Origin of the sequence: Enteroscipio rubneri (assembly GCF_002899715.1) — a bacterium.
In the GTDB taxonomy this organism is placed as follows: Bacteria; Actinomycetota; Coriobacteriia; order Coriobacteriales; family Eggerthellaceae; genus Enteroscipio; species Enteroscipio rubneri.
Map to the genome: position 1 here is coordinate 57,672 of NZ_PPEK01000008.1, position 57,671 is coordinate 115,342.

Consider the following 57,671-nt stretch of genomic DNA (forward strand, 5'->3'; position numbering starts at 1 on the left):
TCGTAGCTTTCGTCCAACCACAGCTTCACCAGACGCTGGTCCATGTCGTTGGCGGCATACATGGTGATGTAGTGCAGGCACGCTGCCGGGTCGGGGCTGTTGTTTTCTGCCCGTTGCAGCTTCGAGCCGATGCCTCCAACATCGTCACGCACCATGCCGGCCGCGCCGGTCTTTTCGATCGTGATGGTTTTCAAGCCCTTTTCCAGGCAGGTCATGGTCGCCACCATGCCGCCTGAGCCCGCGCCAATGATGAGAACATCCGTCTCCACCGTTTCCTCGGGCTCGCCAACATCGGGCTCGGCGCCAAGCCAGTCGGCCGCGGATGCGGCGTTGGCGGACGATCCTGTCTGGGTGACATCGTGCGAGCCGTCATCCGAGGCGCTGCTCGACCCACCGCCCGATGGCGAGCAGCTTCCCAAAACACCGAGGGCTGCAATGCCGGCTGTTCCCGCAACGGCCCCTTGCAAGAAGCTTCGGCGCGTCAGCTCATGTTCCATCTTCCCCATCTTCTCCTCCTTCAACGTTCTTAGAAAGCGCGCGGCCTCATTTCGAACTACGGCCGCTGCGCCTGCGCAGCTAGCACGTTACGATTCCTCCGATGTGCTGTCACTCGGGCGCGTGGATCGGCGGGGATGATCTTGCTCATCCCCCCTCATCCTTCTCCATCTACTACCCATTTCATCAGGTAATTCCATGCCTAACGAAAGCTTCGACTCGACGGATCGTCACCGGCACTGCACGTATTTGCTATAGAATGGGAACGACGGCATGGGAGGGTCCTATGGGGATATGCTCGACGTCGAAACAGCCGGGGCGCGATTCCGCCCCTCATGGAACCGGAGATGGCAAGACCGTCGGTCTCTTTGCCCGGCTGCCTTCCATCCCTCTTGCTTTTCTGGGGTTCGGCATCTATCGCGCGTGGATCGAACTAGCCTTCGTCGGATCGTTTGTCGATTTTCCAGCCACGCAGTACAGCGGACATGATTGCTTCGATCTGACGATTCTTGCGACGGCGCTCGTCTTCGTCGCCGCCTCGCGGCGTCTCGGCACCCTGTACAACCGCAAGGTGCTCTACGGAGCGTGCGGGATCTCCTTGATCGGATCCACGCTGGGGCTGTTCGCTTCGCTGTACGCCCCGGAGTATGCCGCGACGCTCGCCGTGCCCTCTGCGGTGCTGGGCGGGTTCGGCATTGCCTTGAGCATCCTGTTCTGGTCAGAGCTGTACTGCTGCCTCAATCCAGTGCGCGTCGCGCTGTATTTCTGCGCATCCATTGTTGCGGGAGCGATGCTCATCTACATCTGCCGAGGATTCCTCATGCCGTGGCTTTTCGCTGCCATGCTGATCATGCCCCTCGCATCGCTCGCCTGCCTTCGAGCGAGCTTCCGCTCCCTCCCTCCCGAAGAACTCCCGCATCCGTACCGGGGTAGCTTCTCCTTCCCTTGGAAACCGATTCTGCTCATGGCCTTGTTCGCCTTCGCTTACGGATTAAAAGAGTCCTCGCTCTACGCAAGCACGTTCGGGCCGCATTCGGCATTCGGCACCGTCGTTATGGCATCTCTCGTATTCGTCGGCGTGGTGTTTCAGGGCGGCAAGTTCGACTTTAGGGTGATCTACCGGTTCGCCCTGCCGCTCATGGTGGGAACGTTCCTCATCCTGCCAAGCCTGGGATTTCTGGACAATGCAGCGGCTGACTTCTGCTTGACCGGCGCGTACACCGCCTTCTCCATCCTCATCATGATCATCCTGACCAGCCTGAGCTTCCGACAGGGCATATCCGCCATTTGGCTGTTCGGCATCGAACGCGCCATACGCGTCTCGTTCAACATGCTCGGACGGCAAACGGAATCGCTCGTTTCCGAAACCGATTTCATGGGCGGTCTTCCTCCGGACTTCGTTCTGAACGCGCTCGTCATCCTTCTGGTAGCCGTACTCACCATGATGCTTCTGACGAGCAAGGGAATGCCGGATCGCTGGGGAGTCGCCTTTTTCGATAGCTCCGAGGACGCCGACGAAAGCTATCTCGTCAACGACCAGCATCTTGCGGCGCTGTGCGGAAAGGTGGCGAAAGAGCGCCTGCTCTCGCAACGAGAAGAGGAGGTGCTGTTCCTGTTGGCTCAGCGAAAGTCGATTGGCGCCGTTGAGAAGGAACTCGTGGTGGCCAAAGGAACCGCGAAGACCCACATCAGAAACGTGTACCGCAAGCTTGACGTGCACTCGCGCGACGAGCTTGTCGAATACCTGGAAATGCACGACTGACGTTGCGACGACACCTGCCATCATAGCAGAGCCCGGCGGCGCGGACGCAAAAGTCATGCTACAGTATCGATGCCCCCTCGCCGATGTCTGTCATCGGCGAAACGAAGCCAGCAAGGAGAAATGCGTGCAAGAGGGTTCTGTATCCACGTTCGTTCGGGAAGCGAAGGGCCTGTGCGTCGATGCTTCGGCTGCGCTCAAAAGCAACCTCCTTCTCGTACTTGGAAGCATCGCATGGTGGGGCAGCCATTTTTTGTTGCTCTGGAACGTCCCCATCGCAACGCTCGATTCGTTCATGAGCGGCTATGACGGCAGGTTCGTGCTCACCATCGCAGGAACCGTCGTCGCCCTCGGAGCCTTGGCCTTGCTTGCATGGCGCAAGCCGAACCTCAGCTTGTACGCGCATCCCGCCTCGTATGCGATGTTCGCCGGCTGCGCATCGCTTGCGCTCGTGCTGCTCGTGATACCATCCATCGTCGAAGCGGGCGCCTTCGCGGGCGCCGTCGGCGCGTTGCTTTCCGGTATCGGGAACAGCTTCGCACTGGTCCTGTACGGCGAGCTGCATGCGCGCATGGGCTACCGCTTCGTACCGCTGGCCTGCGCGGTCGAGACCGTCGCAGGGGTTGTCGTGTTCGCCCTGCTCTCGCAGCTGCCGATGATCGCGGAAATGGTTGCAGCCGCAATGCTCGTGCTGATTGCCGCCGCCCTCTATTTCACCTCCGCTCGCTCCCCTGAAAGATCCGCAGACGTTCCCGCTCCGACGCGCGTCGATATGACCGTGCGGTCATTGGTGGCCCTCGCCATGCTCACCGGGTTCGCTTACGGCCTTCTGCGCACATTCGCTATCGGAGGTCTCGAAGCGGCCAGCATGCGTGCGGGAATGACCTCGGAAGCTATCGGTACCTGCCTGAGCGCACTTCTATTGGTCGCCGTCTTTTTTCTCCAATACCGGCAGTCGCTTTTCGAGCAGTGCCTGTTGTTCGTTGTTCCGCTCGTGGCCACAGGGATGCTGCTGATATCGGTACAGGGAGTGAGCGTGGTCGCCCCTATGGCCGTCAACACGGGGGGTTTCGCATGCTTTTTCAACCTGATGTGGTATTTCGCAGCGGTTTTAGCCGCACGCAGCACACGGCATCGCGTTACTTTTCTCGTGGCATTGCTGTTCTTCGGCAGCCAATTCGGACAGCTGCTGGGAGCATTGGTGCCCGTGCAGTTCGCCAATGCGTTTTCCAGCGGACTGATGTATATGCTGCTGCTCGTCCTAACGCTTTTCCTCTACTGGCGCGCGAAATCGCTTCGAAGCGCTGCGGAGGCGCCGAATCAAGCGGCGGCGTTGTCCGCCGTTTACGGAGAAGACTCAGTGAGCAGCCAGTCTGCTGTTTGGGTGAAGCAGTTTGGCCTGAGCCCCCGTGAAGCGGAGATAGCCCAGTTGCTCGTGCAGAGGATCCCCTATAAACAGATAGGCGAAGAATTGTTCGTTTCGGGAAACACGGTGAAAACTCACGTGCGCAACATCTACAAAAAGGCTGACGTATCATCGCGCGAAGAGCTGCTCGAAAAGCTGAACGACCTCGCGAAAAAAGGGTGACCCCGGAAATTTCTTTTTATTCTTCCTGATCAAAAGTACTATTTGAATTCACACTTTATTCGCGATTGCCGCATGCGGCAATGGTTCCTAGAATCCTTCAACGGTTTCGAAGCAATCGAAGAAGGAGGGAATCGCCATGAGCGATAGTTCGAGAAATCTTGATCGGCGCACGTTCTTGAAGGGGGGACTCGTTGCAGGCGCAGCCGCAGCAACCGGCTCCATGTTGGCGGCGTGCTCGCCGCAGTCCACCGGCGCATCCGGCGCGCACGACGATGCCGACGGCGGCACGACAGCTTCCCCGGTGGGCGCCGGCTATGCCAACCCCGACGGCGTAGGCATTCCAGTCAATCCCGACTCGACCGAGGATGTGGATGTCGTCGTCATTGGCTCCGGCATGGGCGGTTTTACGGCTGCGATGCTCACCAAGGAGCAGGACCCTGATGCAAAGGTGGTGATGCTTGAAAAGCAAGACGCCCTCGGCGGCAATACGAACTTCGCCGAGGGCGGTGCCGGATTCCTCAACATGTCGCCGGAAGAGGCGCGCGCGGCGGTGCAGGCGGATATGATCCAGCGCAATTTCGTCGTGGACGCATCGCTGTTCTACGCGCTGCGTACCCAGCAAGGAGATTGCGCCGACTGGCTGTTCGGGAAGCACGGAGTGCGGGTAAAAGACTACGGCAGCGGGCAGCCCCTCTACGAGGGCGGCACAGGCGCATCCGCCATCGCAACGCTCACCCCGCAGGCCGAACAGCTGGGCGTCGACATCCGCACCGGCTCCCGCGCGTTCGCGCTCGTTTTGGAAGACGAGTATGCCGTCACAGGCGTGCAGTACAAGGCTTCCGACAGCAGTGTCGTCCAGCTTAACGCCAAGGCCGTGGTGATCGCATCGGGCGGAATGAACAGCAACCCCGAGCTGCTCAAGCTCTATTCGAACGTGGATCTGAACAAGGTCATGCCCCTTGGCGTCGGGCAGGACGGCGACGGCCACCTCATGGTGGAGCAGACCGCGCATGGACGCACCGGGCTGCAGACTATCGATGGATTCTTCGCGGGCATCGGCACGGCCGACGATCCGTGCGGGTTCGACTCCGACCTCAACACGGCTGCCGGATTCCAGTTCTCGAGCGTCTTTGTGAACCAGTACGGCAATCGCTTCTACGATGAGTCGTTCGGCTTCAACACCGGCTCACAGCTGTTCTTCACGTGCATCCCGCAGGTCGTCTTGTCGCAAAGCCAGGCGTTTTCGCTGTTCGATGAGTCCTATATCCAGAGATGGGAGGCCGGCGAATGGCAGAACGGACACAACGGATTCGATAGCGCCACGAAAAAAGGAACCCCGCTCGAAATCCGATCGAACATCGAAAAGGTGCAGGACAAGGAGTGGTTCTACCAAGCCGATACCATCGAGGAACTGGGGGCGGCCATCGCGTCGGACGTGGAGAGCTTCGATGCGGCGGGATTCGTCAAAACCGTAGAGGCGTACAACGCCGCTGCGGACGGGGCTCCCGACGAGTACGGCAAACCGCAGGAATTCATCTGGCCGCTCAAGACCGCCCCGTTTTACGCGGCAAAGGTCGGCGTGAACGCCTACAACACCAACGGCGGCATCCACATTAACACCGATGCACAGGTGGTTGACCCCAACGGCAAGGCCATCACCGGCTTGTACGCCTCGGGCATCGCCACCGCCGGCTGGGACAGCCAGGTATACGGCGGCGGCACCAACCAGCCTGTAGCCCTGTGGTGCTCCTGCGCGGCAGCGCGCCATATCGTGGAGAGTCGTTTGAACAAGACGGTCGCCGAAGACTGGATGGGAGATATTCCCATGGCATCGATTCTGGGGGAAGACTACGCGAACGCCAATCCGCTCGGTTGAGTTTTCGACCGCCCCGTCCGCAGCTGGAATCGACCGCCCCGCCCGCAGGCGGAAGAGAGCAAGTTTATCGGCGACTCCGCCTATGGGAAGGGGCGGAGTCGCCCCCATCGCACGAGCGGCCGCCCTCCCGTCGCGCATACGGGCGCGGGCGGCTGCTTCGCGCGTGGCGCGTGCGGGCGGCTGCTTCCCACATGCTGCATGCCCTGCGAGCGGCTACACCCCGCGTGACGTTGCGACGGGCGGCTGCTTCGCGCGTGGCACGTGCGGTTGCCCCTCCCATTACGCGTGCGCCGTTGCGGTGGCTGCCCCCTGCGCTCTGCGCCATCAGCCGGAGCGGGCGCGCTTAAATCTTGTACATGTACTGGAACACGTCTTCGCGCTGGATGATCACCTGGACGCCCAGGTTCTCACCCACGGCCTCTAGCTTCTCCTGCACGGTGTTGAAATCGGCGACCGCGGTATCGAGCGTGGTGAGCATCGTCATCGAGAAGATGTCGTCGAGGATGGTCTGGCTGATGTCGTCGATGTTCGCGCCGCATTCCGCAAGCGCCGTCGACACGGCGGCGACGATGCCACTGCGATCCTTACCCAGAACCGAGATAACGCACTTCATTGGCTGATCCCTTTCGCTTTGTCCTCGTGACTTCAACCGGCGAGTTGGTGGCCGCCGGACGGCGTCTTATTCGTTCTTCATCCATAGTACCTGATCGCGAACGAGTGTTTCACGTGAAACATCCGATGTGCACACGGACGCTGCGACGGCGCTCAGTCCCTGCGCGCGAAGATGAGCGACAGGGCCTCGGCGCGGGTGGCCTGGCTTCGCTCGAACGCGCCGCGGACGGCGCTCGTCGTGGTTTTCGCGCCGGCCTTCTTCACGCCACGCATGCTCATGCACAGGTGCTCGGCCTCTAGCACCACGATGACGCCCTGGGGGTGCAGCTGCTCGATGAGCGTGTCCGCGATCTGCGACGTGAGGCGCTCCTGCACCTGCGGGCGCTTCGCGAACACGTCCACGAGGCGCGCGAGCTTCGACAGCCCGCAGATGCGTCCATCGGCCGCCGGGATGTAAGCCACGTGCGCCATGCCGAAGAACGGCACCAAGTGGTGCTCGCACATGGAGTAGAACGGGATGTCGCGCACCAGCACCATTTCCTCGTGGTGCTCGTCGAACGTGGTGGCGAAGTGCTCGGCCGGGTCCTGCTTCAGGCCCGCGAACACCTCCTCGTACATGCGCGCCACGCGCGCCGGCGTCTCGCGCAGGCCCTCGCGCTCGGGATCCTCTCCTACACCTTCAAGGATGAGCCGAACACCTGCTTCGATTTTCTCTCGATCCATCGGTCGCCTATCGTCCATCTATTCTCTGTTTTTGCCTTCATTCGCCCGCGCGGAACTATGCCGTGCGCGCATCGTTCGCATGCATCATAGCACGACCAAACAATGCGCCGTGCCGCACTGCGTCGCGACCGGCGCCCACCTCCTGCGTCCGTGAAGCGAACCGCGAGCGCACGCGACCCACGTCCGCCATCGTCACAAACGATGGCGACCCGCTCCCAGCGCCGTGGAGCGCGGCCCGAGCGCGCACCCCCGCCTGGCTCATGGACGAATCAGGTATAATCTGCTTTCGTACTACAAAGGGGAGGCACGGTGGACACGCAACCGAGCATAGCCGAACGATACTTCTCGCTGGGAGGAGCCAACTATATTGGTCTAGGCTTCTATTGGGCGTGGCTGTTTATAACGTTCTACACATCGGTTCTTCTGCCCCCATCGACAGATCAAACCATGAGCGGTCTGTGGAACTGGGCCGCATGGGCCCATGCGCTCACGCTCATCACCTGCGCCCTGCTCGCTCGACGACTCCAGCCGTACGCGCTCAGACGTTCTTCCATCGCCCTCTCATCGCTCGCAACTCTGGGCGGGACCCTGCTGATCCCCCTGGGATCGCTGCTTTTGGGAACGGCCTCGCCCGTGGCGGTCGTGCTTGCCACCATCGGCGCCCTCGTCACCGGCGTGACGACCGCCTGGCTTGTGCTGGCATGGAGCGTCCTGTACAGCCGACGCGGAGCGCGCTTCTCGCTCTTCGGGATTATCGCTTCGTACCTGCTGGCCGCCCTCATCTTCTTCCTCGTGCAGCTCATGTCTTCGCCGATCGCCATCGCCACGACTGCGCTGATGCCCGTTTGCTCGGCCATTCTGCTGTACGCCGCAAGCCTCGATGCGCCCGTGAATGGAACGGTCGACGCGCCAGCAGATGAAACCGATAGCTCGCCGGCAGGCGCCGACGGCAATCCACCCGCGCACCGACGCGCCGAAACGACCCGTCGCTTCGCCCCGCGCCTTATCCTGCCGTTGACGGCCGTGTTGCTGTACGCGCTGTGCGGCGAGGTGCTGCGCGGATTCGCGACGGCGCCCGGCGACGGGACGAACCTCGACGACATGGGGAATCTCTACTTGCTAGGAAGCGCTGTCGGCGTTGTCGTCATGGGCATCATCCTGGCCCTCATTCCCCGGTTCGCGCACAAGAAGCCCTCCGAGATGCCCGGCATCCGCGTCACGCTGCTCATCATGGCGGCCGGGTTCCTGGTCGCCACGCTCACCAGCACCTCGTTCTTCTTCGCCTACGCCGTATTCGGCGCGGCGTTCCAGTGCTTCCGCGCGCTCGTATGGATGTATAGCGCCGATGTCACCGAACGCACCGGCGCACCGGCATTCGCCGTATTCGGCGCATCGCAAGGCTGTGCCGCGTTGGCCGTGGTGCTCGGCGTGCCTATCGCTTCGTCGCTCAATCAGGCAGTTTCGGTCGGAGCAGCTCAGCTGCCGGTGATTGCATCGGTCGCCGTATTCCTGATCTTCACCTCGGCGGTGCTTGTCGTCAACCCGAAAGACCTCGAAACCGCCTGGGGCCTCATACCGCCCGGAGCGGAACCCGATACTGCGACACGCGCGCAGGCGAAGGGGGATGACGCCCCGTCCGACGCCAGCGCCCTGTGCGAAGCCGACGCCCCGTCCGGCGCCGGCGCCGAAGCCACGTCCGAAGCCGACGCCGGCGCCCTGTCGGAAGCCCACGCCCTGTCCGATGCGCGGGACGGGACCGTCGGCGCGAACAGCGGCGCATCTGCGGACGATCCAGCGAACGACGATGCGCTTTCCTTTCTGTCCGACACCTACGGCCTCACGGCCCGCGAGTCCGAAGTGGCCCGGCTTTTGGCAAAGGGACGCAGCCTGCCCTTCATCCAAGAGGAACTCCACATCGCGCAAGGCACGGCACAAACGCACCTCGTCCATATCTATCGCAAGCTCGGCGTCCATTCGCGGCAAGAGTTTCTCGATGTGGTTGAATCTCAGACATCCCCTTCAAAATAACGCAGGCTCGATTCGACCTTCGTGTATCGCTCGAACAGTACGACATGACGCCAGGCTACGTATCGCCTGTTCATAAACAGATTTCTGGCGCATCGTATGGATCGTACGATCGCGCATTTACCAAAAATCGAACAGTTTATCGGACGACAGGCGCTCCTGGTTCCCGCATGATGCCGACAGACGGCGAAACGCTGCCGTCGCGTGCATAACCATTTTTGGGAAGGGGATATCATGCGCAAGGAACAACCACTTGTAACCAGGCGTTCGTTCATCGGCTTGGGAGGCGTGGCCGCAGCCACCATCGCAGCCGGCTCACTTGCCGGATGCGCTTCGGGTTCCGGCTCGTCAGGATCATCTGGCGGCGACAAGGCAGCGACGCCAGCGGAGTCGACCGACTACAAGGCGGCTCCGGCGCCTATCGCCGACGACGACATCAAGGAAACGGTCGAGGCCGACATCGTCGTCGTCGGCGGCGGCATCTCCGGAGCCGTTGCGGCGGCAACCGCAGCCGAAGCGGGCAAGAAGGTGGTCGTGCTGCAAAAGGCCGAGACGGCACTCTCGCACGGGTCGGGCGCAGCAGCTTGGAATTCGAAGGCGCAGCTGGAGGTCGGAGCCGACTTCGATCCGTGGGACGCCGTCACCGAATGGACGCGTCAGGGCGAAAACCGTGCCGACCTCGACCTTCTGAAAACGTGGATCTATAACAGCGGGCCCACCATAGACTGGGCGACCGCGCTCACCAACGACGTCGAAGGCGTCGGCCCCGTGATCATGACCTATCAGCCCGGTATGGAATATCCCGACGAGTACAACAAGTGCTTCCCCACCGTGCACATGTGGACCGGCCAGATGCAGGCGCTCGCCCAGTGGCTGCTCGATTACGCCGAAAAAAACGGTGCGGAAGTGCGCTACAGCACGCCGGCCGTGCAGCTCGTGCGCGACGACGACAATACAGGCCGTGTGAGCGCCGCCATCGCCGAGGGATCGGACGGCTATATCAAGGTCACTGCCGCCGATGGCGTGATCCTCGCTGCGGGCGATTACGGCAACAACCCCCAGATGCGCGCCGAGTATCTACCGCATGCCGAAGGCTTGAAGTCGGCCTACACTCGCCCCGACATCAACACGGGCGACGGCCAGCTCATGGGCATGTGGGTAGGCGGTTTCATGCAGCTCGCGCCGCATTGCTCTAACATCCACTACGACCCGCCCATCGACGTTCCCGACATCGGCGGTTCGGGCATCCCCTGGCTGTTCGTCAACAAGAACGGCAAACGCTTCTGCAACGAGGACATGCAGTACGGACAACTGTATGCGCAGGACATGAATCAGCCCGATTACCTGCACTTCCAGGTATTCGACGACAACTTCCGCACCGATTGGACAGACATGGGTTCCGGCATGATGAAAAAGGAGCCGCCCGTCGATATCGTCGCCAGCATCGAGGCAGGCATCGAGAAAGGCGACGTATTCACAGGCGAATCCATCGAGGAATTGGCCGCAGCCATGGATGTGCCCTCCGATGCCCTGGCCGCCACGGTGGAGCGTTACAACCAGCTGTGCGATGCCGGCTACGACGACGACTACGGCAAACAGGCCGGCCGCCTGAAGCCCGTCCGCAAGGGCCCGTTCTACGCCGTAGCCCGCAGGCCCGGCGTGCTGTGCACCTTGAACGGCATCATCACGAATGGCTCGTGCCAGGCGCTTGACGCGAACCGCGAGGTCATCGAAGGCCTGTACGCCGTCGGCAACTGTCAGGGCAACTTCTTCGGCGGCCTCGAGCACCAGATGGTCATACCGGGCATGAGCCTGGGCCGCGCCATGACCACCGGACGCGTTGCCGCACTCGTGGCCAGCGGTCAGGATCTTACCAAGGGCCGCATCTAGCGAAACCGTTGCGCCGGCCGATCCCGCATCCCCGGATCGGCCGGCCATCCGCCTCGCACGACACACGACTGGCGGACAAGCATCCCGCGTTGCTTCCGAACCGCTCGCCATCGTCCGCAGTCGATCGAGGAGATGAAGACGTACTTTGCGCGATGAGGAGCCCGGCTTCGGCTCGATGTTCTCTATGTGCACGCGGCGCTCGCCGCCATGAGGAGCGTCGGAAGACGTCCAACAGACGCAGCATCGCCTATAGCGCCAGTTCCAACCCCACCGGGCAGTGGTCGCTGCCGTACACTTCGTCGTAGATGCACGCGCTTTCCACCGCGCCGGCCAGCGACTCGCTCACCAGGAAGTAGTCGATACGCCATCCCGCGTTCGTCTGCCGCGCCTTGAAACGGTAGCTCCACCACGAGTACGCGCCTGCCACGTCGGGGTGCAGATGACGGAACGTATCGACGAAGCCCGCCTCCACCAGTTCGGTGAACTTACCGCGCTCTTCGTCGGAGAAGCCGGCTTTGCCGCGGTTGGGACCGGGGTTCTTCAGGTCGATCTCCCGGTGGGCCACGTTGAAATCGCCGCACATGACAACAGGCTTCGGGTCGGCCTTCTCGCCGGGTTCGGTGCGTGGCAGCTCGGAAACGGTCACATGCCCCTCGCCCGGCGCGGGGCGTTGCACCGGCGCGCTGGCCGGCAGCACGCCTTCCTCGAGCCCCTTGCAGAAATCGCGGAACGCGTCGTCCCACTCCATGCGATGGTCGATACGCGCCAGCTCGTTCTGCGCATTCGGCGTGTACACGTCTACGAACCAGAACTGCGGAAACTCCAACGCCACGATCCGGCCTTCAGTGTCCAGGTAGTCGTTGCCCAGCCCGTGCAGCACCTGAAGCGGCTGCTCCTTCGTGAACACGGCCGTGCCGGAGTAGCCCTTCTTCTGCGCGTAGCTCCAGTACTCGCGGTACTGCGGCAGATCGAGCGTGGCCTGCCCCTCCTGCAGCTTCGTCTCTTGCAGCGCCACGATGTCGGCGTCGAGCTCGCACACGATATCCTCGAAGCCCTTCTTCTGTACGGCGCGCAAGCCGTTTACGTTCCATGAGATGAAGCGCATATTGCTGCCTTTCTTAGTCGGCCGACCTGCCCGTCCTCCGGCACTTCTGCTCCCGCGCGTTCGAGCAGTCGCGCACCTGGTGGAGCGGATCGTCCTTCCAAACTGTTTTCAATTCTCTGTTCTGCCGCTCCGGTATGGCCCTCCCCCTACGGTTTATCAGTTCCGCCATTATAGCGCTCCTCATACGACGGGCTCCGTCACGGCGGCCTCAGTCGGACACAGCCGCACGTTTCGTGCGCTGGAGCACCATCAGACCCAAAGAACAGTCGGATCAGGCGGAAAGGCGATCCCGCACAAAGCAAGACCGGACAGCCCCTCACTTATGATACGGCTCCCCGCGGGATATCTTCTGGGCGCGGTACAGCTGCTCCAGCAGCACGACGCGGGCCAGGTTGTGGGGCAGCGTGATGGGGCCGAACGACAGCAGCTCGTCGGCGCGGGCGCGCACGACGTCGCTCACGCCGTCCGAGCCGCCGATGACGAACGCGAACTCGCTCGTGCCGCCCAGCGCAAGCGCGTCGAGCCGTTTCGACAGCCCCATGCTCGAACGCTCCGCGCCGTCGATGGCCAGCAGCACGACATGCGCGGACGCGGGCAGCGCGGCCAGAATGGCAGCGCCTTCGCGCTCGCGCGCCGCGTCGACGCCTCCCGTACGAGCCGGGTCGACGTCGGCCACCTCCTTCACCGCCGTGCGCGCATAGGGTTGCAGGCGCTTGAGGTACTCGGCGCAGGCATCGGTCCAGAACCGTTCCTTCAGCTTCCCCACCGCCACAATGGTGAATCTCATGCGTCGTCAGCCGCCTCCCCGTCGTCTTCGCACGCGTCGCATGCCCGATGGTGCGCGATGCGCCGATATCCTGCCCAATGCGCACAAGCGCGCACAAGCGCGCACAAGCGTCGCATGCCCTTTTCAGTGCGCGATGCGCGGCATGCCTTGTCCTGAGCGTTTGTCCGTTGTTTCCGCGCCGCAGCTCATCTTCTAACCCGAATCCGCCCGCTCAGATACCGATAGTATAGTCCACCGGATGACCATGATGCGACGCGCATAGGCAGGCTGAATCAAAGCCGCGCGCACCCGGTAGAGACGGCATGCGCGGCTTGCGCCGTTGCCCGCCGGCAGATTCCACAAGGAACAGGCGAGCCGACCACGCGCTCGACCGTATGAGCCCGAGAAAAGCGGTTTTCCACCGGCGGCTAGCGACGACGAGCGCGATGACGCAGAGCCCTCAGCGCCGTAGCGAGCGCACCCACCGCGACCGCAGCAAGCACGCCCCAAGCTGCAAGGGGAAGCGCGTCGCCAGTACTCGCCAGATTCGCCATCGGTTTCTCTTGCGAGCCCATAGGCGTCGAAGGAGGTTGCGGCTCGGTCGGGTCGGACGGATCCGCCGGGTCGGTCGGGTCGACTGGATCCACGGGATCGGGCGGCAGCGGGGTGTTGTCCATGGTAAGGCGGGATGCCGTCTGGCCCTCGGCCACGTCGAAGAGGACGGGCGTAGCGTCAAGCTGATAACCGTCCGGGGCCTGTGTCTCCACGAATCGGTACGACCCCACCGGCAAATCGGCGACTTCGATACGGCCGCCATCGTCCGTGACCAGCGATTCGTAGCCCGCCACCTCGGCCCACGTGCCATCGCCCAGCAATGCCTCCAGCTTGAACACGGCGCCGGCCAGCGTCGTGCCGGCATCCTCCGCGTCGCGCTTCACCAGCGTAGCGCCTCCCAGCACGGGGCTCTTCTCGTTGGCAGCCGTCAAGGCAATCGGCGTCGTGGCATCGTCCGTCACCTCGAAGGCGAGGGGGGTCTCCTCCAGCATATATCCGTCGGGCGCCTCCACTTCCACGAATCGATAGCTGCCAACCGGCAGAGCCCTCGCCTCCAGTACGCCTTGAGCGTTCGTGGTCAGGCGCTCGTAGCCGTCCAGGACAGCCCAGGTGCCATCGGCGGCCTGCTGTTCAAGACGGAATACGGCGCCCCCTAGGAGGATGTTCGGATCGTCCGCATCATGCTTGGTCAGCGTCACATCGCGTAGCACAGGGCTCTTCTCGTTGTCGGCGGTGAGCGAGACCGTGCCGGCTCCATCGGGCGTGATCGCGAACTCAATCGCGTGATCGGCCATGATATAACCTGCCGGCGGCTCGATCTCCACGAACCGGTAGCTGCCCACGGGCAGATCTCCCACTTCGATAAGGCCGTCCTGGTCGGTGGATAGGTGATCGTGTCCTTCAAGCGTCGTCCAGGTGCCGTCGGCGGCCTGCTGCTCCAGCTTGAACACGGCGCCGGCCAGCCCGACGGAGGGGTTGGCGGCGTCGCGTTTCATCAGCTGCACGTCACCCATCACGGGGCTTTTCGTGTTCTCGGCCGTGAGCGCAACGGCGTGGTTTGGCGTAGACGAGGCGATGGCGAACTCCACCGGCGCTGTCTCCAACTCGTAGCCGCCAGGAGCCGAGAGCTCCACAAAGCGATACTGGCCCAGCAGCAGGCCCGTAACCGTAAGCGTGCCGTCGAAACCCGTCGTCAGACGTTCGGCGCCCGCCACCGGCGCCCAAGAGTTGTCGGGCTGCATCTTCTCCAGCTTGAACACGGCGTCAGGCAGCACGACGGAGGCGTCGTCGGCATCCACCTTCGTGAGCACGACCTTGCCATCCCTCACCTCCACGCCGCCCGAGATGACGGTGAAATGCGCGCCGCCCGAGGCCGTCTCGGACGATGAGTCGCCATACGTGAGCGTTGCGGTGTTCTGGTACTGGCCCGTCTCGGACGCGTCGGTGCGCATCTCGATGATGAACGACGTAAAGTCGCCCTTGTTCGACCCCGTGGTGGCCAGGTAGTCCGTGATGATGTCCCGCTGAGCGGTTGTCACGTTGTTCTGGGTCAGCAGGGCGGCAAGCGCCTCATCGCCCCGTCCGTCCAGTATCTTGCCCATGTTCAGCGCGCTCGACCCGTCGCCCGTGGGCACGTCGCCAAATCCGATGTACACCACATGGCCCTCCCACACGCCGATGGTGGGCTTGTTGGCGAAGCGCACGCTGTAAGCGAACTGGTCCTGCGTCATACCGTCGGCGGACGACGCGTCCACCTTCTCGAACATATCCGTGATGGGATAAGCCGCGTACTGCTGCGTCTGCGCCACGCCGTCGTCGGTGGTGGCCTGCACGGGAAGATACACCACCACCTTGTCCGACGCGATGGCCTGGCCGCCCTGCAGCTCGTCTGTGAGCAGCAGGCTTCCCTGCTTCGGCGACGGTTGCGGGTTGCCCTGCGCGTAGGACTTATAGGCGTTCACCACGTTGTCCAGGTTTACGCCCATGCTCCACACAATCTGGTTCTGCCCGGCCACCTGCGAGCCGTACTTCATCAGCGGCACACCCGGAAGCGGGGCCGTGGAGGGCGGGTCAATGCCGAACGAGGGAAGCGCCTCGCCGTTCACCGTGAACACGATGTCGTCGCCCGTGCCGCGCACATACCCTTCGAGCGAGAAGAACCCGTTGTGCAGCGACGGAAACTGCGCCCCCTCCGCAGACAGCGTGGTGACGATGGAAACGGGACCGGGTATGGGATTGCCGTTCTGGTCGTGGCTACCCGTGACCACATACGAACCGATGACCTTCGAGGTGGTAGGATCAACCAGGTCTTCCGGTCCGAAGTCGTACGCGAGGAAATGGTCGTCGCCATCGACGTTGATGGTGAACGTGCTGCCTTCTTCAGCGCCCGTCATGTCGTCAATGCTCCAGGTTATATAGATGCGCACGTAGGCCCCGTTGGTCAGATGTTCGCCCTCCGCAACATCCTGCCACGTGCTGCCCGTCTTCTTCTGCAGCGCTATGCTGTCAAGCTTCAGCCTATCGGTGAGGTCGGCTACGCGCGGCTCGGGTGCGGGAGTGTCGGCGGTCGCCTCGGCATCTTCCGCGAAAGCGGACACATGAAGCGCGAGCGAGCATAGAAACGCCGCAGCAAGCAGCGCAATGAAGGCTACCGTCCGTGTGACGAGTTTCGATTGCCGCACGGACTGCCAAGGGATGAAGAAATGCAACATGAAGCCTCCTGTCGGAAGGGATCCTCGGGTGCGTGCATCCTGTCGGAAGGGATCATCGGGCGTCCCTGGTTCTCAGGCAGGACGGGTCCTCGGGCGTGTATATCGCTCCTGCAGGAACGGGTCCTCAGGTGTCCGTATCACCATACGGGATTGCCGCGCGCGCCACGAAAGAGTGAGAGAGCGCTTTCCAAACGGTTGGCCTGCAGAAAATTGGCCGTTGTCGAACTGGCGCGGTCTTGCTACAATGTCCACCGCAAATCACAGCGTCACCCCGTTGATGCTCCCTGGATCGATGCGCATACCGCACGAGACAGGGCGTGAAGGGGCCTCTGGAGAATCCCGGCGAGAACCGGGTGCCGAAGGGGCAAGGCGGCCAAGCGCCGCCGAAACTCTCAGGCAAAAGGACAGAGCGAAGATGCCGGCTTGCCGCCTATCCATGCGGTCGCCCTCTTCCCCCTCCCCAACCTCCAGCTGCCCTTGCGCGCGCAAGGCGAAGTCGCCCGCGGCTACCGCTCACGGGCGAAGGGGAACGCACCAGGCAATCGTGCTAAGGAGGCAGGTACGTGGAAGGGTTTTTCGGCGTCATAAACGATGGGCTCGTCGCTATCGACGACTTCATCTGGGGAGTGCCGCTCATGGTGCTCATCCTGTTCGGCGGCATCTTGCTCACGGTCAGGCTGCGCGCCGTTCAGTTCAGGCAGCTGCCGCGCGCGCTGCGCTACATGATCAAGAACGAAACGGGCGGCGAAGGAGAGGTCACCAGTTTCGGCGCGCTGTGCACGGCTCTGTCAGCCACTATCGGCACCGGAAATATCGTCGGCGTGGCCACGGCCATCGTCGCCGGCGGCCCGGGCGCGCTGTTTTGGATGTGGCTGGCCGCGCTGTTCGGCATGGCGACGAAGTTCTCCGAGGGCCTGCTGGCCGTGAAGTACCGCAGCATCGACAAGAAAACCGGTCATGTGCTCGGCGGCCCGTTCTACTACATCGAACGCGGTATGGGAAAGAACTGGCGCTGGCTGGCGAAGATCTTCGCGTTCTTCGGCATGTGCGTGGGCTTGTTCGGCATCGGTACGTTCACGCAGGTCAATTCAATATCGAGCGCAATTACCGGGTTCTTCGACCCCGAGAAGAACGTCACGGTGAACATCCTTGGAATGGACTACTCCATCTTCACCGTCATCGGCTCGCTTTTGCTGGCGCTGCTTGTGGGCCTTGTGGTCATCGGCGGCCTCAAGCGCATCGCGAAAGTGTCCGAACGCGTGATTCCTGCCATGGTGGTGCTGTACGTGGGCTTCTCGCTCATACTCATTATTACGAATCTCGACAAAGTGCCGACGGCATTCGTCACCATCTTCGAGAGCGCATTCGGCCTGCAGGCGGCAGCCGGCGGTATGCTGGGCGCCATCATTGTCGCCATGCAGAAAGGCATCGCGCGCGGCATCTTCTCGAACGAGGCAGGCCTCGGCTCCGCTCCCATCGCCGCTGCAGCCGCCCAGACGAAGGAGCCGGTGCGCCAGGGCCTCGTGTCCATGACCGGCACGTTCCTCGACACGATTGTCGTGTGCTCCATGACGGGCCTCGCACTCGTTATGACGGGCGCATACCAAATTCCCGGCCTTGAGGGCGCCGCAGTCACCACTGCCGCATTCCAGGCGGGCCTGCCGTTCATCCCCGGCGACGTGGTCTCGTTCGTGCTGATGGCGTGCCTTGTGCTGTTCGGCTTCACCACCATCCTCGGATGGGACTACTACGGCGAGCGCTGCCTTGAGTACTTCAGCAACGGTTCGATGAAGGCTGTCAAAGTGTACCGCTGGCTCTACATCGCCGCCGTGTTCATCGGCCCCTACATGACCGTTGCCGCCGTGTGGACCATCGCCGACATCTTCAACGGCCTTATGGCGCTGCCGAACATGGTGGCCCTGATCGCCTTGTCGGGCGTGGTGGCCAAGGAGACGAAGGATTACTTCGCGCGCCTCAAAGCCGCTGGCGACGAGGAAGGCATGGAGCCGCACCTGCCCGGCGACAACTGGGACATCCCGCCCATCGATCCGCTGGAAGATCGACTGGGCGCTGCCAGGTAGGACGCCGCCCTGCCAGGTGGGCCTGTCAAGGCGGCGCAACCAAGTAGACTCACCTGGCAAAACAGGTGGGGCAGCCTAGGCGACCCCATCGACCAGACCTCCCGCGGCATGCGACGAGAACGCATCCGGCTTCTGCGCGATAGCGGAAAGCCGGATGCGTTCTTCTCGACGATTTTTGCCATTCCAGAGTCCTCCGCTCGGCGGCAGACGTTTTTGCATCGATTCGGTGGGGCGAAGCGGCGAACCGCTACAATACACACAACGTGGAACGCAGGAGAAAAGGAACGGTATGGACCAGCACCTCGTCATAGCTATAAGCAGGGAATATGGCAGCGGAGGTCGCGAGATCGGCGAGCGTTTGGCGGAAGAGCTCGGCATCGCGTACTACGATAAGCTGCTGCTCAAACGCATAGCCGAGGAGAGCGGCCTCGATGGCGACGTAGTGGCGGACTTCGACGAGAAACCCCTGCGACCACTGCTGCTCAATCCGAACGCTTTTTTCTGCGCGACGGATTTGGAGCATCCGGTGGCCTCCCGCATTTACCGAACGGAAGTCGATATCCTGCGCTCCATTGCCGATGAAAGCTCATGCGTCATCGTCGGCCGCTGCGCCGACTATGTACTCGCAGGCCATCCGGACCTTGTGAGCCTGTTCGTGAGCGCGCCTATGGAAGCGCGCGTCGCTCGCGTCATGCGCCGCAACACTTTGTCCGCGAGCGAAGCGCGCTCGCGCATCGCTCGCGTGGACAAGAACCGTGCGAGCTACTACCGCTACTTCACCGACGAAAACTGGGGCATGGCGCGCAACTACGACCTATGCATCAACTCCGGCGATCTCGACGCTACACGCGCGGTCTCTATAGTTCGTTGCTTTCTGGATGCGCGCTCGTAGTCGAAGTGCACTTGGACCGAACGTACGCCCTGCAAGGTCTACTTGAGCGCGTCGGCCACCTTGCGAGCAGCGGCGGTGATAGAAAGGTCGTTCACGTCGATGGTGATCTCCGCGTACTGCTCGTACAGCGGCTTGCGCTCGTCGTACAGCTCGCGCAGGCTCATACCGATGCCGCCCTTGAGCACCACACCGCGCTCCTGCAAATCGTGCAGGCGGCTCACCAGCTCGTCGTAAGATATCTGCAGGTATACCACCGTACCGATCTCGGCCAGATGCCGCATGGCCTCGTCGGAGTACACGGCCGATCCGCCCGTGGCAATGATGGACTTGGAGGCCTGGATATCGCTTAAAATCTGATTCTCGACTTCGATGAAGCCTTCGGGGCCGCACGCATCGATGAGCTTTTGCAGCGTTTTGTCGCACTGGTTCTGGATGACCAGGTCGGCGTCCATGAAATCGTAATTCATGATCTTGGCCAGCACGATGCCAAGCGTCGACTTGCCCGCACCGGGCATGCCGATGAGTATGATGTTGTCCTTCTGTGCCATGCTGCTCTCCTTTAAGCTTGAGACCGGCGACTTCGCGCACTCGTACGCGCCGCAGAAACCATGCTCGATTATAGCAGCAAGGCAATCGGTTTATGAGTCTCTTGAGTCTCCGGGTCAGGCAACCTTCGCGGCCATTGCGCAAGCCGCACACGCGACGGCCTTATTCGAGGGCGTCCGCCGCGCGAGCCGCGCGGGCCGCAGGCTGCTCCGACTCCTCCTCCTGCGGCACCTTGCGCTTAAGCGGGAATGTCTCGCTGATCACAATGGCCCCGAAGATGAGCGCAAAGCCCAGCAGCAGACGGCTCGTGATCTGCTCGTTGTACAGCAGCACGCTGAACAGTACGCCGAACACCGACTCGAGGCTGAGAAACAGCGAGGCTTGGGCAGGCGGCACGTGCGCGAGCGCCACGTTTTGGATGACGAGCGCCACGCACGATGCGAAGATCACGAGGTACGCCATGTTCCAGAAGAAGCCGGGCGTCAGGGCCGATACAGGCGGCAGGGTCTCGAAGCAGGCGCCGTAGGCAATGCCCAGCACGCCACCGACCACGAACTGCATCACCGTGAGAACGAGCACGTCGTTGGTCTCGGAGAATTTCGACACGTACACGATATGGATGGCGAACAGCAGCGCGGACACGAGCGTCATGAAGTCGCCGTAACCCATGGACAGCTCCTCGAGCGCCCCCGTGAGCGACACCAAGCCGATGCCGGCGACAGCCAGTACTGCGGCTATCAGGTTGAACGCCGTGGGTCGCTTGCGCGCAATCGCCCACCAGGCGAACGGCACGATCACGCAGTACGTCGCAGTGAGAAACGCATTTTTACCCGGCGTGGTGTTGTCCAGCCCAATGGTCTGCACCCAGAACGCCAGAAAGCACAGCACCCCGAGTATCATCCCTTTGATCAGGTAGTCCTTTTCGAAGGCGCGCGGCATGCGCCTCCAGAACACCGCGGCCAGAATGAGACCGGTCGCCAGAAAGCGAAAGCCGATGAGGTATGCAGGCTCCAGCACGTCGACGGCATCTTTCATGACGACGAAGCTGAGTCCCCAAATAACGGTGGCCACAACCAACAAGAGCTTGTAGACGCCGGTGGGAATACGACCGGATATGTTCGCGAAGGTGTTCATGGCGGATGATTATAGCAACCACCCTGCGCGCCGCCATCGCACGATTATACGTAGGTCCCGATTTCTCGCTGAAAATCCTCGCCGCGATCGGCAGCGCGCAGGGCGCAGTGGCCGGCGATCCGAACGGCCTGGGGACGAAGCGGCCTGCGGGCCAACCGACCCGCAGGCCATTACCGCGTACCGTGATCGGCGGCGCGCAGGGCGCAGCGGCCGGCGTCCTACCGCGCGCCGCCGCCTCCGCCGCCGAAGCCGCCGCCTCCGCCGCTCGAGAAGCCGCCCCCGAAGCCTCCGCCGCTCGAGAAGTTCCCGCTTGCACCCGAGATGGCCGCCTGCGCCGTCGACATCGTGTTCGCGACCGACGTCTGCAGCATATCGCCCACCGAAGGCAGCGTCGCTCCGCTCGCGGTATGCGCGCCGGTGTACCAGAACCACCACGGCACGTACGTCGCGCCAAGCGACCCGTCGTACTCGAACAGCTGCGGCATGGCGATCTGCAACTGTTTGATGGTTTGCTCGGCCACACCGAACAGGTAAGCATACACCATGAACTCGCCCCACACCTTCACGTCGGTGGGCGGGCGCTCGTCAAGCGTTGAGAAGTCGCGCAGCCAGTTGCGCAGCGCTTTGCACTTCGCCACCAGGTTATTGCCGCGCACGCTGCGCCGCGGCAGGTAGTTCGCAATAACGCCGATCGCTATAGCCGTTGGCAGCATGAAGATAAGCGGGATGAAGTTGCTCATGAACACTGCGATCGCGATTCCGGCCATCGCCACCAGGCCGGCTACGGCAATCAGATAGCCTTGGTATCGCTTTCCTTTGAGCTCGAAGAAGTCCTGCTTATTCGTCTCCGCCGAAACAACGCCTTGCCACGCCTGCATGGCGTCGAGGAATTCCTGGGGATGGTCTTCGCCATACTTCTTAAGCGTGCCGAACCACAGGGCGTCGCCCCCCTCGGCCACTTGGCCGAACAGGAGCGCGAGCGCCTGGAGATCGATGGGATCGGTCACGGTATCGGCCGCCGGCAACCGCGTGATGTAGTAGTCCGACACCTCCTTGGCGCCGAACACGCCCGGTTGCGGGTAGCTCCCGGAATCGATGCGTACCGCACCGATATGCGCCAGATGCATGAGCGTGGCCGTGAAGTCGTCCTGACTCTCGCGATCCCAACGCCACAGCCTGCCTATGACCGCAGGGTGCACGGATGGATCGGGCACGTCGCGCCAGTATTCACCGGTATAGTCCGGTTCGTATTCCTTGCCGTACTTGAAGTATGCTCGGAGCGCCCAACCTATCAGCAGCACACAGATGACGCCGCACGCGATGACGAACGCAAGCGCGAGCACGCGGTCGCGGTTCGCCTGATCCGCCCACCCCTGCTCCTCTTTCATCACCTCATCGAGACGCAGCTGGTCCTTGAAGGCGAGTGCCGCCTCGCCCGATAGATTCGTCAGCCAATCGACGGGAAACACGACACGTGCCTCGGCATACTGACCGGGAGCCACCGATGGAACCGTGTAAACGATGGTCCCGTCGGGGTTGACGACCAGCGAGCCGTCGAGCGGTCCGTGGCCCCATGCGCGCACGTTGTCGCCCGGAACAACCTCGGTTCCCTGGGGTACGGGCAAGGCAAGCGTCAGCGTCACGTCCGATGCGGTCTCCTCCCAATGGGAGCCGATATAGCGCCAGTTCACTTCGCCCACATCTCGAAATGCCTGCACACCGTTGACCACGGTATAATCCAGCTCGATGATGACACGCTCGTTCGACGCGTGAAAGAACGCGTAGACCGTGTTTTTGGCTGCATCAAGCGAATACGCGTCCGTGCCGGGACCGCCTTCGTCGCGCCAGGCGAGCACGAACGGCTCGTTTTTCATCGTCACCCAGTCGCCCTCTACCTTGCCTTCGGCGTCAACGGCAGCCATGCGGGCTCCGTTCATCTGCAACTCGGAGTTAGGCGGAAGGTTCTCGAACGTCCACCAGACGGCGGTGAAGTCGCCGTTGAAGTCGAACGTGCGCTGCTCTGTGAAGTGCAGCGATCCGTCGGTCTCCACCTGGGCCGCGATATCCACCTTTGGCATCGTGTACGATTTCGCCCACGCCTCGACCGGATTCGACGCAGCCATCCAGCACGCCGCCACCAGCACGGTAAGCACGAGCGCAAGCGACGCGCCCAGCGAACGCGCCCGGGAATCTCGATATTCTCGAAAGCCAAGATACGAACCGCTCATGTTTTGCACGATCATGCTCCTTGCAACTTGAAGATGGTCACGGTATCATAGCAAATCGCACCTACTATACTGAGGAGAGCTGACCGAGAGGCCGAAGGTGCTCGCCTGCTAAGCGAGTATACGCCACAAGCGTATCTGGGGTTCGAATCCCCAGCTCTCCGCCACTGAAACGTACAACCCTCGTCCGCCCAGCGCGCACGAGGGTTTTTACCGTTCGGAACCACCTCCCACGCTGTCAGAACCCGGCAACGCGGGCCATCGCAGCCGAGGCCCGGTACGCCCGCGCTGGGTGCGCGCGGCCGCGTTCCGACGGAAACCTTCCAACGGCTTCCCAGCATCCGGCGTGTTAGCCGTCGCGCCCGCCGCGACCCTTCCGACGATCGCTCAGGCGCTCGGTCCGCATCGGCTTCTTGCGATAGCTCGGATGATGCCGCAAGAATACGGCACGGCATATAAAGGTAACGCCAAGGCCGATAAGCGCCGTGACAAGGAAGCTGAGCGCAAGGTCGAACACCGCTTCGTTATGCTCGAACCACGCATAGACGCTGACCAGCAGAAAAAATGCCGACAATCCACCGGTGATGACGGTGAACATCTTGATGAGAATTTCCTTAGCCCTGTTCGGAGAATGCCGATACGCCATCACCAGATACACGATGCCCGCCAGCACGGCAAGCAGAATGAGCATCGGGACGATGCGCGATAGACGTGCGATCATCGGACGGCTCTCCTTTCTGCGCGCGCGGCGTTCGACGGCTCCATGCTAAAACTGTACTCGGGGAGCCGCATCGGAACCGGCTGCGGCATCGAAGCTCTCCCGCTGCGAGAAGCCCATCATTCCCGCAATCAGCACGGCAGGGAATGTCTGAATGGCAGTGTTGTACTTCATGACGGTGTCGTTGTAGCTCTGCCTCATATAGCTGATCTTGTCTTCGGTGTTGGAAAGCTCGGCCTGAAGCTGCTGGAAGTTCACATTCGCCTTGAGGTCGGGGTAGGCTTCGGCCACGGCGAACAGACTCTTGAGCGCGCCTGTCAAAATGCCGTCGGCCTCCATTTTACCTTCCGGCGTACGCGCGCTCATCACGGCCGAACGCGCCTGCGTAACTTCGTCGAGCGTGCCGCGCTCGTGCGTGGCGTAGCCCTTGACAGTCTCCACCAGATTCGGGATGAGATCGAGGCGTCGCTGCAGTTGGACGTCGATCTGCGCCCAAGCATTGTCCACCATGTTGCGCAGCTTCACGAGGTTGTTGTACAGCGCGATGATGGCGACGATCAACACGACGACGATGACGAGGATGACGATTACGAGGATATCCATGGTTCTCCTTTGCCGTTACGTGCAGTATATTCTACCATCGCTCGTCTTGCGTTAAGGCGCTCCGTCATGCGACCGACAAAACCCTCGCAGCCGGCAAGAGAACCCTGTGCGCCCGTGCCCAGTTCCACTTCGAGGGCCTGGCCTTCCACGGCTCGCATCGACGCGAATGCTCCCTCGTACGCGTCGGCTGGGAGACGCCGACGCGCCGAGAACCGCGAACGCGATGGTAGGCGGGGACACTGCGGCGCCGCCTATGCTGGCACGCGCGGCGCACGGCCGCGCCACGCTTACCGAGCGGTTGCGGAACGCCCGGCGCCCGAAGGGACGATCCCCGCGCGCACAGGCCCGAACATCGTCGCGCGCGCCCACCACCCGCGCGCATGGGCTTCGGCGGCAACCAGGCTTGCATCCTGAAACGACCGGCAAGGTGCAAACACGGCCGATCCGCTGCCTGACATGAGCGCGCAATCAACGCCGTCCTGCGCTTCCATCCACGCGCGAACCTCGGCGAGCAACGGTACGAGAGATTCGGATGCACTCGCCAGATTGTTGCGGAGCGGCACGTCGCACGCCCGGCGCGCGGCGAGGGCCCGTTCCCGATCGGCACCCGCAATGCGCTCGGGACGAACGTCGAACGCTCGGTACGCCTCGGCCGTCGACACGCCGGCTTCGGGCTTGACCACCACGGCATACGCGCCCATCGGCTCAAGCTCATGCATGAACGCATCGCCCACGCCGTCGAAGCACGCGCATCCCCCATGCAGGAAAAACGCCACATCGGCCCCAAGCTCGCGTGCGACCTCCTCAATGCGCGGATCATCGGAGGCAAGGCCCCACATATACGCCGCGCCTGCGAGCGCCGCAGCGGCATCGGACGATCCGCCGCCCAAACCCGCTTCAGAGGGGATGTGTTTCTCCAGGCGCACCGTCACCACCTCGGCTTCGTTCCGGCCAATGCGCCGGGCAAGGGCACGCACCGCCTTGCTCACAATATTGCGCTCCGTCGGCACATCGAGAGGCGGCAGCCCGCCGTGCGCAACGCAGGCAAGGTCGATGTCCAATCCTCCGGCACGCTGCGGGGCGACGCTCATGTGCAGAACATCCCGAAGCGTGAGCGCATGCATGATGCTCACGGCCTCGTGGTACCCGTCGGCACGCCGCTCCCCAATATCGAGAAACAGATTCACCTTCGCCGGCGCGATGAGCTTAATTGCGCCAGGTTCTTTGAACGGGGCGGCGGACAGCTGCGCCGCGCGTGCCGCGGCGATCAGGTCCACGGGCTGCTCGGCACGCGGCGCTCTTCGTTCTCGTTCGTCCGATTGCATCATGCCTGCTCCGTTCGTTTCTTTCTCTTGGCCGCGAAAAACGAGCGCAGAAGCTCAGCGCACTCGTCGGCAAGGACGCCCGGCACGGCTTCGAAGGTATGATTGAGGCGCTTGTCCTCGTTGACCGCGTATAACGTCCCAAGAGACCCTGCCTTTGGATCGGCCGCACCGTACACGCAGCGATCTACGCGCGCCTGGTGCATAAGGCCCGCGCACATCACGCACGGTTCGAGTGTCACATAGACTGTGCAGCCGGCGAGCCGCCACACGCCTCGACGTTCGGCGGCTTGCTTGAGAGCGAGAAATTCCGCATGGCCGGCAGGGTCCTGCGTCGTCTCGCGCAGGTTGCACGCCCGCGCGATCACCTGAGGCTCGGCTAATGGACGGCGCGTTGCGGGGTCGGTCGGCTCATACACGACGACTGCGCCGATGGGCACTTCATCAAGGGCGGCAGCCCGATGCGCCTCCTCAATCGCCATGCGCATGTAATCCTCGTCAGAAGGCCGCGACTTTCGCTGCCGCGAGTCGCTCGCCGGCAGAGCATCAGCCGAACCAGCACCGGAAGGAACCGTGCCGCCGGTTGCTTCCGCGAGATCGCGCGCCCGAGACGCGCCGGCCTTCGGCTCGGCGCCGAGAACGTCGGCGCTGTTGTCTTCATCGTTCATGCCAATTATTATATGGTATCCTGTGCTTGCATTTCGAAACCTGTTTCGAAAAAGCATGTGGCGAACGAATGTTTCACGTGAAACATCGGGGTCTTGGGGGCCGCGTCGTTCGTTTCATAGCAATGCGGAGGCGTGGCCGAGTGGTTGAAGGCGGCAGTCTTGAAAACTGTTATGCCGAAAGGCATCGTGGGTTCGAATCCTACCGCCTCCGCCACATAGATTCCCTCAATCCGATGCAAGCTTTTTTGTCTTGGCGGTATTCCAGATCGCAGGTCAGGGCTCAGTCGATGTGCGAAAAGGATCTGCCGAAGAAGACCAGCAGACAGGACTGTGCGGAAAATGCTCCGCAGAAAAGCCTGCTATCGTCTTTCGCCATCATCGACCACCGTGCAGTCGTTCCACGAGCAGTCGACTCGCTGAACCCGCAACGCGGACGTGCATAGTCGAGCCCCTCGGTGCGAGGGGCTCGACTCGGTTTCGGATACCGAGCAAGAACTACCGCTCGTTCATCGGAACGTAGGGGCGCTTGCCGCCGCGCGTGGATTTGTACGCCGGGCGGATGATGCGCTTGCCAGAGACGATCTCCTCGAAACGATGCGCAGCCCAACCAGGCATGCGCGCACAGGCGAACAGCGGCGTGAACAGATCCTCGGGAATCCCCATCATCGAATACACGAAGCCGGAGTACATATCGATGTTGGCGCACATATCCTTGCTCGTGCCCTTCTCGCGCAGGATAACCTCGGACGCGAGGCGCTCGATACTGCGAAGCAGGTTGAACTCGGCCTCGTATTCCGTACCCGTTGCCAGCTCCTCGGCAAAGCGCTTGCACACCACGGCGCGCGGATCGGACTTCGTGTACACGGCGTGGCCCATGCCGTAGACAAGGCCTGTCTTGTCGTAGGCCTGCTTGTTGACGATTCTCGCAAGGTAGGCAGCAACCTCATCGTCGTTGCTCCAGTCGGACACGTTCTCCTTGATCTCCTGCTGCATGGCGAGCACCTTGTGGTTCGCGCCGCCGTGCTTCGAGCCCTTGAGCGAGCCCATGGCAGCTGCATAGGTGGAGTACGGATCGGTGTCGGCCGAAGTGAGCACCCGCGTCGTAAACGTGGAGTTGTTGCCACCGCCGTGTTCGGCATGCAGACACAGCATGATGTCCAGCATGCGCGCCTCCTCCTGCGTGAACGAGCGGTCGGGCCGCAGCATCGACAAGATGGTCTCAGCCGTGGACTGGCCGGGAATGAAACGATGCATGATCATGGATTCGTTGTTGTAACGGGCGCGCTTGGCGTAGTACGTCAGCACCATGATGCGCGGAAGACGGGAGATGAGCGAGATGGCGGTATGAATCTCGTGATGCGGCGAGCGATCCTCCGCGTCCTGATCGTACGCGTACAGCAGCAGAATGGAGCGCGCGAGCACGTTCATGATGTCGGGCGGCGTGTCGCGCATAATCATGGAGGCAGTGAACCCGTTGGGCAGCTCGCGCTCGGCGTCGAGCACCGAGACGAACCGGTCGAGTTGGTCCTTCGTGGGCAGTTCGCCCATAAGCAGCAGATATGCCACCTCTTCGAAGTTGAAGCGGCGCTCGGCAGCATCGGTTCCCAACAGGTCGTACACATCGTATCCGCGATAGCGAAGGCTTCCCTCGTCGGCGATCTTCTCGTTGTCAGACACCACGTAGCCATGGACGTTCGCAATATTCGTGAGTCCGGCGACGACCCCCGTGCCATCAGCGTTGCGCAGGCCGCGCTTTACATCGTACTGGTCGTAGTAGGCCGCGTCGATGGCATTGATCGCTTTGAAGTTCTCGTAGAGGGCGATCTTCCTCTCTTTCTCGTCGCTCATAGCACATCCTTCCTGCCGCGCCGAACGCGGCCCCTTCTCCTTGTTCCGGCAATGCGCATATCCGGCCGTCCGCGGGGCGTACGGCCTCCCGTTGCTCTGGTGGATGGGAGATACAGCGATGCTTCTTTAGCATGATAGAGCGAGCAGGCGGGCGGCGCAATCCCAGGGAGGGAACTAGTCGGCGAACGCGACGGGACGCTCACGGTTCGGCAACCGCCTTTCCCTGAAAAAGCGTGGTGCAGGCGGGCCGTATAGACTGACCTCCACGACAGTCCGAAAGCGAGGGCCACGCCGTGATAGAATCAATGTTTTCCCTACTCATCGAAAAACGCGACTGGTTCATCGACCTGTTGCTCCAGCATATCGCCATTTCGCTCGTCTCCATCGCTCTCGCTGCGATCATCGGGCTGGCGCTCGGCATTGCTATCGCTCAATGGCGGCGCGGCGCGAAACCGGTGCTTGCGCTTGTGAACTTCATCTACACCATCCCCTCCATCGCTTTGTTCGGCTTTCTGATCCCCCTTACCGGCATCGGCGACCTCAACGCCGTGACGGCGCTCACCATCTACGCGCTGCTGCCCATGGTGCGCAACACCTACACGGGCCTTACCGCCATCGACCCGGCCATCATCGAGGCAGCGCGCGGCATGGGCTCCACCGACCGGCAGACGCTCTATCGCATCGAACTGCCGTTGGCAGCGCCCGTCATCATGAGCGGTATCCGCAATATGGCGACCATGACCATTGCGCTGGCCGGCATCGCGTCCTTCATCGGCGCGGGCGGCTTAGGCGTGGCCATCTATCGCGGCATTACCACGAACAATTTGGCTATGACGCTGGCCGGCAGCGTGCTGATTGCCGCACTCGCCATCGTCGTCGATCTGTTGCTGGGCCTTGCCGAGAAGCGCGCACGTCGCCACTTGGAGCCCTCGCCTTCAACTGTCCGCGCCAAGAAACTGAGGCGCGGCGGACGGGCGGTCGCAGCCGTTGCTGCGTCGGTCGTGCTGATCGCGGGCGGCACCTTCGCCTACGCGAAGTTCGCGGAAGACAACGGCGGCGGCACCATCGATATAGCCACGAAGCCCATGACCGAGCAATACATTCTCAGCGAGATGCTCAAAACGCTGATCGAGCATGACACCGATCTCTCCGTGCAGATTACCCAGGGTATCGGCGGCGGAACATACAACATCCATACCGGCATGGAGCGCGGTGATTTCGACTTGTACCCGGAATATACCGGCACAGCCTGGACGACGGTGCTCAAACGCGAGGAATTCTATGACGAGTCGATGTTCGACGAACTGCGCCAGGCCTATGAGGATCGATTCGGCTTCGAATGGATATGCGAATACGGGTTCAACAACACCTTCGGCATCGCCGTTCGCAAAGACGTAGCCGAGCGCTACGGGCTGCACACGTACTCGGACCTTGCAGCAGTCGCTCCCGAGCTCACGTTCGGCGCACAGCCCGATTTCTACGATAGGGAGGACGGCTACCCCGGCCTGCAAGCCACCTATGGCATGGACTTCGGAACCACCGCCGACATGGACATAAGCCTGAAATTTCAGGCGCTGTTCGACGGTCAGGTGGACGCAATCACCATGTCCACCACCGATGGACAGGTAACCGACGAGCGCCTCGTGGTATTGGAGGATGACCGGCATTTCTACCCGTCGTACCGGTGCTATGACATTGTGCGCAGGGACACGCTGGAAGCGCACCCCGAGCTGCAGGACGTGCTGTTGAAGCTGGACGGCGCTATAAGCGACGCCGATATGGCACGCATGAATGGCGCGGTCGAAATGGAGGGCAGGGAGCCGAAGGACGTGGCCGACGCGTTTCTGTCCGAAAGGGGACTGGTATAGCATGGGAAGCCCGAGTGCGCAGGAGAGGAACATGCCCGCCATCGAATTCGACCATGTGGTGAAGCGATTCGGCGATGCCGTCGCCCTGAACGACGTGAGTCTGAGCGTCGACAGCGGATCGTTCGTCACCATCATCGGCAGCTCGGGCTGCGGCAAGACGACGCTGCTCAAGCTAGCCAACGCTCTCGTCATGCCCGACGAGGGGCAGGTGCTTGTGCATGGCAGCGCCACCACCGAAGCCGACCCTATCGAACTGAGGCGCACCATAGGCTATGTTATTCAGGGCAGCGTGCTGTTCCCCCACCTCACCGTGGAGCAGAACATCGCGTACGTGCCGAGCCTGCTGAACCGGCGCGACCAGCGACGCACCGAATCCGCGGTAGACAAATGGATAGGGCTTCTAGGGCTGCCCTCCAACCTGCGCGACCGCTATCCCGCCGAGCTTTCCGGCGGCCAGGCCCAGCGCGTCGGAATCGCCCGCGCGCTGGCAGCCAGCCCCGACATCCTGCTGGCGGACGAGCCTTTCAGCGCCGTGGATGCTATCACACGCGCAAGCTTGCAGGACGAAATCAAGCGCATCCACAACCAGACCGGCGTCACCACCCTGTTCGTCACGCACGATATCGACGAAGCACTTGACCTGGGTGAAAAAGTGATGGTCATGGAAGCTGGACGCGTCGTGCAGTACGCATCGCCGCACGATGTGCTTGCGAATCCCGCGAGCGGGTTCGTCGAGCGACTCGTCGCCCGCAAGCGCAGCGTCTATGCACGATAGAAGCCTCTGGCGCGACTTCAGCAATCGCCCCTTCGCATGCGAACGTCTTTACTGACAAGTATCGGAAGTATGCGCCCCCCCCCGTCCGGGGCGCCAGACCCACCGAATCGGCCGGATGCTTTACTGAAGACAGCCTTCCGAAACGAATGTGAAGTAGCTTGGGTAACCTTCTGCACACCGCCCAGCGAATGATTCCGCGACACGTATTCGCACAGAGCCCGAACGTGCTCCTTTCCCAAACAATCGTCCCGACGGGGAGGGCGTGTGAAAATCCCGTCCTCGACCCCTTCATAAAAATAGTCAACCGTATAGGATGAAATCCGAGAACGATTGACCGGCCGGTCAACACGGCGGCACGCGAACAGCCGGTCGACGACGAAAGGAGGCGACAATGGGCAACCGGAAGGAGGAGTTCGAGAAGTTCGAGAGCCTTCCCGAAGAGCGGCAGGACGCAATCGTCGAAGCCGCCGTTGAGATGTTCGGACGCTTCGACTACAAAAGCGCATCAACCGAGGAGATTGCCCGCAAAGCTGGCATATCGAAAGGCCTCCTGTTCTTCTACTTCAAGAACAAGAAGGAGCTGTACCTCTACCTCATGGAGCACCTCATGGAGAAGGTGTCCGATCTGGTGGTGGACGACGGGTTCTACGAGATCGACGACTTCTTCGAGCTGCTCATCTACGCGGCGGAAACCAAGCGCAAGGTGTTTTCGCGTTTCCCCTACCTGTTGGAATTCTCCGTCCGGGCCTTTTACCCGGAGCATAAAGACATCAAGGACACGATGGACAGCTGGACGCAGCGGCAAATCGACCTGATGTTCTCCACGTACTTCAGATGCGTGCGGTTTGACCGGTTCCGCGACGACATCGACCCGAAGTACGTGCTCGACCTGCTAATTTGGCTGGCTGACGGCTACCTGCACCAGCAGCGCGCCCTGCATCAGCGCCTCGACATGGACGCGATGCTGGACGAGATGTACCGCTGGTGCGCCATGCTAAAGGCCTACTCGTACAAGGAGGAGTACCTATGACGTTACGCGAAGCGCCGCAGAAAGCGCAGGGTGGTTCCGTCGAAGGCGATGCGCTTGCCGAAGACAAGGCATGCGGCGAGAACCAAGCTTCTCTCGTAGGTGAGATATTCGAAGGGAGCGGAGTCGCCGCTGAAGAGCGCAGCCGCGAAGTCCCCAGCGGCACGGCAGCTATCGAGGTGTGCGGCCTTGTGAAGGATTACGGCAAGGGTCGCGGCGTATTCGATGTTTCGTTCGCCGTGCAACCGGGCGAGGTGTTCGGATTCCTCGGATCAAACGGTGCCGGCAAGACGGTGACCATGCTCAATCTCATGGGCTTCATCAGGCCCGACGCGGGTACGGCGCGTATCGGGGGGCGGGACTGCTTCATCGAACGGGCGCGTATCCAGCAATCGCTGGGCTATCTGCCGGGCGAGATCGCCTGCATGGACGAGATGACGGGCACCGCCTTCCTCGAGTTCATGGCGCGCATGAAACGCCTGCAGGATCGAAACCGCATGCGAGAGCTGGTTGACTACTTCGAGCTTGATGCCGGTCGGCGCATACGCAAGATGTCGAAAGGCACCAAGCAGAAAGTGGGCCTCGTATGCGCGTTCATGGGACGGCCCGATATCCTGCTGCTCGATGAGCCTACGAGCGGCCTCGACCCTCTCATGCAGAGCCGCTTTATCGACCTCGTCATGGCCGAGAAGCGTCGCGGGGCCACCATCATGCTCTCGTCGCACCTGTTCGAGGAGGTGGAGCGCACATGCGACCGCGTGGCGTTCATCCGCGCGGGCCGGTTGGCCGCCGTTGAGAATATGGACGATGTGCGCCGTTCACGCAAGCGCGTGTTCTCGGTGACGTTCGCCGATGCCGTCGCATGCGAGCGCTACCGTACGGCACACCCCGAGGCTGCGGGCAAAAGCGAGCGCGTGGTTGAAGTGACCGTGGCGGGATCGAAGGCGCCCGTTCGAGGAGCTGCGGTGCATTCGGCGGGATCGATATCAGCATCGATGTCAGCATCGATGTCGGAAGCAGCACGTTCGACAACGGAACCGATGACGGGAATAACGCATTCGGCAACGGGATCGACGGATGCGTTCGTGAAGGACCTGGCCGCCTACCCCGTTGCCGACCTAGCCGCGCGTGAGCAGTCGCTGGAGGAGCTGTTCATGCATCTGTACGGAGCAGATGCGTCGGAGAAGGGAGGCTCCCATGAATAGGACCCTGTTCGCCAAAGAGCTACGCTCGAACCTGTTCGTTTTCGGAATCGTATATGCGGTGCTCGTCATGTATATCGCCGTGGTCGTAAGCATGTTCGACCCTGAACTCGGAAAGAGTTTGGACATGATGATGGCCAGCATACCCGAACTGTTCGCGGCGTTCGGCATGGCCACCCAAGCGACCACGCTCACCGACTTCATGCTGAACTACCTGTACGGCTTCTTGTTGACCATGTTCCCGTTCGTATTGATCGTGATCATGGCGAACAAGCTCATGGTGCGTTATCTCGATCGCGGCACCATGTCGTACCTGCTGGCCACGCCTAACAGCCGCACGCGCATCGCGACCACGCTCGCCGGCGCGATGGTGGCGCTCCTTGCGCTGCTGGCCATGCTGGTCACGCTTGCCGAGGTGGGCTGCGCCGAGCTCATGTTCCCGGGCGATCTAGACACGCAGGGGCTTCTGCGCGCGAACGCAGGGATGCTCGCGCTCTGGGTGTTCCTGGCGGGAATGTGCTTCCTTTCAGCCTGTCTGTTTGCAAGCGCGAGCGCGGCGTTGTGGGTGGGCGGAGGCGCCGGCATCCTATTCTTCCTCATGCAGATGCTGTCGCAAGCGGGCGACAAGCTGGAGTTCTTGGAAAACGTGAACCCGCTCATGCTGTTCGACTACTACGGCCTGGCTGCAGGCGAAGGCGAGGCCGCCCTAGGGGCGGCTGCGCTCGCGGTCATAGGCGTCGCCCTATTCACGGTTGCCGTAGCCGTCTTCAACCGCCGCAACCTAAGCATTTGATCAGGCGCGACCGATGCGCTGACCGCAACCAGAAAGACAAAGGGTCCGACGCGCCGGATCGCTCCCGCAGCCGCCATGGCAGGACTCTGGGAACCAAGCCCGGACCACGGGTCGTGCAATTTCTCCGCACCATGAAAATTGTCGTTGACAGCTTCCGCGTTTACTGGCAGAATATCTTCTGCTGCTTCGATGTGCGCCGTTACCTCAGCTGGATAGAGGGACTGACTACGAATCAGTACGTCGGGGGTTCGAATCCCTCACGGCGCACCACTTTACATGATGAACCCCCGTCACGATCGTGGCGGGGGTTTTGTTTTACAGGCAGAGACGGCGCTTGAGGGCTATAGGCCAAAACATGTACCCTACATAACATCATAACCACTGTTCAGAACACTAAAGTGACCCTGGAGTTGGTAAAGACGAACTCCAGGGTCGGCCAAAACGGAGTTACAGAACGAAGTCGGGCACGTCTTCGCGGTCCTCGCCCGCTCCTTCGGTGCCACGTTCTGCCGCACCTGCCTCGAGCACATCGTTGGGCGTCTCGTACTCGACCGGATTAAGCGCACCGCTTTCGATACGACGACGACGCACGAGCCCGGCGCGCACCACCAGCACGCAGTACACCGCCGTCAACGCGCCTGCCAGCGCATAGGCCAGCGACCAGTCCAGGCCGAAACCGATCTTCGCATTCAGCAGGTAACTGGACACCACAAACATGTAGAAGCAGCCCGGCACAAGCGTCATGATGCCCGGCTTGCGCTTTCCAAACAGATACACGCTGATCAGCGCAAAAGCGAACACGGCGCAGGTCTCGTTCGCGAAGCTGAAGTAACGCCACAGCACATTGAACCCGTTCGGATCGAACTTCGAATACACGAGCACCGCCGCCACCGGCGCAAAGATGGCGAGTGCGAGGCCCACCCGCTTCACTCGGGCCACTTGGTCGATGTGGAAGTAGTCGGCCAGCATGAGGCGAAGCGACCGCAATGCCGTGTCGCCCGACGTGATGGCCAGGACGATAACTCCTACAATGGCAATGATGCCGCCCACTTCGCCCAGGAAATCCTTGGCAATGATACCCACTACCGCCACCGCACCGGTCACGCCCGCTTCAGCGACGCCTGCGTTGTACACGACCATAGCTGCAGCCGCCCAGATCATGGCGATAAACCCTTCCAAGATCATCATCATGTAGAAGGTTGAGCGGCCCTCAAATTCGCTATTCACCGAGCGCGCAATGATGCACGCCTGCGTGCTGTGGAAGCCTGACACGATGCCGCATGCCACCGTGATAAAGAACATAGGGACGAGGTTCTCCATACTTGCCCAGATAGGCCAAACGCCCCACACCTCGTTAAGCTGGAAGATGCCTCCGCCCAAAAACAACCCGGCAAAGATGCCCACCGCCGACAGCAGCAGGACGGCTCCGAACACCGGATAGATTCGCCCGATGATCTTGTCGATGGGGAATAAGGTAGCCACCAGGTAATACGCAAGAATGATCGCGTAGATAATGAGCACCGGAGCCATGGCCTCGAATCCGAGCGAGGCGCCCGTCTCGGCATTCACGAACGAGGTCGAAAGCCCGAGCACCGAGCCGGCCAGCATGTCGCCCGGCGTATAGATGAACACGACGCCCACCAGGAACATGAGCAGGCACACGAAGATATTGTAGACCTGGTATACGCCTTTGCCCATAAAGCGCTGCATAAGACCAGGCATCTGAGCCCCTTTGTGGCGCAGGCTGAGCATGCCGCTGAAGTAATCGTGCACCGCGCCGCCCAGCACGCATCCTATCGGGATGAGCACGAACGCAATAGGTCCGAACAGGATGCCCTGGATGGGGCCGAGTACGGGACCGGTCCCCGCAATGTTCAGCAGCTCGATAAGTGCATTCTTCCAGCGCTTCATCGGAACGTAGTTCACGCCGTCAGCCTGGGCATATGCCGGCGTCGTACGGCGGTCGGGCTGGAACACCCGCTCGCAGAACCTCCCGTACAGGCAGCCGCCCACCAGCAGTACGGCAAGGCCGATCAAAAACGTATACATTAACGATGCCCCCTCGCAAGATCGAGAGACGCAAAACCGCCTCTTCCGCATCGGCGGGCTCGCGCTTCCCGGTCGTTCCTCTATCGTCGAACCGACGTTTGCGAAAAGCAGCTCGAAACCGGTTCGAACAACGAATCAAAACCGATTCGAAATGCGAAATCCTATGTTTGCGGTGCCATGGTATGACGTCATGCAAAATACGATTGCAGAATACCACTGGTTTTCGGCGACCGGTTCGGCACCGTGCGTCCAAGCGCAGGCTTCAGGCCAAGGAGGAAGGCCTAGGCAGCTCTACAGCAGAACGGCTAGAAACGTCGCGATTCCGCCGGTGACGATCACGATCGCCCACACGATAACCCAGAAGAGACAGCCGAACCAAGCGAACAGCTTGCCGCCTTCGCTCCACCCCCAGCCGTCTTTGCCCATAAACCACGCGGCCAGCACGCCGAATAGTCCACCGAACAGGCCCACGCAGAAGTAGCCGAACTTCGCCAAACCCGATATCTCGCGCATCGCTGCTCCTTTCACCGCTGAAAAGCAGATTGTATGCGCGACGATAGCTGATGCGGCAGGCAACAAGCATTCCGTGACCTGATCGATCGTCTGATGGCTACCGCCTGAAACAATAGCGTTCATCTGAGGTAATGACGTCAACCGGAAACCGTGGAATCCTCCTACTCCTTGGCATGTTGACAACCGCTGATTGGGCTCCTGCAACAAAAAACGCGCTCCTGCACGCATGGATAGAAGCGGCGGCATACGGAACGGCCGTATCGGGTCCGGTCGATCCGTCAATCCGGTCGGTTCGGCATCGGTTTGGTCGGTCAGGTATCGGCCAGAGTCCCCAGGTAGCGAACGAATGTTTCACGTGAAACATTGGCGTCAGGAGCGCGGTGCCTCGGCCAGCCGATGGCAATATTCGAGAATCGGCATGATAGCTGCGGGTCGCGCTTCACCACATGGGTGCCCAGGAACAAGCAAGCGCCCCTGCCGGAAAAGGGCAAGGACGCTTGCGGTACGTGCACGTTGCTGCCACTGCTCTACAGCGAGAAATCCTTCTCGCCATTGAACACGGCCAGAGCATCGGCAACGGAATAGTCGGCCAGCGTGATGGCGCTGATAGCCTTGGTCAGACGCACCGCCTCGTCGAGCGAACGCTGGTGGATATTGCGGCCGGTAGCGTTGCCCACGGCGCCGCCCACGTGGATCTGGTCGTAGAGCTGGGTGAGGAACGTCTCGGCATCCACCGTCGAGCCGCCCGCGCATACGAGTCCCGTGCGACCGGAAGCCATCGTGGCCACTTTAAGGGCCTCGGCCGGCGCAGTGCCGTCCTCAGGCTTCGGCGGATTAACCTTCACGAAGTCTGCGCCGAGGCACAGGGCTACGCCCGCAGCACCTGCAATGAGCGCCGGGTCCTTCTCGGCCTTGACGGCCTTACCGCGCGGATAGATCCACAGCACCACGAGTAGACCGTTCGCATGCGCTTGCGCGATGAGCTCGCCGGCCTCGGCCATCATGGTGGACTCGTACTCGCTGCCTAAGTAGATGGTATAGCCGATACCTACCACATTCACGCCAGCCTCGCGCATAGCAAGTACGGCGTCAAGATCGTAAAGCTGCGGCGAGTAGGGATCGTCCTGGCTGCCGGGCACGATGTTGGTCTTGGAGTTCATTTTCACAAGGTAGTTGATCTCAGGATAATCCGCCGCGTACTGCGCGATGAGACCGCGCTGACCGGCAAGCACGCCGCACACGCCCTGGCGGCCTATCTCAAACAGGTGCTCAGGCTTCGCGTCGGCGATGTCGATGCCCTCGCCGTAAAAATCCTTGTTCAGGTGCTCGATCTTCTGATCGCACGCGAACAGCATGAGGCGGCCGGTCCCGCGGGTGGCCTTCAGATAATTCTCAATGTACTCGTCACGGGACTCCGGCATGACGTCGGCCGGAACTCTCACCTGATCGCGGGTGATGCTGGGCATGGTGTCCTCCTTAAGGAATACTGCACGGTATGTCAGCGCCTTATCGATAGCGCAATTCTAACTAAAAAACCTTCACCGCCTGCGTCTATTCACCGAAAAAGCGGTGAACGAAAGCTAGAACCATTCCTTCTTGTTCAGCACGTACATGTGCTCGAATTCCGTCTGAGACTTCGTGAGATACAGAATGCCCTCAATAATGGCGATGACCCAGATGACCCACGTGGCAAGCGTCACCGTGAAGATGCCGCCCACGATGGAAACCGCGAGCATGATGAACCCTGCCGTGTTATAGCCCAGATAAAACTTGTGGATGCCCAACCACCCCAAGAAGATGGCCAGCAAACCAGCCGCTACATGGTCTTTCGTTCCCACGACCGGCGGCGCGTACTGCTCTTGACGGTAGGGCTGCTGGTAACCGTACGGCGCCTGCTGGGGCGGCACGGCATTCGGCCCCACATGGGGCGGTTGCCCATATCCGGGTGCCACATACCCAACTGGAGGCTGGTACGGCGAGCCGGAAGCCGCACCGAAAGGCGTTGCTGGAGGCTGCTGGGGCATGGAGCGGGTTGCAGGATCGTAACCCGGTTGCTGGGCATCTCCGTACACCGGCGAAGAAGTCGGAGTCTGGGGCGTCGAATAGGGAATCCAGTCGGGCGCACGGTTCGCGCCAGATTCCGAAGCGGGTTTGTCGGCCCTGTCGGGAGCGGCGTCGGCGACGCCTATCCCCGAGGTATCTGCATCGGGAACGTTTCCGTCGGAAGCATCTGCATCAGAGGCTTCATGCGCCTCGGCCCCGTCGCAGGCGCCTGCCCCTTCGACCGCCTCAACCACTTCCACGATCTCGACGACTTCGAAAGCCTCTGCGGCCTCAGCCGCAACGGAAGGCTCGGCATCGCATGTATCTTCGGCTTCGGAAAGCCCGCGTGCGCCTGCATTGCCAGCCTCGGCATCGACGAGCGCGTTCTCGGGTGCATCGGCTTCGGAAACCGAGGCTTCTACGGCAGCAAGCTTGGCTTTCGCAGCATCCAACCGCTCCTGCGCCGCCTTCAATTCAGCTTCGGCTGCAGCAACTTCGTCCGTTGCGTTCAAAGGTTTGTTGGTGTCCATACGCGCCTCTCTCTACTGCATCTATGGCGTTTGTACCGTCATAGTACGTGCACGCCGACCACCGGGGCGGATTCGTCACAATACCGTTAACGTGTCGATGGATTCTTAAGAAGCCCGACGCACCGGCAACACGCATGCTCACGCGCCCCGCCCGCACGAGGCGCGCATGCCGCGAACCTCTGCCCGTCGCCTTCCGTCGACTCCCCGTCGTCCGCGAGATACGAGTCGATCCTACCGACCGGCCTTCGCTGTCCCAAAAAGCATTCAACATGCAAACGCAGTCTTATTTATCCTTGTTGTGCGATTTGCCGAGCAATCCCATGATACGCTCGCGGAATATGACCCCCAAAAGCGCAATGACGGCCGCTACGGCGAAGATGGCAACGCTCTCGATGATGCGGCCTTCCACCAAACCGTCGGCAGCATACGTCGAAACAACGATGCCCGGAATGCGTCCGATATTCGACAGCACCAGAAACGTCCGCATCCGCATATCCGTGAGCGGCACGAGGTAGGTGAACACATCCTTCGGTAGGCCGGGAATGAGGAACAGGACGAACACGATGATGTTGAGCTTGCCCGATTGCTCGAAGCGCCGGAACTTCTCCAGATGCTGCGTTGGCACCATGCTCTGAACAAACGGCGCACCCAGCTTGTGCACAAGCGCGAAAATGAACGCACTCGAGAAAACGCAGCCGATAAAGATGATGAGCGCGCCGAGCCACGGGCCGTACAGCATGCCAGCCGCCACCTGCACCACCTCGCCCGGGATGAACGCTACGACGATCTGCAGGAACTGCAACCCCAACAAGATGAGGAAGCCGACCGGACCCGCACCGCGCACGTCGTCGATGATGCGGTCAATGCCGCCAGGCTCAAACAGATCGTGGAAATACGGCCACAAGAGCACACAGATAAGAACCATCAATCCGAAAAAGGCGATGAGGCCGACGAATTTGAAGATATCGGCCTTCTCGATCTTGCGACCGCGAACGACTACGTGCTCTCCGTCCCCTTCATGCAGGACCCCGTCGCGATTATCGCGCGGGGTTTTCTCGCGCGGTTCCTGATCGCATTCGCGCGAAGCTTCTTTGCGCTGGGCCTCGTGGCGCCCGAGCGGCATCCCATCGCGCTCGCCGGCAGCTTTCTCGCCGGCGGTTTTTTCGTCGATGGCTTGCTCGTCGGCAGCCTGCTTCTTCTTTCCCGCGTGGAACGTATCAGTCATCTTTGCGAGCCTTATCGAATTCGTCTTTGAACGCCGAGAACATATTCTTCTTTCGAGCAGGTTTTTCGGCCGGTTTCTTCTTGGCGGCCGGCTTGGGCGCATCTGGCGTCGCCGCATCCTCCGCCTTCTCGATCGCCTGCTCGTCTTTGGAGGGCTTAGGACCACGAGCCTTGTCGTACTCCTCCTTGAAGTCCGAGAACATGGTCTTGGACTTCGCGATCTGTCGACCGGTCGCGTAGGCCCCCTTGTTCACTGCTTCGCCGGTCTTCTTGGCGGCCTCGCTTACGACGGGCTTCGCCTTGTCGACCGTGGTCTTGGCCTTGTCGACGACAACCGCCGTGGCCGCGCCTGCCTTTTCCGCCACGCCGCCTTCAGCCGCGAGCTGCTTCACCTCATTGTCCACGAGGATGGCGCCGAGCACGGGCTCGTCGTCCTGCTGGGCCTCGTCGCCCGTCTGCGCGAGGGCTGCCCCCATTCCGCGCCGGAAACCCCGTATCATATCGGATGAGATGATACGCTTGCCCAAAAGCGCGTTAGCGGTCATGCCCCCGTCGGTTTCAATAGTGTCGACCGCACCCGTGACGCAGTTGAACGTGACATTGCCCACGATGCCGAACACCTCGCCGTCTTCGGTCATCACAGGCAGGCCCACCCACAGCACGCAGCGATCCCAATCAACGCCAAGTTCCTTGCATGCCGCTCGACCGGTCGCCTCGGGCACGGGACGTACGATAATGCGCCCGTCCACGATGTCGTAGCCATTGATGGAAACGAACTGGTCCTTGCGACGGAACATCCACAGAAGGTCGGGGCGCTTCACGATGAAGCCGATGCAGCGCTTTTCCTGAGGATGGAAGACGAAGCGGCGCACTTTGCCGATGCGCTTCCTGCCATTTTTGCCGCCGAGGACGCGCACCCCCGTGAGCTCCTGCGTGGTAATGAGTTTGCTAGCCATATCCTTCTTCTCCACGGCTACGCGGCGCGTTGTCCGACGGCTTTGCCGCGGCAACCCCCAACGCTGCACTGCCGTCGCATACTCGAGAAGCGGCACGCGGCGCGGCTGAGAACATGCCGCCCGCGTTGCCGCTTCGATTCGTTCGCCTGCTTGCTCGCTCTAGGCTTGGGGCTTGTCGTCACCCGCCACCGCGTCGGCGACGTCGTCGGCCTTGTCCTTCGCCTTGTCGGCAGCATGCTGCACCGCGTCAGCCGCAACCGGAATGGTGTCGCTCACGGAATCATGGGCAGCTTCGGCGTTCTGCGCAACTTGCGAGGCGATGCGCTGTCGCGCGGCCTCGATCTTGTCGCGCAGCTCGTCGTTTTTCTGCGAGAACGCCGGCTTGATGGTGTCGGCAGCCTCCTGGACGCGCGAAGCGGCCTGTCCGTACAGCTCCTGGCCCTTGGCCTGGGCCTCCTGAGCCACCTGCTGGCCCTTGGAAGCCACATCGTGCATGACTTCCTGGCCCTTGCTCGTGGCCTCCTGGTAGGCCTGCTGCACGTTAGCGGACGCCTGGGAGCCCAGCTCCTGCGCCTCGCCCCATGCGTCGCTCATCTTTTCGGTAACCATGGCCCGCGTCTCGTTGCCCGAGCGGGGAGCGTACAGCAGCGCGACGGCGGCGCCAACCAAACCGCCGATGAGGAAAGATCCGAGTTTGTTGCCCATGTCTGCCTCCTAATTGGAATCCTGGACGTTTGTGGTGACCTCATTATAGGGGCACCTATCTAACGCCGGCATGGAAAACACGAGCGTTCTATGATTAAGTTGCTATTTCGTTGCTGAACAAAGAACGCGGCACCGCGAACGCCGGAGCATTCTCGCTCTGACCGCGACCGACCAAAGCTGCCGAGCTAAAGGCCCATTTCCTTCTTCAGTTTAGCCAGCTCGTCATCTACGGCGGCGTCAGTACCGGCGGCGGCGTACTTCGCTTCGAGCGCAGCGGCCTCGTCGACCGGCTGCTGGCTGAGCTCGTGCATGGCGTTCGCTCGGTCGAGCATCTGGTCGGCTTTCGCCTCCATGCGGTCGAAGGCGCTCACGGCGCCGGCAGCCTTGTCGGCGCCGGCCGAGAACTCGTTGACTTTATCCTGCGTCTGAGCGACGGCGACTTTCGCCTTGATGGCTTCGCGGCGACCGTTCAGCAGTTCGATGTCGCCCACCAGCTTGTCGTGCATCTGGCGCATTTTCGCGGCGTTCTCGTGCGCGGCGTCGAACGTGGTCTTGAGGCTGGCCGCTTTCGCCTCCAGCTCCTGCTTCTTGGACAAGAACGTGCGAGCATCGTCCTCATTGCCGGCAGACAGCGCTTTGCGCGCCAGGCCATCGTATTTCGCGATGTCGGAAGCGTTCTCGTCGACCAGACGCTTTGTGCGCGCCTCCTCGGCCATGACGCCCGCAGTTTCGCGTTTGACCTCTGCCAGGTTCTCGGTAAGATCGCGCAGGTACTGGTCGATCATCTTGCTGGGATCTTCTGCCTTATCGAGCAGATCGTTAATGTTTGCCTTGATGATGTCAGCGAAGCGGTCAAGCATTCCCATGTCGTTCACTCCTGTCGTTCGGTCCGGTACTGTCTATTCGTGCGCGTCGGGGGAGGTATCCCCGCGTGCGGGCATGGCTGGGCTGGTCGCGGCCCCTTGGTCGAATTCGTCGGCAACGGATGCCGCGGCGGATGCGGCCGCCGAAACGGGCACGGGCGCAACCGGAACGGCGGCAGGAGTCGCGGCGGGCGTGGCGGCTTGCGGGGCGTCGGAGGCATACTTTTTCGCAAGCTCCTCGACTTCCTCATCGCCGAACTTCTCAAGCGGGGTCCTGAGAATCTCCTCCTGGAGCTTGTGGTCGCGCTCTTCTTGTTCGCGCCGAGCGCGGAAGACGCGCACACCCACGTACACGAGCGCCGGCACGAGCACGATGGCAATGCACATAAGCGAGCCTGCGAAGTAGGTATCCTTCGCCATGATGGTCTCGCCGGTATCCGCAAACGCCTTCGAGAATATCTCCTCTTCCGAAATGGAAGGGTTCCGATAATATTTGTCGAGGTTTCCGGCTAGCACATCGATCGCCGCGTCGTCCATGATGGGCGTCACCTCATCGCCCATGGTGAAACCGCAATCGAAACCGCCCTCGCCATCGTCGCAGAACACGAGTAGGAAATGCCCTTCGTCTGAAAACAGCTTGTCGTAGTTGCTTTCGGCGAACGCCACAAGATCGGCCGATGAGCCATTCGGCAGGATGTACACGTAGGGTTGCACGCCCGTTTTCTGATAAAACGTGCGCAGGCCGCTCTCCATTTTCGATGCGTCGTGGATCCAGTCGCCATCCTCATCGGTGTAGTAGCCGGTCTCGGAAACGGAACCGGCCGACAGTGCCGTGCGCTCGATGATAGGAGTGCCGTCGATATGGAAGCCCGCACATGAGCTGACCAGCCCGGAGAACCCGGACAGCAGCAACAGGGCGGCGATGGCGATGAGTATCCAGCGTCGTTTGCGCCGCCGCGCGGCCGGATCAATCGGCTCCGGGGCTTCAGCGGGACCCGTTGCATACGCGCCCTGGTCGTACCGTCTGCCAGATGTTTCGATAACTACGGGAACGATCTGGGGGTCGCGCCGCCGGCGATGATGGAAGCCGCCTCGAGGAGGACGTCTTTCGGGCGGCGGACCGCTCGGAGCGCTGTTCGGGCGGCGCGACGGTTGCGCTTGCGAACCGCTGGGCTGGCTCGGCGACGAGCTGCCGGATGCGCTGCCGTACGACCGTCCGCCAGAGGATCGGCCACCGGAGAAGCCGCCTGACGATCGACCGCCTCCCGAAAAGCCGCCTGACGATCGACCTCCGGACGAGCGTCCGCCGTCGTTGCTGCCCCCGTCGCCCGACCTGCCCATGATAAGCCCCTCTCGCCCTTCACGATCCACGCTCGGCGCAGATAGATTCTCCACTTTCATTGTAGCATGGGCGTCGCGCGCGCCGCATGAGCGCGCAGCTTGGAAGTCGAAGATAATGAAGTGCGGGTCCGGCGAGGTCGAACCGCATGGGGAAACCTTGGCGGTGCGCGCCACGCTAGCTCGCGCTTCGGGCACCGCGTGGCGGGAAGCGCACAGGCCCCATGGCGTATCGGGACGCTCGCACGGCAATGCTGCGCTGCCGCGCTTCAATCAAAGAGCAAGCTACTTCGCCACGTTATGCGTATTGGCTGACCAGCTCGTTAAGAACGTTGGGAAGCGACAAACCTGCGGCGGCGCAGGCGGCGGGGAACAGCGAGCGCTCGGCCATGCCGGGCGACACGTTTACCTCGAAAACGCGCGCTTGGGCGCCATCCCATATAAGGTCGATGCGAGCGAGGTCGCGCACGTTATAGGCACGATACACTTCCAGCGCAGCGCGCTCGATCTCGGCGCGGATAGCCTGCGCGTCGGCTTCGTCGGGCGCGAGCGAGGCGTTGCGCACAGGCGCGAAATACTCCACGGCGCCGGGCGTCATCCGGGCCTCGGTATCGTACATGCCGCCCTTCGGCACGATCTCCACCGGCGGCAGCGCATGCGCGTCCCACCCGGTGCCGAGCACCGACACGGCCATCTCCACGCCATCGATCCACTGCTCGATTACCACGGCCTCGTCGAACGAGAGCGCATCGAGGATGGCTTCGCCCAGATCGTCGACCGAGTCCACCTTGTGCACGCCCATGGCGCTTCCGCCGTGAGCGGGCTTCACAGCAACGGGGTAACCGCCGATCACGCGCTCTTCGACCAGATCGAGCGCCGTAGCCGCACCCATGTCCTTGAACGCGTCGCGTGCCAGGTAGAGGCCCTGCGGCCACGAAGCGACCGGCGCGTCACCGGTGATGGCGCGGTAGGCGGCCATCTCGGAGTGCATGGAGTCCTTGTTCCATGCCCGTTGGCACACGCTGGATGGCGAGCCGACAAACGGTATGTCCAGGAACTCGAGCAGGCTCTGGATGGTACCGTCCTCACCGTGCTTGCCGTGCAGGGCGCTGTAGCACACGTCGGGCCGCTCGCTGCGCAGCGTGGGCACCAGGTCGCTTGTGGTGTCGAGCGGCACCACCTTGTGGCCAGCTTCTTCGAGCGCCGCGCACACGTTCCTGCCGCTGGCCAGAGAGAACTCGCGCTCGAACGACGCACCGCCCATCAACACTGCAACTTTGAGGCCCATTGTGGCTTCCTTTCGGTCCGTTCTCCCTGCTCAATCGGCAAGCCCTGAGACTGGCGCCGCGGGGAATTCTTCGGCTTCGACGACTTCGTCGCTTCCGCTGAGGATGACATTCATTCGGCTTCGATGGCGCCGGCTTCCAGGAATGCGCGATACAGCTCCAACCGGTCATTGATGACGCCGGCAAGGCGGCGAACGGCTTCGGTTATGTTCTCGGGGCTCTCATAGCAGAACGCTATGCGCATGCAGTTCTTCCCGGTCTTCCCATCGGGGAAGAAGCCGTCACCCGGCGTGTATGTCACGCCGTTCTCCAGCGCCACCGACAGCATGGAGCCCGTGTCCACGTACGATGGCAGCGCGACCCATACGAAGAAGCCGCCTTCGGGACGCGTCCACGAGGCCTCTGCCGGGAAGTGCTCGTCGAGCGCGGCCAACATGGCATCGCGCCGGACGCGGTAGGTGTCCACGAACTTCTGCAGCGTCTTCTGCCACGGCGTATCGGTGAAGTAGTGCTCCACTACCACCTGGTTGAACGCGCTACCGCAGAGGTCGGTTCCCTGCTTGACCAGATTGATCTTGGCCAGCACGCTCTTCGGAGCGGCTATCCAGCCGGTGCGCAGACCCGGTGCGAACACCTTCGACACCGTACCCAGATACACCACGCCGTCGGAGAGCGCTTTGAGCGGCAGCACGTGACCGCCCTCGTAGCGCAGGCGGCCGTAGGGATCGTCCTCCACCACCATGAAGCCGTACTCCTCGGAAAGCTCGATGAGGCGCTTGCGGCGGGCGGGCACCATGGTCACGCCGCCGGGGTTCTGGAAGTTCGGGATGGTGTAGAGGAACTTCAGGCGCGGGTTACCCTTGCCGATGCGTGCGAGCTCTTCCTCCAGCAGGTCCATGCGCATGCCCTCGTCGTCGAAGGGGATGCAACGGATGTCGGGCTCGTAGGCGGAAAACGCCTGCAGCGCGCCCAGGTAGGTGGGACCCTCGGCCAGCACGATGTCGCCCGGGTTCAGGAACGTCTTGGCAATAAGGTCGAGCGCCTCTTGAGCGCCCGTGGTTATCATGACGTTCTCGGGCTTGGCGCGCACGCCGATGTCGCGCATGAGATCGCAGAACACCTGCTTCGTCTCCACGCGGCCGTCGGTGGAGCCGTATTGCAGCGCCACGGCGCGCTCGTCGTCGCACGCGGCGCGCGCGGCCGTGCGGATGGCGGCGTGCGGCAGCAGCGACACGTCGGGCATGCCGCCGGAGAGCGAGATGATGTTGGGGTTCGACGCAGCGGCGAACAGGTCGCGCACGGCGGAAGAGCGCATCTTCACGACGCGTTCGGCAATCTTGTCGCCCGTCTGGTCAAATGTGAGGTGAGCCGTAGTCATGGCGAACAGGTTAGCACCGCGTCGTTCAAAAAATGCGTCGCGTCGCGAAAAGCCCGCAAAGCAACCAAATCGTCGGTGAAGCTCACTTCCACGCGTGCTCGGCCGGCGAACTCGTCCGTCCACTCGGTGGTACCGACGAACACCATCCCATCACCCGCACCGCGCGCAGAGGCCGCTTCCGCACGCGCTAGAAGGCTGATAACGAGGTGCTCCAGCACGTGGGGCAGCGATGTGCGCTCCAGAACCGCGCCGAACGTATCGCCATCGTCGTTGACGCACGCGTGGCTGGGAACGTCGGGGAAGGCTGCGCGAATATGATCGGCCAGCAGCGGAGACGAGCATCGCGGTGCGCCGGGCGCGACAACCACGTCGCACACCACGCGATCGGGACGCACCGTCAGCCGCTCGACCTCGATGACGCTACGCGTCTGCACCGTCGCCCGCCTCGCGCGGCACAGCCGCAGCATCATGGGACACGCGATCGAGCACCGTCACGCCTTCTCCGGATGGCGGCTCCGCGGTCGCACGTCCTTGCACGGCATCCGCCGCCTGCCCCGCCATCCAGCCGATGTCGTCGAGCAAGGTCGACCACCAGGAGTAGCCCGTGCCGTCCATGATGACAAGCTGGGAGCGGTCGAGCGAGAAGCGATAACGGCCCGACCCTGCTGCGTTTCCGAACGCGTATTCGATGGTCTTCGCTCCTGTGTCGAGCGCGTAGGGGTAGGCGACGTCCTCGGTCAGGTGGATGGACTCGCCGTCGATGACCATGGTGGCGTCCGATCCGTGCACCTGCCACTCCCCTTGCAACTCGGCCACGTCATCGTAGCGCAGCCACCGATCCCACGAAAACACGGCGCCAGCAACAAGCAGCACGCTCACGAGCGCACCTGCAACAACAAAGGGCCAGCGACGCCGACGGGCGTTCTTCACCTTCCGAGCCGAACGTACCCGATCAGCTGTTTCTTCACGAGAGTAACCAGCGACGTCGCGCCCGGCAACGCGCGCATTCGCCGTTGAGCCGCCCGCCGGCACGCGACCACCCTTCGCTGTCCGCTTCGCCGGCTGCGGACTCGGGCGCTTCGAAGCCGTGCCGCCCGCCACTACGGACGCAGGCCCCGAATTCGACTTCCCCGTACGCTTTCGCTTCTGTACCACCCGCGTTTCGACTCCTCGACCGCGACGCGCCTATTCGGGCGCGATAACGTCGACGCCGCCCATGTAGGGCACCAGCACGTTGGGCACCTTGATGGAGCCGTCGGGCTGCTGGTAGTTCTCGATGACGGCGGCCATCGTGCGGCCCACCGCCAGGCCGGAGCCGTTCAGCGTATGGACGTAGCGCGAGCCCTTGAAGTTCGCGGGGTCGCGGTACTTGATGTTCGCGCGGCGCGCCTGGAAGTCCGTGCAGTTCGAGCACGACGAGATCTCCTTGTAGCCGTTGTACGACGGCAGCCACACCTCGAGGTCGTACGTCTTGGCGGCCGAGAACCCGATGTCGCCCGTGCACAGGCTGATCACGCGGTACGGCAAGCCCAGCAGCTGCAGGATGTTCTCGGCGTCGGCCACCATGGCCTCCAGGTCGTCGAAGCTCTCCTCGGGCTTAGCGTACTTCACCATCTCCACCTTGTCGAACTGGTGCACGCGGATGAGCCCGCGCGTGTCGCGGCCGGCGCTGCCCGCCTCCTCGCGGAAGCACGGGGTGAACGCGCAGTACTTGAGCGGCAGCTGGCTGGCGTCCAACACCTCGCCCGCATGGATGTTCGTCAGCTGCACCTCGGCCGTGGGGATGAGGTAGAGGCCCTCGGTGGTGTGGAACAGGTCCTCCTCGAACTTCGGCAGCTGGCCCGTGCCGGTGAGCGTCTCGGCGTTGGCCATGGCCGGGCACCACCATTCCTTGTAGCCGCGCGACGCGTGCGTGTCGGCCATGAAGTTGATGAGGGCGCGCTCCAGGCGGGCGCCCAGACCGCCCAGCAGGATGAAGCGGCTCGCGGCCAGCTTCACCGCGCGCTCGAAGTCGATGATGCCCAGCTCGGGGCCCAGGTCCCAGTGCGGCTTCATCTCGAATCCCTCGGCGGCGAAATCGCGCGGCGTACCCCAGCGGCGTACCTCGGGGTTGTCGTCCTCGTCGTCGCCCACGGGCGTGGAGTCGGCCGGCATGTTCGGCGTGCCCAGCAAGAGCTCGCGCAGGGCCTCGTCGGCCGCTTCGCGATCCTTGCCGATAACGGCCAGCTCGTCGTTGATGGCGCGCACGCGCTCCTTGGCGGATTCGGCCTCGTCCTTCCGGCCGGCGGCCATCATCTGGCCGATCGACTTCGACGTGGCGTTGCGCTCGGCCTGCAGCGCCTCCTCCTTCGCGATGGCGGCGCGACGGGTCTCATCGAGCTCGGAGAAGCGCGACGCGTCCCACGAAGCATGGCGGTTCTTCATCGCCTCGGCGACGGCTTCTTGGTTGTCGCGGACAAATTTAATGTCGAGCATGGTGGCGCTCCCTCTCGGTCGGATTCACTGTTCGGCCCAGTATACCGCACGCCCGACAAGCTCCGAGACACCTTCACGCCGACGGCATGTTCGCGCACGCTTTTCATAAGCACGAATAGCACCGCTCGGCATGAACGATCTGCCGGCTTTTTATCTTGCCGGGTCGGCACAGCCCCCGTATCGGTTCAAAATCCATCGGCGCTCATGCCCTGCCCTCGTCCGCGCGGCGCTTGCGGACGAGACGCACAATAGCGGACAGAACCTGCCTCATATCGATGGGCTTTGACAAGTGCATGTCCATGCCGCTCGCCAATGAGGCCCGCACGTCATCGGAAAACGCGTTCGCCGACATGGCTATGATAGGAACGCTTGCCGCGTCGGGACGATCAAGTGCGCGGATGCACCGCGTAGCCTCGTAGCCATCGCGGCGTGGCATCTGCACATCCATGAGCACGGCATCGTAGGTCCCTACGGGAGACGCTTCGAACAGGCCGCATGCCTTCTCGCCATCAACCGCGCGGTCCACCACCAACCCCGACTCCGAAAGCAACTCGCACGCTATTTCTGCATTGAGGTCGTTATCCTCGGCTAGGAGAACGCGTAGGCCTCTGAGCTCTCCACGGTCGATCGCCGGCGGCGGACCGACACGTTCCGAAGTAAGCGATACGTCAGAGGGCGCGCCGCCGCTCTTCGGCAGCACGCCAAAGTCGGGTCCTGCGCCTCTCGAGCTGCCGGGCGCATCGCCGCCAGCGAAAGCGCCGCATGCGCCGCCGCTTCCGCACTTCGCTCCATGCGTTCCGCGCGCGGAGCCGTCAGGCCCATCGGGCGACACCGCACTGGAGACGTTCCGGCGCTTCTCGCCTGAGTCGCCCTGGCTCCTCGCATTCCCCTCGCCCTGCATCGTCCCACCTGCGTCGAAGAATCCTTCGGCCTCTTCAAACGCTTTGCGCTCCGCCTCCAATGCGATGCGCAAATTGAGCGTGACAGTGAACGTGGAACCATGGTCGAGCTCGGATTCCACGTTCAGACTGCCGCCCATCATCGTAACGATGTTGCGCACAATGGACATGCCCAGGCCCGTTCCCTGCTCGCGCGAGCGGCCTTCCATGGTGAACGGTTCGAACACGTGCTCTAGGAATTCTTTCGACATGCCGATCCCATTGTCGGATACGACGAACGTGAGCTGCCGGTACCCCATAACGGCACCGGGCGCGATATTCGTGTCGAACTCGATGCGCCCGCCTTCGGGCGTATACTTCACGGCATTCGTGAGCAGGTTGATAAGCAGTTGCTTCATGCGCACCGGATCGCCCACGAACACGCAAGACGCGTGATCGGGCACGGACACGGTAAGCTTCTGGCCCTTCTGCTCGCTCTGGACGCGCGCCACTGTGATCGCATGGGCAAGGACGCTGGCAAGCCGAAAGGGTTCGCTGGAGAAGGTCATCTTCCCGTTCTCGATTTTCGAAATGTCCAGCACATCGTTGATGAGGCCGAGCAAGTGGTCGGATGCCGCACCAATCTTGACAAGGCACGCCCTCATCTTCTCAACGTCGTCGAGCGATCCGTGCGCAATCTGCAGCATGCCGATGATAACGTTCATGGGCGTGCGGATTTCGTGGCTCATGCGAGAAAGAAATTCGGATTTCGCTTCGTTCGCAGCTTCGGCTGCATGCATGGCGTCTTTCATAGAAAGCTGAATCGCCTTCTCGGCGGTCTTGTCCTGCAGCACGACAAGCAGCTGGTGTTTACCGTCGAATATAAGCGGGCTGACCGAATACCCCACCCATTGCTCGCGGCCGTTCCGAGCACAGAAGAAAGGGATCTCGCCGCGCTCGGCCGACTCGATCCGCCCCGTGCGGATGCGATCGAACAAGGCCGCGTCGGCATCCGAAAGTCCGATGGCGGCAGACAGTCGCTCGTCGTGCAGAAAGTCGGTCAGCCGGTAGCCGATGATATCGGCCGCCTTTTCCACAATGGGCGTCACCTTCCCGTCCGCTGGAGAGTACAGGTTGACGGCCAAGTCGATGCTCTCCGAAAGCGCGTCGTAGAGTTGGGACATCATGGCTACGTGGCGCTCGCGCAAGCGCTTGCGATACGCCGAGATAACCAGGAGACCCACCGCCGCCAAACAAGCGAGCATGATCAATATCACGACCAGAAACGACGTCGTCACGAAGGACGCTTCGGCTCGCACGTTCTCCATGGGCACGATTCCGCATGCATACCACCATCCCGTGCCCACCGGCGCAACGCATACATAGCTGGCCTTGCCATCGACCGCGGCTGTGGTCAGACCCGAATGCTTTTGCGCCACAGCATCTTCCAGTCCGCGCAGGTCGCTTCCCATGTTCGCCGTCATGACGAGCAGCGCTTCGCTCGCTTCTTCCGACGAGTCGAACATTTCCGGCGCTTCATAGCGCGCTGCCTCGTCCAGAAAATCGAACAGCGACATGCGCTCGCCGATGGGCGTTTTGGTAGGCTCGTCCGGCGAAACGAGAATCTCTCCCGTCCGAGCCTCGAACAACATAAAGTACCCGCGTCCGTCGAACATATTCAGTTTCGCCGGCATCGTGAACAGATCGAGCGGGATCTCCACATACAGCGCGCCCGATTGCTGCCCGTCCAAGAACAACGGTCGCTGGGCCAAACGCACGCGCACGCCTTCGTTGTTCACGAACGTGTCCGAATAAGCTTGCGTGCCCTGCGAAAGCGCAGTCTCTTCTTGCCCGAGCACCTCGGAGGAGAACGGCGTGCCGTCTTCGAGAAAGCCCTGACCGGTCAAGTCGACGGCAGCAACGTGAGCGAACCCGTTGCGCTGCTTCAGCGCGTTGAGTGCTGGGACGAGCTCGGCCGGATCAGACGACTGCACAGCAAACGCACCAAGGGCGTTTTGCTTCATCGCCATGCGGTCGGCCACGTTCGACGCCGCTTGCTCCGTGAAGGCGAGCACCTGGTTCTCGGCGCTTTGGTTGAGCTTATGGTCGATGAACTGCATAAGGGCCAGCACAACGCTGGCCCCCAGTATGATGCACACGATAGCGGCGACCGCATTCGATGTCCTCCGACCTCGACCGCCCCTGCTCACAGCGCACATGAGCGACTCCTCCGATACGTAGAATAAGGGAATTGCCGAACCGCCCTGGCGGATTCGGCCGGGCATAGTATACTCTAGCGCAGCAAGAAGACCGCCCGCGCTCGTTACGTCGGGCCGGAGCATGAGATAACGAGGTAGCTATGGATTTCGGCGCACTGTACCATTTCTTGTTTGAGACATACGCAGGGCTCGGATGCCTCGTGGGTATCGGAATCGTGGCGAGCCTGATAGCATGCGTCATCATGGAACGAAGAACGCGTAAAACCTTCATCGATCGCGAAGCCGATGAAGACGATTGGTCGTTCTTCGACGATGACGACGAAGAAGGCAAGTAAGCCCGTCGTTCGATCGAAGATCAAGGCTCTCTGGCAGACGAAAGCGGCTTAAATCGTCGTTTTGCCCGGCAATCCGTTTTCAATTCGTCAACCGAACTCGCATGTCTCCCATTCCTACACGATCATACAATGCAGCGCTCACAGGAGGTTCCGCGGATCCGCCGGCCTCAACGAGCTACGAATGCGCGAGCCGTAGGTTGGGCTGCAGCAGCATACAAGAGGCAAGCGAAACGAATTTGGATGCAAGGCGCAAGCGCGACGAATTTGGACTTTCAATCTGATGCAACACGGGAAAGGAATGCAGCTTATGAACGAGAACGGTGCCACCCTGTACGCCCGCGAAGGCGCCTACATCCCCCGCGTGGCCGCCGTGCACGACCTGTGCGGCTACGGCAAGTGCTCGCTGGGCGTGGCCATCCCCGTGCTGTCGGCCGCGGGTTGCGACGTGTGCCCCGTCCCCACCGGCCTGTTCTCGTCGCACACGGCGTTCCCCGGCTGGTACATGCACGACACCACCGACATGCTGGCCGACTACCTGGCGGCGTGGAAGAACATCGGCGTGAAGATAGACGCCGTGTACTCAGGCTTCCTGGGCGCGCCGGAGCAGGTGGAGCGCATCCGCGACCTGTACGCCCTGTACCCCGCCGCGCTGCGCGTGGTTGACCCGGTGATGGCAGACCACGGCAAGGTGTACCCCACCTACACGCCGGAGCTCTGCGATGCCATGGCCGAGTTGGCCTGCGGCGCCGACATCCTCACGCCGAATTTGACGGAGGCTGCCATCATCTTGGGCGAGCCCATCGGCGACGAGTGGGCCGGCACGGACATCTCGGATGCGGAGGCGCACCGCCTGGTGGACGCCCTGGTGGCAAAGGGCGCGAAGCACGTGGTGCTGAAGGGCATCCAGCGCGAGGGCGAGACGTGCATCCGCAACTTCGTGGGCGGCGCCGACATGGAAACCGTAGAGGTGCACAACGAGTACCTGCCCTACATGCTGCACGGCACGGGAGACCTGTACGCGTCGTGCCTGCTGGCAGCCGTCATGGCGGGCCGCCCGCTGGAAGAGGCCGTGCGCTTCGCCGGCGACTTCGTGCACGACGCCATGATTGTGAGCGCCCAGCAGCCCGAGTTCCGCGATCGCGGCGTGAGCTTCGAGCCCCTGCTGGGGAAGGTGTGCGAGTTGCTATAGCTGGGTGAATGCGCATTCGGGAATTCTGACCTGGTAAAAGGCAGGTTTCGAGCAGCTTCATCTGCAGCGGGAACGACAAGAAGGCTGCACAGCAGCGCAGAACTCAAGGATATTGCAAAACGCTCGGAAGGCAGCGCCCGCGAGGGGGACCCCGACACGCTCAAGCTCACTCAGGACGAGAGGGTGCTCGGACCATGTTCGCTGCCGCTGCGTCAAGCTCCACGTCGAACAGCTCCATAAGCTCCGTGCGCGAATGGACGCCGAACTTCTGATAGATGTTGCGAATGTGGAAACGCACGGTGTTCTCCGACACAAACAGGAGCTTGGCGATGGTCTTTGGCGCGCGGCCTTGGCGCAGGTGGTCGAGCACCTCGCGCTCCCGCACCGAAAGGTTGGCCTGTTCTATCAACACCTGCGCGCGCTCAGACGCCCGAACGCCGTCCGCCTCGGACGCGCCGCTCTCGTTTGCGCCGCCCGTAACCACAGGGGCATCCAGCGTATCGGCGGCTCTCGCCTTGGGCGCACCCCGTCTGCCACCCCCTTCTTTCACGAGGTTCTTATCCTTGAACAATACCAGCGTGGCAATGAGGATAAGGTAGACCGCCACGAGCGCCAGGATGGTGAGCGCAATATCGCCGGGTTCAAGGTAGCCGATGTAGAAAAACGCGAAGAAGAGTCCTGCGAAGTTCGCGCCCATCACGACAAGCTGCATGATGCAGAACACCTTGAGTGGGCTCGCTTCCTCAGAGCGGTACTCTTCGGCGATGAGGCAGTAGAAGATAATGTTCGTGAACGTGAAACCCACCTGCACGAACGAATTCACCATACCGCGCCCGATGGCGTCCCAGGCAAGCGGGAGAAGCAAGAAGCCCAGAGCCGACAAGGGCAGGATGAACTTATAGAGCCGCGGCACCTGGAACGCTTGGGGCGCCAGCAGGGCGGGCAGCAGCAGGATGCCGTTCAGCGAGAACATGATGACGAAGGCGGTCCGCTGGTAGGTTTCGAGCGAAATATTCTCCTGACCCGTCACGTTCATCATGAGACCGGCCATGAAGGCCATGAGCGCCACGCCGACAAGTGGGCGACCGAGGTGCCGGAACGCTCGACGGTCAGCCGATGGATCGACAAGCCGCTCAGCGCGCGCGGAATGCTCGCCAGAGCGCAGGGCGCGCACGCAACAGGCGAGCGCCGCAAAGTACGACGCCACAGCCACAACCCACGGTACAGGCGCAGGAAGAAACGTTGTCGCGATGTACAGTACGGCGGCCACCACCGTTGCTCCGACCAGAAACACGTAGCTCGACCGGATGGGAAGCGCGCTGACGAACGTGAACCACAGCACGATAGCGAACGCATCCCCCGCGCCGATCCACACGCCGCTGGCAAAAAACCAGGGCAGCAGCACCTCGATGTGCGCCACCGCAGTGAGCTGAAAGACGATGGCCATGATGGCGAATCCGACTAGCGCGCAAGCCGCCGAGGCCGCCACCGATGCCGCCAGCGGAAGCTGGCGCTTGCGACGTACAAGGAGCACGGTCACCGCAGCAAGCCCCACCATGCGGCCCAGAATGATGAAGAACAGGTAGAGCGCCTTGGGCAGATAGCCGATCTCTACAACCGAGGAGATGGTGGTGGGCGAGACGAACGTCGTGCAGACGTACACAGAGTACAGCACAAATCCGGCGAAGGCCACCGCCATGCCGGAAGACCGTTTCCTCACGTCAGTTCGCACCGACTCCCCTCCCCACAAGCCCTTATGTCAAACGATACTACCACACCGCCCCGACAGCAACCTATCAGGTTTTGATAGGCTGCGCGCGACCCGCAGCCAAAACCATACCGGATGGATAGCGACTTCACGCGCAACCTGCGCAATCATACGGGCGACGGCGCTGCCGCAGGGGATCATGACCACAGGGAAGCGGCTGCGTGCTCTACCCGATGCACTCGCGACATCATGCCGCAGGATGCACGGTACTGGGCCGATAGCCACAAGGCTCGCGCCGAAATCACAAGGAAAGGATGCACCATGGAACATGCAATCGATCGACGGAACTTCCTCAAAGGCGCTCTAGCCACCGGAGCACTCGCCGCAGGCGGCGCCGCGCTGGCTGGCTGCAGCCCCGCGAAGCCCGAAGAAGGCGGAAGCGCCGGCAACACGACGGACGCCGGAGCCCTTCCCAAGGGGTATGAGTGTGCAGAGGACTGGTTGGGCGAGAAGCCGGTCGTAGACGAGGGCGACATTGCCGAGACGAAGGATTACGATGTGGTGGTGTGCGGCGGCGGCAACGCCGGCGTGCAGGCTGCGCTTGCCGCGGCTCAGGAAGGCGCGAAGGTGGCCGTGCTGGAAATCCAGCCGGAAGCTTCCTGGGTGCAGCTGGGCAACGATATCTGCGCGTTCAACGCGCAGTGGCTCGTAGAAAAAGGCTATGGTCCCTACAAGGTGGGCGATATCGTGGCCGAGTTTATCCGCCGCGGAGGCGGGCGCGTCAGCGCCGAGATCATCCGCAAGTTCGTGGCGAACTCCGGCGACATGCTGGACAACATCATCGCGCAGATCCCGGAGACCTCCAACCTGTTCGACCTTGAGACCGGCCAGGCCCAAATCCAGGTGGCTTACAACATGCCTGACGGCAGCTACTATCCCTTCGAGCGCGGCGGTTTCAAGTCCTGGGCCACGACCATCCAAAACCTCAGCACCAAGAATCCAACGCCGGTCTGCGGGCGCGAGGACGTATCGCGCATGACCGAAATAGCGCTGTACTGCAAAGACGCCGCCGAAAAGCTAGGTGCCGAGTACTTCTTCGAGACCGACGTCACGGTGCTCGAGCAGAATGACGCGGGCGACGTGACGGGCGTCATCGCGAAAGGACCGGACGGATACGTGCGCTACAACGCCGCGAAGGGCGTCATCCTGGCCACCGGCGACTTCGGCGCAAATCCCGACATGGTAGTAAACCTGTGCACCGACATCAACGAGCAGTCGCTGCGCTGCGACATCCCTCGCGAGGAGATGACCGGCGAGAGCAACAACAAGGGCACCGGACACAAGCTGGGCTGCTGGGCAGGCGGCTTCATCGAGCAGGCGCCGCGCCCCTGCATGAACACCAACGGCGGCAACGCGGGTCCGTGGGGCACCACGCCGTTCCTGTGGCTCAATGACTACGGCAAGCGCTTCATGAACGAAGCTATGACGCCCTACATCAAGCCCACCACGCTCAAGCAGCCGCGCGGCATTCTGGCCACCATCTGCGACTCCAAGTACATGGACGTTATGAAGCAGTGCTCGACCGACCACTTCTCCCCCAACTGGGGCGCAGCGGGCGTCGACATCATCAAGATCATGGATCGTATGGAAGAGCAGATGCAGTCTGCCGTCGGGAAAGGAGCGGAAGGCGTCAGCGTCGACGGCGTGTACGTCATCGAATACGACAACACGATGCCCGACCAGGTGTACGCTGCCGATACCATCGACGAGCTGCTGGATTACCTGGGCTACGAGGGCGATGCCAAGAAGGAAGCGCTCGCCACTATCGAGCACTACAACGAGATGTGCCATGCTGGCGAAGACTCCGACTTCGGCAAGGACAGCGTGTTCATGAGCGCTATCGAGAACCCGCCGTTCTTCGGATCGGCGCAGCCGAATACCGGACGCGGCTACGTCGGCCTCGTCAGCCTATGCGGCATGGTGACCGACGACAATCTTAACGTGCTCTCCTCCGACCTGAAGACTCCCATCAAAGGCCTGTATGCAGTGGGCAACTGCCTGGGCCAGCGTTTCGGCAACGCCTATTCCACGCCAGCCGCCGGCAGCTCCGTCGGCATGGCGCTCACGCACGGCTACGTTGCAGGCAAGATCGTTGCCGGAGGAACGGTGAAGTAA

At 62.0% G+C, this 57,671-nt stretch carries 46 protein-coding genes, 3 tRNA genes and 1 riboswitch (1 of these 50 only partly in view); of the genes, 18 read left to right on the plus strand and 31 right to left on the minus strand.

Translation table 11 applies throughout. The features are described 5' to 3' along the window. On the minus strand, positions 1-506 hold the 5' end (the start) of the coding sequence (locus C2L71_RS07645; RefSeq protein WP_103265186.1) for an FAD-dependent oxidoreductase. The gene continues 1,240 nt to the left of window position 1, outside the view; 506 of the gene's 1,746 nt are visible here — the first part of the coding sequence; it begins with the start codon at positions 504-506; the stop codon falls past the left edge of the window. Positions 507-781: 275 nt separating this feature from the next. Here C2L71_RS07645 and C2L71_RS07650 point away from each other — a divergent pair, with 275 nt between their 5' ends. From C2L71_RS07650 to C2L71_RS07660, 3 genes are all read left to right on the plus strand, one after another. Then, complete coding sequence (locus C2L71_RS07650; RefSeq protein ID WP_157938954.1) at positions 782-2,257, plus strand: response regulator transcription factor; 1,476 nt, start codon at positions 782-784, stop codon at positions 2,255-2,257. Between the two features lie 124 nt (positions 2,258-2,381). After that, complete coding sequence (locus C2L71_RS07655) at positions 2,382-3,842, plus strand: helix-turn-helix transcriptional regulator (RefSeq protein WP_157938955.1); 1,461 nt, start codon at positions 2,382-2,384, stop codon at positions 3,840-3,842. A gap of 136 nt (positions 3,843-3,978) precedes the next feature. Next, on the plus strand, positions 3,979-5,718 hold the full coding sequence (locus C2L71_RS07660) for an FAD-binding protein (RefSeq protein ID WP_103265189.1): 1,740 nt from the start codon (positions 3,979-3,981) through the stop codon (positions 5,716-5,718). Between the two features lie 343 nt (positions 5,719-6,061). On the opposite strand, the gene C2L71_RS07665 is transcribed toward C2L71_RS07660, so the two are convergent. Beyond that, a complete protein-coding gene (locus tag C2L71_RS07665; protein WP_103265190.1) occupies positions 6,062-6,331 on the minus strand; it encodes an ACT domain-containing protein in 270 nt (89 codons plus the stop codon). 152 nt (positions 6,332-6,483) lie between these two features. Further along, positions 6,484-7,053: a GTP cyclohydrolase I FolE gene (gene folE / locus C2L71_RS07670; RefSeq protein ID WP_103265191.1), complete on the minus strand. Its 570-nt coding sequence runs from the start codon at positions 7,051-7,053 to the stop codon at positions 6,484-6,486. 309 nt (positions 7,054-7,362) lie between these two features. Between folE and C2L71_RS07680 the strand changes: the two genes are divergently transcribed. Continuing rightward, positions 7,363-9,081 carry a helix-turn-helix transcriptional regulator gene (locus tag C2L71_RS07680; protein WP_103265193.1) on the plus strand — a complete coding sequence of 573 codons (1,719 nt, stop codon included), beginning with the start codon at positions 7,363-7,365 and terminating at the stop codon, positions 9,079-9,081. Between the two features lie 231 nt (positions 9,082-9,312). After that, positions 9,313-10,968 carry an FAD-dependent oxidoreductase gene (locus tag C2L71_RS07685; RefSeq protein WP_103265194.1) on the plus strand — a complete coding sequence of 552 codons (1,656 nt, stop codon included), beginning with the start codon at positions 9,313-9,315 and terminating at the stop codon, positions 10,966-10,968. 247 nt (positions 10,969-11,215) lie between these two features. Here the strand turns inward: C2L71_RS07685 and C2L71_RS07690 are convergent, their stop codons facing one another. The 4 genes from C2L71_RS07690 to C2L71_RS07700 form a co-directional block, all read right to left on the minus strand. Further along, positions 11,216-12,073, minus strand: a complete 858-nt coding sequence (locus C2L71_RS07690) for an exodeoxyribonuclease III (RefSeq protein WP_103265195.1) — start codon at positions 12,071-12,073, stop codon at positions 11,216-11,218. 13 nt (positions 12,074-12,086) lie between these two features. Further along, positions 12,087-12,242, minus strand: coding sequence for a hypothetical protein (locus C2L71_RS12030; RefSeq protein ID WP_157938956.1), 156 nt, complete (start codon positions 12,240-12,242; stop codon positions 12,087-12,089). A gap of 147 nt (positions 12,243-12,389) precedes the next feature. Further along, entirely contained in the window at positions 12,390-12,860 is a 471-nt protein-coding gene (locus C2L71_RS07695; protein WP_103265196.1) for a 23S rRNA (pseudouridine(1915)-N(3))-methyltransferase RlmH, read from the minus strand. Between the two features lie 407 nt (positions 12,861-13,267). Further along, a complete protein-coding gene (locus C2L71_RS07700) occupies positions 13,268-16,105 on the minus strand; it encodes an MSCRAMM family protein (protein ID WP_103265197.1) in 2,838 nt (945 codons plus the stop codon). A gap of 319 nt (positions 16,106-16,424) precedes the next feature. Then, a riboswitch (glycine riboswitch) is annotated at positions 16,425-16,523 on the plus strand. A 145-nt stretch (positions 16,524-16,668) separates the two neighbouring features. On the opposite strand from C2L71_RS07700, the gene C2L71_RS07705 reads away from it, so the two are divergent. Further along, the gene (locus tag C2L71_RS07705) at positions 16,669-18,186 is read left to right on the plus strand and encodes an alanine/glycine:cation symporter family protein (protein ID WP_103265198.1); all 1,518 of its coding nucleotides are present in this window, start codon (positions 16,669-16,671) and stop codon (positions 18,184-18,186) included. Positions 18,187-18,475: 289 nt separating this feature from the next. Then, a complete protein-coding gene (locus C2L71_RS07710; protein ID WP_103265199.1) occupies positions 18,476-19,078 on the plus strand; it encodes a cytidylate kinase-like family protein in 603 nt (200 codons plus the stop codon). 38 nt (positions 19,079-19,116) lie between these two features. On the opposite strand, the gene C2L71_RS07715 is transcribed toward C2L71_RS07710, so the two are convergent. From C2L71_RS07715 to C2L71_RS07725, 3 genes are all read right to left on the minus strand, one after another. Beyond that, positions 19,117-19,626 carry a shikimate kinase gene (locus C2L71_RS07715; RefSeq protein WP_103265200.1) on the minus strand — a complete coding sequence of 170 codons (510 nt, stop codon included), beginning with the start codon at positions 19,624-19,626 and terminating at the stop codon, positions 19,117-19,119. A 160-nt stretch (positions 19,627-19,786) separates the two neighbouring features. Then, on the minus strand, positions 19,787-20,758 hold the full coding sequence (locus C2L71_RS07720) for a DMT family transporter (protein ID WP_103265201.1): 972 nt from the start codon (positions 20,756-20,758) through the stop codon (positions 19,787-19,789). Between the two features lie 218 nt (positions 20,759-20,976). Beyond that, positions 20,977-22,986, minus strand: a complete 2,010-nt coding sequence (locus C2L71_RS07725) for a DUF2207 domain-containing protein (protein WP_103265230.1) — start codon at positions 22,984-22,986, stop codon at positions 20,977-20,979. 73 nt (positions 22,987-23,059) lie between these two features. Between C2L71_RS07725 and C2L71_RS07730 the strand changes: the two genes are divergently transcribed. Then, positions 23,060-23,150: transfer RNA gene (locus C2L71_RS07730), tRNA-Ser, on the plus strand. A gap of 182 nt (positions 23,151-23,332) precedes the next feature. On the opposite strand, the gene C2L71_RS07735 is transcribed toward C2L71_RS07730, so the two are convergent. From C2L71_RS07735 to C2L71_RS07750, 4 genes are all read right to left on the minus strand, one after another. Then, entirely contained in the window at positions 23,333-23,704 is a 372-nt protein-coding gene (locus C2L71_RS07735) for a guanylate cyclase (protein WP_103265202.1), read from the minus strand. 45 nt (positions 23,705-23,749) lie between these two features. Next, positions 23,750-24,304, minus strand: coding sequence for a LemA family protein (locus C2L71_RS07740; protein WP_103265203.1), 555 nt, complete (start codon positions 24,302-24,304; stop codon positions 23,750-23,752). 287 nt (positions 24,305-24,591) lie between these two features. Next, complete coding sequence (ispE, locus tag C2L71_RS07745) at positions 24,592-25,632, minus strand: 4-(cytidine 5'-diphospho)-2-C-methyl-D-erythritol kinase (RefSeq protein WP_239926491.1); 1,041 nt, start codon at positions 25,630-25,632, stop codon at positions 24,592-24,594. After that, on the minus strand, positions 25,629-26,294 hold the full coding sequence (locus C2L71_RS07750; protein ID WP_239926493.1) for a nucleoside deaminase: 666 nt from the start codon (positions 26,292-26,294) through the stop codon (positions 25,629-25,631). Before C2L71_RS07750 ends, ispE begins: the two co-directional genes overlap by 4 nt. A 126-nt stretch (positions 26,295-26,420) precedes the next feature. On the opposite strand from C2L71_RS07750, the gene C2L71_RS07755 reads away from it, so the two are divergent. Further along, positions 26,421-26,508: transfer RNA gene (locus C2L71_RS07755), tRNA-Ser, on the plus strand. A gap of 281 nt (positions 26,509-26,789) precedes the next feature. Here the strand turns inward: C2L71_RS07755 and C2L71_RS07760 are convergent. Continuing rightward, positions 26,790-28,142: a citrate/2-methylcitrate synthase gene (locus C2L71_RS07760; protein WP_103265204.1), complete on the minus strand. Its 1,353-nt coding sequence runs from the start codon at positions 28,140-28,142 to the stop codon at positions 26,790-26,792. A 293-nt stretch (positions 28,143-28,435) separates the two neighbouring features. Here C2L71_RS07760 and C2L71_RS07765 point away from each other — a divergent pair, with 293 nt between their 5' ends. From C2L71_RS07765 to C2L71_RS07790, 6 genes are all read left to right on the plus strand, one after another. After that, positions 28,436-30,010 (plus strand): ABC transporter permease/substrate-binding protein, encoded by a 1,575-nt coding sequence (locus tag C2L71_RS07765; RefSeq protein WP_239926496.1) that lies wholly within the window; start codon positions 28,436-28,438, stop codon positions 30,008-30,010. Positions 30,011-30,041: 31 nt separating this feature from the next. Next, positions 30,042-30,785, plus strand: a complete 744-nt coding sequence (locus C2L71_RS07770; protein ID WP_103265233.1) for an ATP-binding cassette domain-containing protein — start codon at positions 30,042-30,044, stop codon at positions 30,783-30,785. A 391-nt stretch (positions 30,786-31,176) separates the two neighbouring features. After that, positions 31,177-31,815 carry a TetR/AcrR family transcriptional regulator gene (locus tag C2L71_RS07775; RefSeq protein ID WP_103265206.1) on the plus strand — a complete coding sequence of 213 codons (639 nt, stop codon included), beginning with the start codon at positions 31,177-31,179 and terminating at the stop codon, positions 31,813-31,815. Further along, positions 31,812-33,017, plus strand: a complete 1,206-nt coding sequence (locus C2L71_RS07780) for an ABC transporter ATP-binding protein (RefSeq protein WP_204600468.1) — start codon at positions 31,812-31,814, stop codon at positions 33,015-33,017. Before C2L71_RS07775 ends, C2L71_RS07780 begins: the two co-directional genes overlap by 4 nt. Continuing rightward, on the plus strand, positions 33,010-33,807 hold the full coding sequence (locus tag C2L71_RS07785; protein ID WP_103265207.1) for an ABC transporter permease subunit: 798 nt from the start codon (positions 33,010-33,012) through the stop codon (positions 33,805-33,807). Before C2L71_RS07780 ends, C2L71_RS07785 begins: the two co-directional genes overlap by 8 nt. Before the next feature lie 193 nt (positions 33,808-34,000). After that, positions 34,001-34,077, plus strand: a tRNA-Arg gene (locus C2L71_RS07790). Positions 34,078-34,254: 177 nt separating this feature from the next. Here the strand turns inward: C2L71_RS07790 and C2L71_RS07795 are convergent. From C2L71_RS07795 to C2L71_RS07870, 15 genes are all read right to left on the minus strand, one after another. Beyond that, positions 34,255-35,856 carry a carbon starvation CstA family protein gene (locus C2L71_RS07795; protein WP_103265208.1) on the minus strand — a complete coding sequence of 534 codons (1,602 nt, stop codon included), beginning with the start codon at positions 35,854-35,856 and terminating at the stop codon, positions 34,255-34,257. A 291-nt stretch (positions 35,857-36,147) separates the two neighbouring features. Next, positions 36,148-36,369 carry a hypothetical protein gene (locus tag C2L71_RS07800; RefSeq protein WP_103265209.1) on the minus strand — a complete coding sequence of 74 codons (222 nt, stop codon included), beginning with the start codon at positions 36,367-36,369 and terminating at the stop codon, positions 36,148-36,150. 527 nt (positions 36,370-36,896) lie between these two features. Next, positions 36,897-37,835 (minus strand): beta/alpha barrel domain-containing protein, encoded by a 939-nt coding sequence (locus C2L71_RS07805; RefSeq protein ID WP_103265210.1) that lies wholly within the window; start codon positions 37,833-37,835, stop codon positions 36,897-36,899. 114 nt (positions 37,836-37,949) lie between these two features. Next, entirely contained in the window at positions 37,950-38,942 is a 993-nt protein-coding gene (locus C2L71_RS07810) for a TM2 domain-containing protein (protein ID WP_103265211.1), read from the minus strand. Positions 38,943-39,225: 283 nt separating this feature from the next. Next, positions 39,226-40,167, minus strand: a complete 942-nt coding sequence (locus C2L71_RS07815) for a TVP38/TMEM64 family protein (RefSeq protein ID WP_239926498.1) — start codon at positions 40,165-40,167, stop codon at positions 39,226-39,228. After that, positions 40,160-41,122: a PRC-barrel domain-containing protein gene (locus C2L71_RS07820; RefSeq protein WP_103265235.1), complete on the minus strand. Its 963-nt coding sequence runs from the start codon at positions 41,120-41,122 to the stop codon at positions 40,160-40,162. Before C2L71_RS07820 ends, C2L71_RS07815 begins: the two co-directional genes overlap by 8 nt. 159 nt (positions 41,123-41,281) lie before the next feature. After that, complete coding sequence (locus C2L71_RS07825; RefSeq protein WP_103265212.1) at positions 41,282-41,827, minus strand: YtxH domain-containing protein; 546 nt, start codon at positions 41,825-41,827, stop codon at positions 41,282-41,284. 185 nt (positions 41,828-42,012) lie between these two features. Further along, positions 42,013-42,693 carry a PspA/IM30 family protein gene (locus tag C2L71_RS07830; RefSeq protein ID WP_103265213.1) on the minus strand — a complete coding sequence of 227 codons (681 nt, stop codon included), beginning with the start codon at positions 42,691-42,693 and terminating at the stop codon, positions 42,013-42,015. Between the two features lie 33 nt (positions 42,694-42,726). After that, positions 42,727-44,031 carry a hypothetical protein gene (locus C2L71_RS07835; protein WP_129588489.1) on the minus strand — a complete coding sequence of 435 codons (1,305 nt, stop codon included), beginning with the start codon at positions 44,029-44,031 and terminating at the stop codon, positions 42,727-42,729. 295 nt (positions 44,032-44,326) lie between these two features. Then, positions 44,327-45,316 (minus strand): D-alanine--D-alanine ligase family protein, encoded by a 990-nt coding sequence (locus C2L71_RS07840; RefSeq protein ID WP_103265215.1) that lies wholly within the window; start codon positions 45,314-45,316, stop codon positions 44,327-44,329. A 110-nt stretch (positions 45,317-45,426) separates the two neighbouring features. After that, positions 45,427-46,692, minus strand: a complete 1,266-nt coding sequence (locus C2L71_RS07845) for an aminotransferase-like domain-containing protein (protein ID WP_103265216.1) — start codon at positions 46,690-46,692, stop codon at positions 45,427-45,429. Further along, positions 46,689-47,126 carry a hypothetical protein gene (locus C2L71_RS07850; RefSeq protein ID WP_239926500.1) on the minus strand — a complete coding sequence of 146 codons (438 nt, stop codon included), beginning with the start codon at positions 47,124-47,126 and terminating at the stop codon, positions 46,689-46,691. Before C2L71_RS07850 ends, C2L71_RS07845 begins: the two co-directional genes overlap by 4 nt. Further along, a complete protein-coding gene (locus C2L71_RS07855; protein ID WP_103265217.1) occupies positions 47,113-47,847 on the minus strand; it encodes a hypothetical protein in 735 nt (244 codons plus the stop codon). Before C2L71_RS07855 ends, C2L71_RS07850 begins: the two co-directional genes overlap by 14 nt. A gap of 30 nt (positions 47,848-47,877) precedes the next feature. Further along, positions 47,878-49,167 carry a serine--tRNA ligase gene (gene serS / locus C2L71_RS07860; protein ID WP_103265218.1) on the minus strand — a complete coding sequence of 430 codons (1,290 nt, stop codon included), beginning with the start codon at positions 49,165-49,167 and terminating at the stop codon, positions 47,878-47,880. Positions 49,168-49,369: 202 nt separating this feature from the next. Further along, positions 49,370-52,264, minus strand: a complete 2,895-nt coding sequence (locus tag C2L71_RS07870) for a hybrid sensor histidine kinase/response regulator (protein WP_239926502.1) — start codon at positions 52,262-52,264, stop codon at positions 49,370-49,372. Positions 52,265-52,404: 140 nt separating this feature from the next. Here C2L71_RS07870 and C2L71_RS07875 point away from each other — a divergent pair, with 140 nt between their 5' ends. Continuing rightward, entirely contained in the window at positions 52,405-52,599 is a 195-nt protein-coding gene (locus C2L71_RS07875; RefSeq protein ID WP_103265219.1) for a DUF6724 family protein, read from the plus strand. Between the two features lie 307 nt (positions 52,600-52,906). Continuing rightward, on the plus strand, positions 52,907-53,788 hold the full coding sequence (locus C2L71_RS07880; RefSeq protein WP_103265220.1) for a PfkB family carbohydrate kinase: 882 nt from the start codon (positions 52,907-52,909) through the stop codon (positions 53,786-53,788). 166 nt (positions 53,789-53,954) lie between these two features. Here the strand turns inward: C2L71_RS07880 and C2L71_RS12430 are convergent, their stop codons facing one another. After that, positions 53,955-55,487: a helix-turn-helix domain-containing protein gene (locus C2L71_RS12430; RefSeq protein ID WP_103265221.1), complete on the minus strand. Its 1,533-nt coding sequence runs from the start codon at positions 55,485-55,487 to the stop codon at positions 53,955-53,957. Between the two features lie 330 nt (positions 55,488-55,817). Here C2L71_RS12430 and C2L71_RS07890 point away from each other — a divergent pair, with 330 nt between their 5' ends. Further along, the gene (locus C2L71_RS07890) at positions 55,818-57,671 is read left to right on the plus strand and encodes an FAD-binding protein (protein ID WP_170042471.1); all 1,854 of its coding nucleotides are present in this window, start codon (positions 55,818-55,820) and stop codon (positions 57,669-57,671) included.

Excerpts from the sequence above, each read along its gene's own strand:
- C2L71_RS07650 (WP_157938954.1), top strand. The coding sequence starts at position 782 with ATGGGGATATGCTCGACGTCGAAACAGCCGGGGCGCGATTCCGCCCCT.
- C2L71_RS07660 (WP_103265189.1), top strand. The coding sequence starts at position 3,979 with ATGAGCGATAGTTCGAGAAATCTTGATCGGCGCACGTTCTTGAAGGGG.
- C2L71_RS07665 (WP_103265190.1), bottom strand. The coding sequence starts at position 6,331 with ATGAAGTGCGTTATCTCGGTTCTGGGTAAGGATCGCAGTGGCATCGTC.
- folE (WP_103265191.1), bottom strand. The coding sequence starts at position 7,053 with ATGGATCGAGAGAAAATCGAAGCAGGTGTTCGGCTCATCCTTGAAGGT.
- C2L71_RS07685 (WP_103265194.1), top strand. The coding sequence starts at position 9,313 with ATGCGCAAGGAACAACCACTTGTAACCAGGCGTTCGTTCATCGGCTTG.
- C2L71_RS07690 (WP_103265195.1), bottom strand. The coding sequence starts at position 12,073 with ATGCGCTTCATCTCATGGAACGTAAACGGCTTGCGCGCCGTACAGAAG.
- C2L71_RS12030 (WP_157938956.1), bottom strand. The coding sequence starts at position 12,242 with ATGGCGGAACTGATAAACCGTAGGGGGAGGGCCATACCGGAGCGGCAG.
- C2L71_RS07695 (WP_103265196.1), bottom strand. The coding sequence starts at position 12,860 with ATGAGATTCACCATTGTGGCGGTGGGGAAGCTGAAGGAACGGTTCTGG.
- C2L71_RS07700 (WP_103265197.1), bottom strand. The coding sequence starts at position 16,105 with ATGTTGCATTTCTTCATCCCTTGGCAGTCCGTGCGGCAATCGAAACTC.
- C2L71_RS07710 (WP_103265199.1), top strand. The coding sequence starts at position 18,476 with ATGGACCAGCACCTCGTCATAGCTATAAGCAGGGAATATGGCAGCGGA.
- C2L71_RS07715 (WP_103265200.1), bottom strand. The coding sequence starts at position 19,626 with ATGGCACAGAAGGACAACATCATACTCATCGGCATGCCCGGTGCGGGC.
- C2L71_RS07720 (WP_103265201.1), bottom strand. The coding sequence starts at position 20,758 with ATGAACACCTTCGCGAACATATCCGGTCGTATTCCCACCGGCGTCTAC.
- C2L71_RS07725 (WP_103265230.1), bottom strand. The coding sequence starts at position 22,986 with ATGAGCGGTTCGTATCTTGGCTTTCGAGAATATCGAGATTCCCGGGCG.
- C2L71_RS07735 (WP_103265202.1), bottom strand. The coding sequence starts at position 23,704 with ATGATCGCACGTCTATCGCGCATCGTCCCGATGCTCATTCTGCTTGCC.
- C2L71_RS07740 (WP_103265203.1), bottom strand. The coding sequence starts at position 24,304 with ATGGATATCCTCGTAATCGTCATCCTCGTCATCGTCGTCGTGTTGATC.
- ispE (WP_239926491.1), bottom strand. The coding sequence starts at position 25,632 with ATGATGCAATCGGACGAACGAGAACGAAGAGCGCCGCGTGCCGAGCAG.
- C2L71_RS07750 (WP_239926493.1), bottom strand. The coding sequence starts at position 26,294 with ATGAACGATGAAGACAACAGCGCCGACGTTCTCGGCGCCGAGCCGAAG.
- C2L71_RS07760 (WP_103265204.1), bottom strand. The coding sequence starts at position 28,142 with ATGAGCGACGAGAAAGAGAGGAAGATCGCCCTCTACGAGAACTTCAAA.
- C2L71_RS07770 (WP_103265233.1), top strand. The coding sequence starts at position 30,042 with ATGCCCGCCATCGAATTCGACCATGTGGTGAAGCGATTCGGCGATGCC.
- C2L71_RS07775 (WP_103265206.1), top strand. The coding sequence starts at position 31,177 with ATGGGCAACCGGAAGGAGGAGTTCGAGAAGTTCGAGAGCCTTCCCGAA.
- C2L71_RS07780 (WP_204600468.1), top strand. The coding sequence starts at position 31,812 with ATGACGTTACGCGAAGCGCCGCAGAAAGCGCAGGGTGGTTCCGTCGAA.
- C2L71_RS07785 (WP_103265207.1), top strand. The coding sequence starts at position 33,010 with ATGAATAGGACCCTGTTCGCCAAAGAGCTACGCTCGAACCTGTTCGTT.
- C2L71_RS07795 (WP_103265208.1), bottom strand. The coding sequence starts at position 35,856 with ATGTATACGTTTTTGATCGGCCTTGCCGTACTGCTGGTGGGCGGCTGC.
- C2L71_RS07800 (WP_103265209.1), bottom strand. The coding sequence starts at position 36,369 with ATGCGCGAGATATCGGGTTTGGCGAAGTTCGGCTACTTCTGCGTGGGC.
- C2L71_RS07805 (WP_103265210.1), bottom strand. The coding sequence starts at position 37,835 with ATGCCCAGCATCACCCGCGATCAGGTGAGAGTTCCGGCCGACGTCATG.
- C2L71_RS07810 (WP_103265211.1), bottom strand. The coding sequence starts at position 38,942 with ATGGACACCAACAAACCTTTGAACGCAACGGACGAAGTTGCTGCAGCC.
- C2L71_RS07815 (WP_239926498.1), bottom strand. The coding sequence starts at position 40,167 with ATGACTGATACGTTCCACGCGGGAAAGAAGAAGCAGGCTGCCGACGAG.
- C2L71_RS07820 (WP_103265235.1), bottom strand. The coding sequence starts at position 41,122 with ATGGCTAGCAAACTCATTACCACGCAGGAGCTCACGGGGGTGCGCGTC.
- C2L71_RS07825 (WP_103265212.1), bottom strand. The coding sequence starts at position 41,827 with ATGGGCAACAAACTCGGATCTTTCCTCATCGGCGGTTTGGTTGGCGCC.
- C2L71_RS07830 (WP_103265213.1), bottom strand. The coding sequence starts at position 42,693 with ATGGGAATGCTTGACCGCTTCGCTGACATCATCAAGGCAAACATTAAC.
- C2L71_RS07835 (WP_129588489.1), bottom strand. The coding sequence starts at position 44,031 with ATGGGCAGGTCGGGCGACGGGGGCAGCAACGACGGCGGACGCTCGTCC.
- C2L71_RS07840 (WP_103265215.1), bottom strand. The coding sequence starts at position 45,316 with ATGGGCCTCAAAGTTGCAGTGTTGATGGGCGGTGCGTCGTTCGAGCGC.
- C2L71_RS07845 (WP_103265216.1), bottom strand. The coding sequence starts at position 46,692 with ATGACTACGGCTCACCTCACATTTGACCAGACGGGCGACAAGATTGCC.
- serS (WP_103265218.1), bottom strand. The coding sequence starts at position 49,167 with ATGCTCGACATTAAATTTGTCCGCGACAACCAAGAAGCCGTCGCCGAG.
- C2L71_RS07870 (WP_239926502.1), bottom strand. The coding sequence starts at position 52,264 with ATGTGCGCTGTGAGCAGGGGCGGTCGAGGTCGGAGGACATCGAATGCG.
- C2L71_RS07875 (WP_103265219.1), top strand. The coding sequence starts at position 52,405 with ATGGATTTCGGCGCACTGTACCATTTCTTGTTTGAGACATACGCAGGG.
- C2L71_RS07880 (WP_103265220.1), top strand. The coding sequence starts at position 52,907 with ATGAACGAGAACGGTGCCACCCTGTACGCCCGCGAAGGCGCCTACATC.
- C2L71_RS12430 (WP_103265221.1), bottom strand. The coding sequence starts at position 55,487 with ATGGCGGTGGCCTTCGCCGGATTTGTGCTGTACTCTGTGTACGTCTGC.
- C2L71_RS07890 (WP_170042471.1), top strand. The coding sequence starts at position 55,818 with ATGGAACATGCAATCGATCGACGGAACTTCCTCAAAGGCGCTCTAGCC.